Raw genomic sequence first — 57,671 nt, 5'->3', positions numbered from 1 at the left:
GGCACAAGGCCGCCGGCCGGACGGTCCTCGGGTACGGCGCTCCGTCGAAGGCGCCGGTGCTGCTGGACCTCAGCAAGGTCACCACGGACCTGCTGCCGTTCACCGTCGACATGGCCCCGGGTAAGCACGGACGCCGGATCCCCGGCGGTTGCGGCGTACCGATCCGTCCGATCGAGGAGCTGCGGGCCGCGCGGCCGGACGTCGTCCTGGTGCTGACCTGGGACATCGCCGACGAGGTGATCTCGCAACTCGAGGCCGGCGGCGGGTGGGGTGCGACATACCTCGTCCCGCTGCCCGAGCCGCACGAAGTCGTGGGCTGACCGATGAAAGGGGTTCTGCGCCGCCTCACCTGGGGACTCGCCGATCAGGCTGTGACCAGCCTGGTCAGCTTCGTGGTCGGAATCGTCGTCGCGCGGTCGCTGGGCGCTGTGGAGTTCGGCGCCTTCAGCCTCGCGTGGGTGACGTACGGGGTCGTGGTGAACATCTCCCGCGGCCTCGCCACCGACCCACTGGCGGTGCGGTTCAGCGGAGTCCGGCGGTCGCAGTGGAAGACCGCCGTGGCGAGCTCGACCGGGATGGCGATCGCGGTCGGCCTGGTCCTCGGCGCCATCTGTGTCGTCGTCGGTGTGCTGCTCCCCGGCCGGGCCGGAGCCGCGTTCGTCGCGTTGGGCATCGTGCTGCCGGGACTGATGTTGCAGGACAGCTGGCGGTTCGCGTTCTTCGCGTCCGGTCAAGGCGGCAAGGCGTTCATCGCCGACATCACCTGGGCGCTCGCCCTCGTGCCACTGCTGTACCTGGCGTCGCGAGATGCCAGTGTCACGCGGTTCGTGCTGGCCTGGGGTGCCGCGGCCGCGTTCGCCGCGCTGGTGAGTGGTCTGCAGGCCGGCGTCATACCCCGGTTGTTCCGGGCGCTCGACTGGCTGCGGCACCATCGGGACCTCAGCCTGCGGTACCTGGTCGAGAACCTGACCATCAGCGGGGCCTACCAGTTCAAGATGTATGGCCTGGGTGCCTTCGCCGGGGTCGCCGCGGTCGGTAGCGTCCGCGGTGGCGAGATGATGCTCGGCCCGTTCTTCATCGTGCTGTCCGGCATCGGCCTGGTCGCGGTGCCGGAAGCGGCGCGGGTGCTGCGCCGCCGGCCGCGGGCGCTGCCGCTGTTCTGCCTGCTGCTCGGCGGAGCGCAGGCGATCGCCGCGCTGGCGTGGGGGCTGGCCCTGCTGCTCTTCCTGCCGGACGGGTGGGGCCACGCGCTGCTCGGCGAGGTGTGGCTGACCGCGTCCACGTTGTTGCTACCGGCAACCTTGTCGGTGATGTTCGCCAGCTTCTACACCGGTGCGTCGGCGGGCCTGCGGGCGCTGGGCGTGGCCAGGAGGAGCCTGCGCGCCCAGCTGTACGCGTCGGCGGCGTACCTGATCGGAGGCGTCGGCGGCGGTGCGCTCGGTGGCGCGCTCGGGTCGTCCTGGGGAGCGGCCTGCGCGACGTTCGTCGGCACGATCGTGTGGTGGTGGACCTTTGGGGTGGGGATCCGGGAGCGGTGGGCCCAGCTGGATGCCGGCGAGGCTGTACCCGCCGCCCCCGAGGTATCCACGCCGCCCGTCGAGGCCGCGCAGTTGCAGGACGAGATGCCAGAAATGAGGAGCATATGAACGCCGTACCGCGGTTGAGCATCGGTCTCCCCGTCTACAACGGTGAGAAGTACCTGGCCGAGTCACTGGACGCCCTGCTCGGACAGAGCTACGGGGACTACAAGCTGATCATCTCGGACAACGCCTCGACCGACAGCACCGAGGAGATCTGCCGCCAGTACCTGGCCAAGGATTCGCGGCTCAGTTACTACCGCCAGCCGGTCAACATCGGCGCCACGCCGAACCACAACTGGTGCTTCGAGCAGTCCGACACCGAGCTGTTCAAGTGGGCGTCGTACGACGACCTGTACGGCCGGGACCTGCTGGCCCGCTGCATCGAGGCGCTGGACGACGACCCGTACCTGGTTCTCGCGCACGCGTACCAGGCGATCATCGACGGTGCGGGCGACATCGTGCTGGAAGTGGACTACCCGCTGGACACCACGAACCCGCACGCGCCGGACCGGTTCCGCAGCCTGCTGTTCGACGTCGGTGGTGACGACTTCTACGGCGTGATGCGATCGGACATCCTGCGCCGTACGCCGCTGAACGGCAGCTACCACCACTCCGACCGCACGATCATGGCCGAGCTGGCGCTGTACGGCCGGTTCCACCAGGTGCCGGAGCTGCTCTTCTTCCGCCGCGACCACCCGGACCGGGCCGAGCGGGCCAAGCCGACCATCCGGTCCCGCTCGGCGAACATGGAGCCGCGCCGGGCGAGCCGGTTGCGCAATCCCACCGTGCGGCTGATCGGCGAGTACGTCGGCGGCTTCGTCGGTGGGATCCGCCGGGCACCGCTGTCGTCGGCCGATCGCCGGGAGTGCTACGGCCACCTGGCGCGCTGGCTGGCCGACCGCGCGGTCCGCCGGTCGAAGGGCCGGATCGAGGACACCGCGCCGGCCACGCCACCGACCGCGATCCCGGACAGCTCCGGGGTCGTCCGGCAGCAGGAGGTTTCGTAGGAATGAGCGACGCGGGACGACCGCCACGGGTCGCGCTGTTCGGCCTGCTGGGATCGGGCAACCTGGGCAACCACGGGTCGCTGGACGCGATGCTGTGGTTCCTCCGGCGCGACCACCCGGAGGCGGAGATCAGTTGCGTGTGCTCCGGTCCCGAGACGCTGGAGCGCCAGTACGGCATCCCGGCGGTGGCGATGACCTGGTTCCAGGCACACGGTCCCGGCCGGACCCGCGTGACGACCATCCTGCGCAAGGTGTTCGGCAAGGTGGCCGACCTGGTCCGGATGCCGTTGCTGCTGCGTCGCTACGACCTGGTCATCGTGCCGGGCATGGGCGTGCTGGAGACGACGCTGGAGCTCAACCCCTGGGGATTCCCGTACGCGCTGTTCCTGATGTGCCTGTCGGCGCGGATCGCCGGTGCCCGGGTCGCGTTCGTCAGCATCGGTGCCAACGTTGCCCGGGAGAAGTCGATCCGGTACCTGTTCGTCAACACCATGCGGCTGGCGACGTACCGGTCCTACCGCGACGCCTACTCGCGCGACGCGCTGCGGCAGATGGGACTGGACACCAGCAAGGACGCGGTCTGTCCCGACCTCGCGTTCGCCCTGCCCGAACCCAAGGAGCCGGAGTCCCGCGACCCGCGGCGGACCATCGCGCTCGGCGTGATGGAGTATCACGGGACCTCCGCCGACCGGGACCGGTCGGACGAGATCTATTCCGCCTACGTCGGCAAGATCGTCGAGTTCGCCCGCCGGGTCGTCGACGAGGGCTACCGGGTCCGCCTGATCACCGGTGACCCGGCCGACGAGGCGGTGGTGTCCGCCGTCCTCGACGACCTGCGGCAGACCCGGCCGGACCTGGTCGACGAGCGGGTGGTCCGCGAGCCCGCGGACTCGCTCGGCGAGCTGATGGACCAGCTGGCCGGCGTCGACCTGGTGGTCGCGTCGCGCTACCACAACGTGCAGTCGGCGCTGAAGCTCTCGAAGCCGACCATCTCGATCAGCTACGGGGTCAAGAGCGACGTGCTGATGGAGGGGATGCGGCTGGCCGAGTTCCGCCAGCCGATCCGGGATCTCGACGTGGAGCGGCTGATGGACCAGTTGCACGCGCTCGAGGCACGCGCCGGCGGGATCGAGTCCGCGATGCGCGAGAAGAACGCCGAGTACGCCGAGCAGCTCGAGCAGCAGTTCGCCGTACTGTCCGACCGGCTGTTCGGCGCCGCGCGCCAGGTGGCCACGGGCAGCGACCAGTAGGAGGATCGATGGACGTCATTCAGGTACCGAGGATCGCCGGCGCGCTGCTCTTCCTGCCCACACCGCACGTGGACGAGCGCGGCTTCTTCTGCCGCACCTTCGACCGCGACGTGGTCGCCGCGGCGGGACTCGATCCCGACGGCTTCGTGCAGGACAGCGTGTCCCGCTCGGTGAAGGGCGTCGTCCGGGGCATGCACGTCCGCTCCGGCGCCGGTGAGGCCAAGCTGGTGCGCTGCTCGTCCGGCGCCGTCTTCGACGTCGTCGTCGACCTCCGGCCGGACTCGCCGACGTACCGCAACACGGAGTACTTCGACCTGACCGGTGAGAACCAGGTCACGGTCTACGTCCCGGCCGGCTGCGCGCACGGCTTCCAGGCGCTCACCGATCCGGCCGACGTGTCGTACCGGATCGACCGCGCCCACGACCCGTCCGAGGATGTCTCGATCCGGTTCGACGATCCGGATCTCGCCATCCCCTGGCCGCTGCCGGTCACTCTGATGTCCGACCGGGACAAGGCGGCACCATCTCTGGCACTGGCCACTGCGAGGCTGACATGACCAAATCCTTCGGCAATTCCGTCGCCGCCAACAAACGGCTGCAGGACCTGATCCCGGGCGGTGCGCACACCTACGCCAAGGGGGAGGACCAGTACCCGCTCGACATGGCGCCGGTGATCGACTACGGCGACGGCGCGCACGTCTGGGACGTCGACGGCAACGAGTACATCGAGTACGGCTCCGGCCTGCGCGCGGTCAGCCTCGGCCACCGGCACCCGAAGGTGCTGGAGGCGGTCCGGCGCGAGATCGAGCGCGGCAGCAACTTCGTCCGGCCGAGCATCATCGAGCTGGAGGCGGCCGAACGCTTCCTCACCTCGGTGCCGACGGCCGAGATGGTGAAGTTCGCGAAGAACGGCTCGGACGCCACCACCGCGGCGGTCAAGCTGGCCCGCGCGGTCACCGGCCGCCCGCTGGTCGCGCTCTGCGCCGACCACGCGTTCTTCTCGATCGACGACTGGTTCATCGCCCGGACGCCGATGTCCGCGGGCATCCCCGACGAGATCGGCGAGCTGACGGTCGGCTTCCCGTACGGCGACCTGGCCGCGACCGAGGAACTGCTGGTCCGGCACGAGGGCCAGATCGCCTGCCTGATCCTGGAGGCCGCGACCCAGCACGACCCGCCGGCCGGCTACCTCGAAGGCCTGCGCGACCTGGCCCACCGGTACGGCGCGCTGCTGATCTTCGACGAGATGATCACCGGCTTCCGGTTCTCCGCGTCCGGCGCCCAGGGCCTGTACGGCGTGACGCCGGACCTGTCCACCTTCGGCAAGGCACTGGGCAACGGGTTCGCCGTGTCCGCGCTGGCCGGCCGTCGCGAACTGATGGAACGCGGCGGACTGCGCGACAACCACGAGCGGGTCTTCCTGCTGTCGACCACGCACGGCGCCGAGACGCACGCCCTCGCGGCCGCGATCGCCACCATGAACGTCTACGAATCCGAAGGCATCGCGGACCGGCTGCACGAGCTGGGCACCAAGCTCGCGGCCGGTGTCGGCGAGGTCGCCGCCGCGGCCGGCGTCGGGGACCACGTCGTCGTTCGCGGCCGGCCGAGCAACCTGGTCTTCGCGACCCTCGACGAGAACCTGGAGCCGTCGCAGCCGTACCGCACGCTGTTCCTGCGCGAGCTCATCCTCGGCGGCGTCATCGGCCCGTCGTTCGTGGTGAGCAGCGCGCTCACCGACGCGGACATCGACCGCACGGTCGAGGTGGTCGCACAGGCCTGTGCCGTCTACCGCCAGGCGCTCGACGCAGGCGACCCGACGGACTGGGTCGGCGGCCGCCCGGTCAAGCCGGTGTTCCGCCGGTACGTCTGATCCGGTCGATCAGCTCCGCCGTCACGGGGATCACGACCAGCGCGCAGCCGAAGCCGCCAAGGGTGTCGGTCGGGTAGTGGGCGGTCAGATGGATCTGTGCCCAGGCCATCAGACCGCCACCGACGACGGCGAACGCCAGCAGGATCGACGTACCGGCGATCGGGCCCGCGCCGAGGACATCGGCCAGCAGGATGCCCAGGATCATCGCGGCGGCCGTGCCCGCGGCGGTGTGGCCGCTCGGGTAGGAGAGGAAGTCGCCGTGGATCCGCCGGTCCACGAGCGGCTTGAGTGCGGTGGTGGCGAGGCTGGTCGCGAAGATGCCCACAACCGCGGTGGCGGCCAGCCGGCGGCGTCCGGCGATCAGACAGACCGCGGTGACCGCGACCAGCAGCAGCGTCCGGCCGAGCGGTTCGCCGAGCCAGTCCAGGAAACGGATGAGGTTCCACGCCCCGGCCGGTGAGTCGTCGACCACCTGCTGCACCTGACGGTCGAGCCGGCCGGGGCCGGTGTCCCCGGCGTACAACAGGGCCGGCACGATGACCAGCGGTAGTCCCACAGCGGCCAGGACGAGGGCGGGCCGGCGGACGGCCGGCGGCAGGGCCGGGCGCGCGACGGCAGGCACTCGCGCAGCATTGTCCGACCGCATTCGACCCCCACCCCACCGATTGCCTGCCCCGACGCAAATTCTATCCAAGGGTTGTCGAGTCGCCGTCGTCGCCGGCCCTCGCGCGTAGTACTCTGCGATGTCGCTCCGCCGACAGGCGGGTGAACTCCTGGGGATGTGAGGCACGTAGGTTTGCCGTCACCTTTGGTGACGATCTCCGTTTGACAGTGATGACAGGGAGACTGCAGACTGCGCCGGGCACGCACCGTGTTCGGGCGTTGGCAGCGCGAGACGAGGGGCCGGGGTGAGCGGAGCAGAGGCGCCGGATGCGGTCGACGGCCGCCGGCCGCTCTGGGTGGTGCCGCATGAGGTGCCCGCGATCGTCCCGCGCCCGTCGCGGTCGACCGAGCCGCGCTGGGTGGGTGTGTACCGCTGGGCCGCCGTCGGCGGCGATCTGCTGGCCGCGATGCTCGGTGTCTCGATCGCTCTGCTGACCCGTTTCGGTTACCACGTCGGCAGTGGCTACCTGGTCGTGAGCAGCATCCTGCCGCTGGCCTGGGTCGGCGCGGTCGCGCTGTCGAAGGGCTACGACCCGCGGTACTTCGGCGCCGGTCCGGACGAGTTCCGGTCGCTGCTGCGCTCCGGTGTCGGTCTCACGGCCGCCGTCGCGATGGCGTCGTACGTGACCAAGACGGAGATCGCGCGCGGCTTCGTCGTGCTCGCGATCCCGGTGATGGTCGGGTCCGCCCTGGTGCTGAGGTACGCGCTGCGGAAGGACCTGCACCGGCACCGGGTCAGAGGCCGCTGCATGCACAGGGTTCTCGTGGTTGGGCGTAGCGGTCCGGCCGCGACGCTGTGTGAGCACCTGGAGAGCCGCCCGACCGACGGGTTCCGGGTGGTCGCGACGTGCCGGCCGCGCGGCGACGCGCACGCGAACGGGCCGCTGCAGCCGGAGGAGCTGGCCGAGCCGGACATTCTCGCCGCCGCCGACCGGCACGCGGTCGAGGTGGTCGCCGTCGCCACCGATCCGGAGCTGGCCGGGCAGTCGCTGCGCCGGTTGTCCTGGGCGCTGGAGCAGCGTGGCATCGAGCTGATCGTCTCGCCCGGCATCATCGAGGTGGCCGGCCCGCGGATCTCCGTCCGCCCGGTCGCCGGCCTGTCTCTGCTGCACCTGGAGCGTCCGTCGGTGAGCGGCGGCCCGCACCTGATGAAGGCCGTCTTCGACCGCATCCTCGCCCTCGGGATCATCGTCCTGCTGGCCCCGGTGCTGATCGGTCTGGCGCTGGCCGTCCGATTGACCAGCCCCGGTCCGGTGCTGTTCCGCCAGCAGCGCGTCGGCCGGGCCGGCGTCGAGTTCACCATGCTGAAGTTCCGCAGCATGTACGCCGACGCCGAGCAGCGGCTCGGTGACCTGTACGCGCTGAGCGACGGCAACGGCGTGATCTTCAAGATGCGCGACGACCCGCGGATGACGCCGTTCGGCCGGTGGATCCGGCGGTTCTCGCTCGACGAGCTCCCACAGCTGTTCAACGTGCTGCGCGGCGACATGTCGCTGGTCGGCCCGCGGCCGCCGCTGTCGGAGGAAGTGGCGCTGTACGCCGCGGACGACTCGCGGCGGATGCTGGTCAAGCCCGGGATCACCGGCCTGTGGCAGGTCAGCGGCCGCAGCGACCTGTCCTGGGACGAGTCGGTCCGGCTCGACCTGCGCTACGTCGACAACTGGTCGATGACGCTGGATCTGCTGATCCTCTGGAAGACCGTGCGCGCGGTGATCTACGGCGCGGGAGCGTACTGATGGACCTCCACGCACCGGTGTACATCGCCGGCCACCGCGGCCTGGTGGGCTCCGCGATCTGGCGCCGGATGGAGGCGGCCGGCTTCAGCTACCTGATCGGCGCGTCGTCGTCCGAGCTGGACCTGCGCGACCGCGCGGCGACGTTCGCGTTCCTGGCCGAGCACCGGCCGGCCGTGGTGATCGACGCGGCGGCCCGGGTCGGCGGCATCCTGGCGAACCGGGACCACCCGACCGAGTTCCTCAGCGACAACCTGCGCATCCAGGTCAACCTGATGGACGCGGCGCTCGAGGTGCGGACCCGGCGGCTGCTGTTCCTGGGTTCGTCGTGCATCTACCCGAAGTACGCCGAGCAGCCGATCCGTGAGTCGAGCCTGCTGACCGGTGAGCTGGAGCCGACCAACGACGCCTACGCGATCGCCAAGATCGCCGGGATCATGCAGGTCCAGGCCGTGCGCCGCCAGTACGGCCTGCCGTGGATCTCGGCGATGCCGACCAACCTGTACGGGCCGAACGACAACTTCGACCCGACCAGCTCGCACGTCCTGCCGGCGCTGATCCGCCGCTTCGACGAAGCCCGGCGGACCAACGCCCCCGAGGTCGTGCTGTGGGGGAGCGGTACGCCGCGGCGCGAGTTCCTGCACGTGGACGACCTGGCCGACGCGTGCCTGCACCTCCTCGAGTCCTACGACGCGCCGGAGCCGATCAATGTCGGCGTCGGTGCGGACGTGACGATCCGCGAGCTGGCCGAGCTGGTCGCCCGCGTGGTCGGCTACACCGGTGCCATCAGCAACGATCTGTCCAAGCCGGACGGCACCCCGCGCAAGCTGCTCGACGTGAGCCGGCTGCTGGCGCTGGGCTGGAAGCCGTCCATCGACCTCTACGACGGTGTGGCCGCCACTTACGCCTGGTATCAGGAGCATGCCTCGTGAAGAAGGCGTTCATCACCGGGATCACCGGCCAGGACGGGTCGTACCTGGCCGAGCTGCTGCTCGCCAAGGGTTACGAGGTGCACGGCCTGATCCGGCGCGCCTCGACGTTCAACACGCGCCGGATCGACCATCTCTACGAGGATCCGCACGCGAAGGACAAGCGGCTGTTCCTGCACTACGGCGACCTGACCGACGGGTCGCGGCTGGTGACGCTGCTGGCCTCGATCCAGCCGGCCGAGGTGTACCACCTGGCCGCGCAGAGCCATGTCCGGGTGAGTTTCGACGAGCCGGAGTACACCGGTGACACCACCGGGATGGGTACGACCCGGCTGCTCGAGGCGATCCGGATGATCGGGCTGGACTGCCGGTTCTACCAGGCGTCGTCGTCGGAGATGTTCGGCGCGACGCCACCGCCGCAGAACGAGGAGACCCCGTTCCACCCGCGCTCGCCGTACGGCGCCGCGAAGCTCTACGGCTACTGGATGACCCGGAACTACCGCGAGGCGTACGACATGTTCGCGGTCAACGGGATCCTGTTCAACCACGAGAGTCCGCGCCGGGGCGAGACGTTCGTGACCCGGAAGATCACCCGGGCGGTCGCCGCGATCAAGCTCGGCCGGCAGGACCGGCTGTACCTCGGCAACCTGTCGGCCTGCCGCGACTGGGGCTACGCCCCGGAGTACGTCGAGGGCATGTGGCGGATGCTGCAGCACGACACCCCGGCCGACTACGTGATCGCGACCGGTACGTCGTACTCGGTCAAGGACTTCGTCGCGCTGGCCTTCGGCCACGTCGGCCTGGACTGGGAGGAGTACGTCGACCACGACGCGCGGTACGAGCGCCCCACCGAAGTGGACTCACTGATCGGGGACGCGTCCAAAGCCACCACCGAGCTCGGCTGGAAAGCCCAGGTGCACGTGCCCGAGCTCGTCCGGATCATGGTCGACGCGGATCTGGCCGCGCTGACCCCAGAGGACTGACAGATGACCGACCTGCAGACGGCAGCCACCATCGCGGACCGCGTCGACGTGCTGGGGATCCATGTCAGCGTGACGAATCCGGACCACACGGTCGCGACGTTCGGGCGCTGGATCGACAACGACGACCGGCAGCTGGTGTGCGTGACCGACATGAACGCGCTGCTGCACGCGCGCGCCGACGAGCGGCTCACCGAGGTCTACAACACCGCCGGTCTGACGGTCCCGGACGGGATGCCGTTGGTGTGGGCGGGCAAGAAGGCCGGGTTCGAACGGATGGACCGGGTCGCCGGGCCGGACCTGCTCGAGCGGGTGATGGCGGAGGCTGCCGAGCGCGGCTGGACGCAGTACTTCTACGGCGGTGCCGAAGGCGTGGCCGAGGAGCTGCGTGACACCTTCCAGGAGCGTCATCCCGCGTTGAAGGTGGTCGGCACCGAATGCCCTCCGTACCGGCCGCTGACCGAGGCTGAGGACGCCGCGGTGGTCACGCGGATGAACGACGCCCGGCCGGACATCATCTGGGTCGGGCTCGGCGCCCCCAAGCAGGAGCGCTGGATGGCCGACCACCGGGACCGGCTGAACGCCGCGATCCTGATCGGCGTCGGCGCCGCGTTCGACTTCCACACCGGCCGGCTGGATCGCGCGCCGCTGTGGATGCAGAAGTCGGGGCTGGAGTGGAGCTACCGGCTCTACAAGGAGCCCAAGCGGCTCTGGCGGCGGTACTTGCTGGGCATTCCGCGTTTCGGCCTGGGTATCCTCCGCCATCCTCCGCGCCCCCTCTAGAGTGAGGCGGTGAAGTTCCGGCGGCCGAAGCTGCGTCGGCTGGCCGGACCGGCCGGCCGTGCGAGCTGGGGTTTGGCCGATCAGGCGTTGTCGAGCCTGAGCAACCTGGCCGTCGGAGTGGTGGTCGCGCGCTCGAGCACGGTCGCCGACTTCGGTGTGTACGCGCTGGCCTTCGGCGGCTACACGATCGCGCTCAACGTGTCCCGGGCGGTCGCGACCGAGCCGCTGGCCGTCCGCCACTCCGGTGAACGGACACCCGACTGGCAACGAGCGGTACGGGCGAGTACGGCGACCGCGCTGCTGGCCGGATTCCTCGCACTACTGGTCGGGCTGGCGATCGCGGCCTTCCCGGGGGTGCCGTCGCGGGGTGTGCTGATCGCGTTCGCCGTCACGATGCCGGGGTTGTTGCTGCAGGACGCCTGGCGGTGGGCGTTCTTCGTGGTCGGCGAGGGGCGCCGGGCGTTCGTGAACGACCTGATCTGGTTGGTCGCGATGCTGGCGATCTTCGGCGGGCTCTATCTCACCGATACCGCGTCGGCGTTCTCACTGACGTTCGCCTGGGGACTAGGGGCCGTGATCGCGGCAGTGGTCGGGCGGTTCCAGGCCGGTGTGGCGCCGCGCCGGCAGCTGATCCGCGAGTGGGTACGGCGGAACTGGGACATCACCCCGAAGTACGTGGGGGAGATGCTCGCGGTGTCCGGGACGATCCAGGTCTACATGGTCGGCATCACCGCCGCCGCGAGTCTCGCGGCCACGGCCGGCATCCGGGGTGCGCAGGTCCTGCTCGGCCCGGTGAACGTCCTCAACCAGGGCATCCGGATGATCTCCGTCCCCGAGGCCGCGCGGGCTTTGCGGCACTCGTACCGCCGCCTCTGGCTGGTCGGCCTGGCCATCTCTCTCGGCGTCGGTGCGGGCGCCCTGGCCTGGGGTGCGATCTTCCTGCTGCTCCCGCCCGTCGTGGGACGTGAGCTGCTCGGCCCCGGCGTCTGGACGCAGGCTCACGAGGTCCTGATCCCCGTCATCCTGCTGCAGGCCCTAGGTGCCTCGAACGCCGGCGCCTTCGCCATCATCCGCGCCCTCGCCGCCGCCACCCGTGGCCTCCGCGTCCGCCTGATCTCCTCGGTCATCCTGATCACCTGCGGCATCACCGGCGCCTTCCTCTGGGGCGCGAAGGGCGCCGCCTGGGGCCTCGCCGCCGCCTCCTCCACCACCCTCCTCCTCTGGTGGCACGAAGCCCACCGAGCCATAGCGGCCCACCGCCGCGCGGCTACTTCACCGTGATCGTGGAGTAGCCGCCGCGGACTGTGTTGTGCCCGTCGTACACCTCGATGCGGTACATCTGGGAGGTGCCGCTGGGGGCCGCGGGATCTGTGAGGGTGATGTTCGGGCGGCTCCAGAAAGTGGAGTTGGCCGTGGTGGTGGCGACGACCGTGTTGGTGGCGCCGCGGAGGAGGCGGTAGGTGAGCGTGATGTCGTCGTTGTCCAACGACGTCTGTACGGTCGCCTTCACCTGACCGGCCGTCGTACTGGACAGCGTCGGCAGCACCGGGCCGAGTGGCGCGGCACCGGCCCCGAGGTTGGTGAAGCGGGTCAGACCCTGCTGCCCGGCGCCGTTGACCTCGGTGAAGTCACCGCCGACCCACAGGTCGCTCCCACCGGTCGCCGAGACGAGCGGGCCGACCCTGGTCGGCGGCCCGCCGTTCGTGTTCGGGAACCACGGCCCGAGGGATCCGGTGGCCGGGTTCTGCAGCAGCAGGAAATGCGTGCCGGTCCCGTCCGGGAACGCCCCGGGGCAACTGTGCGCGTGCGACCCCTTGAACAGCCAGCCGTTCACCACGGTCAGCGCCTCGGTCGCGCCCAGGCAGGTGCTCTTCCACACCAGGTTGCCGGTGGCCACATCCGCCGCCCAGGTGCCGTCGAAGCACCCACCGCCGTCGCCGGCGTTCGCGAAGTACACCCGGTTCCCGGACGTCTCGATGTCCTTCACCCGCGACGTGCACGTGGAGTTCGGCAGCGGCACGGCCGAGGCTGCAGCGAACGGCAGTACGGCACCGGTCGAATTGTTCACGCTGGCCACGGCCCAGTGGCTCGTCCCACCGACCTTGGCGAACGTCCCGCCCAGGTAGACCTTGGAGTTGTCGTCGGCCGCATCGATCGCGTACACGTCGTTGTCGGCGTTCGGGTGCCACGGCAACAGGCTGCCGTTGACCGTGCTGATCGCGGCCGCCCGGTTCCGGGTCACACCGTTGACGAGCCCGAACGAGCCACCGAAGTACAGGCTGGTCCCGCCGATGGCGAGCGCCTTGACCCGGTAGGACACGCTCGGCTTGATGGTCGCGACGAGTGCGCCGGTCGCGGTGTCGAACGCCGCGATCCGGTTCCGGACCTGGCCGTCGACGCGGGTGAAGTCGCCACCGACGTACACGCGTGACCCGTCGGCCGACGCGACGACCGCCCAGACGATCCCGTTGAGCTCGTGGTCGAAGCTGGTGTCGAGCGCGCCGGTGCTCTGGTTGAAGGCGGCCAGGTAGGTCCGGCTCGTCTGGTGGGTCCCGGGCAGCGCACCCGGTGGACGGACGTTGAGGTACCGGCCCCCGACGTACGCCTTGCCCTTGGCGACGGCCAGGCCGAGCACGCTGGCGTCGGTCTGCCAGGTCGAACCGGCGACGGCGGTCAGGCCCGCCCCGGTGCTGACCGCGGGCTGCGCAGGCACCAGGCCGAGCACGAGGCCGGCGGCTCCGAGCGCGGCAAGCACTCTTCTCCCCATGATGCCCCCATCCCCAGACCCGCCGGACGACCGGCAGGTTTCCCATCCCTCAACTATCCAGACGACGAGCGGCCCCCATCGGTTGCCTACGGCAAAGGGGGTCTGCCCGAACGGGCAGACCCCCTTGGTCCGGCTGGCGGAGGACCGGGTTACGGGATCTTCACACTGACCGACTGGCTCTTCATGATGTTGCGCCCGTCGTGGACCTCGATGTGGTACGTGTACGTCGATCCACGCTGCAGCCCCCGGTCCGTGACGGTGTAGGACTTCCGCAGCTGCCAGAAGTACGTCGTGTACTTGGCCGACCCGACGTTCGTCGATCCGCGGAACACGTTGTACGTCAGCGTCAGGTTGTCCAGGTCGTACACGTCGGAGTACTTCACGTAGACCCGGCCGGACGACGTCGCCGTCACCATCGGAGCCTTCGGTACGGCGGGAGCCGCGCCACCCGGCGCGTTCGTGAACCGGGTCAGGCCGCGCTGCGGCCTGCCGTTCACGTTCAGGAAGTCGCCGCCGACCCAGAGGTCGGTGCTGGTGCCGGCCATCGCCAGCGGCCCGACCTGGGTGGTGCTGCTCGGATCGGCGTCGGTGTTCGGGAACCAGGGGCCGAGGTTGCCGTTGATGGCGCTCTCGACCAGCAGGTAGTGCGTTCCGGTGCCGTTGGTGAAACCGTTGGGCGACGACGAGCAGTCATGCGCGTGCGAGCCCTTGTAGACCCAGTTGCCGATCGCCTTGATCGCCTCGGTCGCGCCCAGGCACTTGTTCTGCCACAGCAGCTTGCCGGTCGAGACCTGCGCGGCCAGGACGCCGTCGTAGCAGCCGCCGCCGTCACCGCCGTTGGACACGTACACGTTGTCGCCGAGGGTGTCGATGTCCTTCACCCGCGTGGTGCAGGTCGCGGTCGGCTTCGGGATCGCCGCCGCGGCCGGGAACGCGAAAGCTGCGCCGGTGGTGTTGTTCAGCATCGCCAGCGAGTAGTGGTCCTTGCCGTTGATCGTGCTGAACGGCCCGCCGACGAAGACCCGGGTGCCGTTGTCGGACACGTCGATCGCGTACACGTCGTTGTTGGCGTTCGGGTTCCACGGCAGCAGGTCGCCCTGGATCAGCCGGACCGCTCCGAGCCGGTTGCGGACGACGCCGTCGATCGTGCCGAACGCGCCGCCGATGAAGACACTGTTGCCGTAGATGGCCAGTGCCTTCACCCGGGCCGCCACGACCGGGTCCCAGGCCGACACCATCTTCCCGGTCACGACGGAGAACATCGCGATCTTGCTGCGCTTGACCCCGTTGACGGTGGTGAAGTCACCGCCGATCACGACCCAGTTGCCGTCCGGGCTGGTGGCGATGCTGTAGACCGGCCCGTTCAGCTTCGGCGCGAACGCGGTCGGAGCTCCGGTGGTCCGGTTGAATGCGGCGACGTAGGTGCGGACCGCCTCCCCCTGGCCGGCCGGCTTGCCCGGTTGCCGGATCTTGGTGAACAAGCCGCCGGCGAAGACGGTGTTCCCACTGATCGCGAGCGCGTTGACGCTGTTGTTCGTCTGCCATGAGGTCTGCTTGATCGCCGAGACGGCGGACGCGAAGCCCGGAGTCGCCGCCTCCACCGGCGGTCCGGAGGGGATCAGCGCCGCGGCCAGAACGGCCGCACCGGTGACAAGGGCCAGCACTAACTTCTTCATTGATGTCCTTCGGACAGGCGGGGTCGAACAGCACGTGCCTCATCACGCACCAGCAGCGGACATTAGCGCTGTCGGAGGTCCACCGGAAGCGGACCTCCTCCGCGCGTTATGACTTTGTGCTGCAGTTCCCAGCTTCTGGTCAGCGAGCCGCGTAGTGGTCCTGTACCTGAACGGGACTGAGTGCGTACGGGTAGACCGCCGCCTCGTCGATGCCCATGCCGGTCTGGGTCGCACCGCCACCGGGCCAGGTGTTGGTGTTGTCGTACCCGACCCGCCACCAGCCGTAGTACAGCGACGCCGATCCGACCTGGGCGCTGCCGGTCAGCATGCCGTCGACGTACAGCTTCATGGCGCCGTTGTCGTAGCTGCCGACGACGTGGTGCCACAGTCCGTCGTTCTTGCCGGACGGGCTGGTCAGCGTGCGCTGGGTGCCGTCGTTCACGCCGAAGACGATCGAGCCGTTCGTGCGCATGTAGAGCATCCGGTCGCCGCCACCGCCGCTGTTGCCGGTCTTGGAGTTGCCGAAGCCGATGATCCGGCCGCCGCGGTTGACCCCGCTCTGCTTGACCCAGGCCTCGACCGTGAACTGCTGCGGCATGCTGTAGGCCTTCTCGCCGACCATCCGGCCGGTGGTCGTGCTCGTCGTCATGGCCGTGTTGCCGGCGATCGCGCCCGCACTGCCCAGCGTCACCCCGGTGAACGTGCCGTTGTTGCTCTGACCCGAGGCGTCGACGGAGGTCGTCGTACCGGCCGCTTCACCGAGTCGCCAGTAGGCCTGCGGACCGTCGGAGTCGATGATCTGGTCGTACGCCGTCGAGGCCGTGGTGGCGACCGTGATCGGGTCGGAGTAGTTGCCCCGGACCGTCGTCGTACCGTCGGTCACCTCGACCCGGTAGTTGGTCACCTCGCCGGGCACCGCGGTGGAGTCGGTGAAGTGCAGCCACGGCCGGTCCCACGGCTTGGAGCTCGCGGTCCAGGTCGCGATCGTGGTGTTGCTGAAGCCCTTCAGCAGCCGGTAGGTCAGCGTGCTGTCGTCGTTGTCGAGCACGGTCGGGAAGTGGATCTGGACCACGCCGGGCTCGACGCTGTAGGGGAGGAGCTTCGCCGGCTTGGCCGGTGCCGCACCCGGGGACGCGTTGGTGAAGTGGGTGAGGCCCTGCTGGGCCGCGCCGTTCACGTGCAGGAAGTCGCCGCCGACCCACAGGTCGTTGCCGCCGGTCGCGAAGGCCAGCGGGCCGACGTTGGTCACGCTGTTCGGGTCGGCGTCGGTGTTCGGGTACCACGGGCCGAGCGACCCGTCGGTCAGCTTCTCGCTCAGCAGGAAGCGGTAGTCGAAGCCCTGCGGGAACCCGCCCGCGCCCTGGTTGGCGCAGTCGTGCGCGTGCGAACCCTTGTAGAGCCAGCCGTTGACGACCTTGACCGCCTCGGTCGCGCCCAGGCACTGGTTCTTCCACTTCAGCGTGTTCGTCGCGATGTCGACCGCCCAGGTGCCGTCGAAGCACCCGCCGCCGTCACCGCCGTTGCCGAAGTACACGGTGTCGCCGCTGGCGTCGATCGACTTGACCCGGGTCGTGCACGAGCCGTTCGGCGGGGGTACGGCGGACGCGCCGGGGAACGGGAGGACGGCGCCGGACACCGGGTCGAGGCTGGTCACGGTGTTCTGGTTGGTGCCGTTGACGGTACTGAACTGGCCACCGGCGTACACCTTGGACGCGTCGTCGGCGACGTCCACGGCGTACACGTCGCCGTTCGTCGCCGGTGCCCAGGGCAACAGCGTGCCCAGGTCGGTGCCGACGGCCGCGAGCCGGAGCCGGTCCTGGCCGTTGACCAGGCCGAACGAGCCGCCGAAGTAGACCGTCGTCCCGGACACCGCGATCGACTTGACCCGATACGAGACCGAGGGTTTCCAGTTCGCGACCAGGGCACCGGTGGCGGTGTCGAAGGCGGCGATCCGGTTGCGGGTCTGGCCGTTCACGGTGGTGAAGTCGCCGCCGACGAAGATCCGGGATCCGTCCGCGGTGGCGGCCACCGCGTAGACCTGTCCGTTCAGGACCGGGTTGAACGAGCTGACCAGCGCGCCGGTGGTGGCGTCGAACGCGGCCAGGTACGCCTGGCCGACCTCGCCGGTCCCGGCCGCGGCGCCCGGCGGGCGGACGCTGGTGAACCGGCCCCCGGCGTACGCCTTGCCGGCCGCCACCGCGATCGCCTGCACACTGCTGTTGGTCTGCCAGCTCGAGCTGTTGACCGCCGAGAGCGAGCTCTCGGTGCTCTGCGCGGGTGGCGCGAGCACGACCACCAGCGAGCCGGCGATGAGAGCGCCCACGACCCCCAGACGCGCGAACGTCCATCTCTTCTGCATCCTGCGATGTCCCCCTCGGACACGGGCGCCACGCACGGCGCCATCCCTGGTTCTCCAGATCCCCCGAGAGAACCCCCGAGGAGAGAGTAAGGCACGGGACCAGATGCCCTGACCACACCGCGCCCCGGTGCCTATATCCTGGGGCGCTGGCGCGAAGGAGTGAGGTCTGAGATGGAACCGGGCACCGTGGTCTGGCGGGAGACCGCCCAGTCACTGCTACGGCAGAAGTGGCTGATCATGGGCTGCATCCTGCTCGGACTGGTCGGCGCCTCCGTGTTCGCGCTGTCCCAGACGACCCGGTGGACGGCCTCGAGCCAGCTGGTGATCGGCCCCGCGGTTCCGCCGGCCCTGGTCGGCAAGCTGTCCACGAGCGCGGACAAGACCGGTCCGCTGGGCATGGACCTGCCGGCCGAGACGCAGGCCCGGGTGATGGCCAGCCCGACCTTGCTGCGGGCCGTGGTGAAGTCGCTGGGGATGCCGGACAACGACGAGACCCTGCAGAAGCTGGCGGCGGTGACCCGGGTCAAGGCGGTCACCGACAACGCCTACCTGGTCACCACCGACGGCCCGACCGCGGAGACGGCGGTCGAGCGGGCGAACGCGATCTCGACCATCTACCTGAAGCAGCGCAACGACGAGGCCAAGGTGCTGCTGACCAACCTGGCCGGACAGGCCCAGGACCGGTCGAAGACCGCGACCCAGCAGTCGCGCAGCCTGGTCAGCCAGATCGACGAGGCGGTCCAGCGCGGCGACAACCAGACCGCCGCCGCATTGCGGGACCAGCGGGTCGGCCTGGCCACCGAGGCCCGGCAGGCGGCCGACGACGCGTCCGCGATGCTCAAGGCGCTGACGGCCGTGGGTGCCGGCAGCGAGCTGGTCACCCCGGCCACCACCGACACCGCGAGCTCGTCGCCGATGGTTGCCCGCGACATCCTGGTCGGCGGCATCCTCGGCCTGGTGCTGGGCTTCGGGCTCGCGCTGCTCCGGTCCCACCTGACGCCGTACATCCTGACCCGTGACCAGGCGGCGCGGGCGGCCGGTTCGCCGGTCATCGCGGCCTCGGAGGGCCACCGCCGCCGGTTCTGGCGCCGGGCCGCTCCCGAGCTACCGCAGTACGAGATCACCGCGCTGGGCGCCGAGGCGAGCGGTGCGCTGGCTCGCCGGGAGCTGAACCCGCGGGCCTTCGCCGGCGGCGGCCCGGGAGCGCTGCTGGTGGTCTCGGCCTCGCCCACGCCGAACTCGGCGGGCATCGCGCTGGCCATGGCCGAGGCGAACGCCCGCGACGGACGCGAGACTCTGCTGGTCCTGGCCGACATCGAGGGGCAGCCGGTCCTGCCGCACCTGACCGGGCACGAGGGTCTGACGGACCTGGTGATGGAGCCGGCGGCGACGCGGGCGATCCGGGCCCGGAAGCTGTTCCGCCCCGGGACGGTCGCCGACCTCTACGTGCTGCCGCCCGGTTTGAACCACGAGGAGACCGCGGAGGCTGTCGGGCCGTCGCTGGTTCCGGGCATCGTGGCCGACCTCCCGCCCGGGTACTCCGTGGTCATCCACGGTCCGGCGTCGGTGGGGCGGCACGGGATCACGCCGCTCGCGGCCGCTGTCGACGCGTCGGTGCTGGTGGTGCAGACCGGCCTCGACAAGGAGATGGACGTCGCGCGGCTCACCGGCGCGCTGCAGTTCGCGGGCGCTCCGGTGCTGGGCGTCGTACTGATCGGCGCCTCGCCGCAGGACGAGACGCTCGGGATCCCGCTGAACTACAAGCCGCTCGACTCGGCTGTGCCGCCGATCCGCTGACGATGCGGTCCACGATCGCGTCCCCTCGCGGCGGCACCCGGTTGGCGCCGCCGGTGCCGGGGACCGTCGCGGGGGAGATCGAGAAGCCGGCCTGGTTCTGGCTGATGCTGTGGTGCCTGTTCGTGCTCGGCGTCCAGCCGTGGTCGTCGCGGGTGGCCGCGCCGCAGGGGACGACCGGGTCGACGAACAGCGTGATGAAGGGGTTGTTGCTGGGGGCGATCTTCCTGATCGCGCTGGCGGCGACCAAGCCGGGTTTCCGGACCCGGGTGAATCCGGCCAGCTCCATGTACGTGATGTACGTGCTGTTCGCGTGTGCCACGGCGTTCCTGCTGGCGGAGCCGCTCGGGCCGTTGACCCGATTGGCCCGGTTCCTGATCGGCCTGGTGCTGGTGTTCCTGCTCTGGCGGCCGCTGGTGCAGGTGCCGGAGCGATTGATCCGGGCGCACCTGTGGGCCCATCTGTTGCTGGCGGCAACGGTTGTGCTGAGTCTCGCGTACTCACCATCGCAGGCGTGGCGGCCGCTGCGGTCGCTCGGGGCCGGGTACCGCCTGCAGGGCGTGATCATCCCGATGCTGCCGCCGCGCGTCGGTGAGGTCGGGGCGATCCTGCTCGGGCTGGCGCTGATCGGGATGGTCTGCCGGAAACTGTCGGTCCTCCCGGCGGTGGCGTTGATCGGGCTGGGCGGCGTACTCGTCGCGGCGAGCCGGACCCGGACCTCGGCGGCGGCGGTCGCCCTCGGACTGGTGATCGCCTTGATCATCACCCGCAAGACGTGGATGGGGAGGATCGCCAGCCTGGCGGTGCCGGGGCTGATCGGGCTCGCGTTCCTGACCATCGGGTCCCTGCACACCTGGTTGTTGCGCGGGCAGGGGACGCAGCAGATCAGTTCGCTCAGCGGCCGGACCACGAGCTGGCAGGCGGTGCTGGACGAGAAGGTGTCCATCCAGACCGCGATCATCGGTCACGGCCTCGGCAACAAGCGCGTCCTGCTGCGCCGCGGTGAGGGCGACATCGACGTGATGGCGATCGACAACAGCTGGCTCGGCCTCTACTGGGAGACGGGCCTGCTGGCCGTCACCATCGTCGCGATCGCCCTGATCCTCGCGTGGATCTCGGTGCTCCGCGCGCCCACGCCGTACATCCGGGCGTGCGGAGCCCTTCTGCTCGGTTACGTCACCGCCGCCTCGCTCAACGAGAGCGGCCTGTCCGACCTCAGCTCGATGACGTTGCACCTGCTGGTCGCCGCCGCGGTGTGCGACGCCGACCGAATACGCCGGCGAAGTCGCGCGCTAGCCGGTCACTGAGTCCTGGTCGAAGCCCGCCTGCTGCCACTGCGACCACGTCATCGTCCTTCCGTGGAAGGCGAAACGGTTCGCCGACCGGCCGTCGATCTGGTAGCTGTTGCGGCGGAACGTGACGGCGCCGGGCTTGGTGGGGGAGCCCTTGTTCTCGACCACGCCGGTGGTGGCGGTGCCGTCGGCCATGACTACGGTGTTGCCCTCGATCACCACGCCGGTCAGGACGTACGTGCCGCGCGGGCCGTCGCCGCGGGTGCGGGACTGGATGGAGATGCCGTTGCGGTTGTCCTTGACCAGGTTGCCGCGGACCCGGACGTCGGCGGACGTGTTCACGTTGATGCCGCCGCCGTCCCAGAGACTTCCGCCGGAGCCGCGCCCGGTGCCGAAGCCGTTGTTCTCGACCACGTTCAGGTCGATCAGGGCCTGGTAGCTGATCTCGTACCGGATCCCGTCGGCGGCGTTGTCGCGGATCCGGTTCCCGGTGATCCGGCGGTCGTACTCGGCGATGTCGCTCCACATCCCGATGCCGCGGTTCGCCACGATGTCGTTCCCGCTCACCTCACCCGACGACCGGGTCGACTTGATCCCGCCGGACTCCCAGTCCGCGATCCAGAATCCGTCGGTGTTGTTCCGGGTGACCAGGTTCGCGGTGATCCGGACGCCGGCCGACTTGTACTGGCCGATCCCGAGCTGCCCGTTGTCCGCGACCGTGTTCCGGCTCAGCTCGGCGCCGTCGCCCTCGATCACCATGATCCCGACCGCGTGGTTCCAGCGGACCTCGTTCCCGGTCACCTGCCATCCGCGGCCGACCTCCAGGGCACCGCCCTGCGCCCGGCTGGCGAAGTGCTCGATCGTCAGACCGGTCACCGTGACGTTGTCGGCCGACTTCTCGATCGCGGTCTGCGTCCGGGACATCTCGACGTCATGGCCGTCCGGGTCGTCCCCGACGTACACGGCGTCGCTTGCGTAGTCGCCGTAGAACGTTCCCGGCTCCACGTCGCTGCGGCGCATCACCCGGGTCAGGTGCTTGCCGTCGACGAACACCTGCTCGCCCCGCTGGCACGGCTCGGCACGGTCGTCCTCACACTGCCCCTTGAGCGGGTACGCCGGCGGCAGCACGCCCCGCACCACCCACGCACTCCCGGACCGCCTCCAGCCGGTCAGCTCCACGGACCCCGTGAGTACGACGCCCGCACCGCCACCCAGCGTGTCACCGGTCCGCGGCTCGATCGGCCGGGTGATCCGGTGCACGCCCTTCGCGAAGCAGAACACGCTGCCCTCGGGCGCCGCGTCGATCACCGACTGCGGGTCCTTGCCCACCGGGATCGCGACCCCCTGGCAGGGCTTCGCCGTACCGGGTCCGGTCGGTCCCAGTACGGCGGTGGCCGCGGGCGGCGGACCGGTCGGAACGGCCACCGTCGTCGTCGCCGGCCCGGCGGTCTCGGTTGGCTCAGCAGAGCCCGGAGCCGCGCTCGGGCTCCCGGAGTCCGAGCACCCGGCCAGCAGCAACACCACGACGGCACCACCCGTCGCGACAAACCGACGCCTCATCCACGCCCCTTCTCACCCCCGGCGAACAGATCTGCGTGAGACTACCTGTCGCCGGGGCGCGGGGCATCAGCCGAGGTAGGTGTCCCGGGCCAGGTTGTAGGCCAGGTCCTTCGCGACTTCGAAGGCGTCGTCCTCGTCGAGGCGGTGCTGGACGACCAGGCCGGCCAGGTAGCCGGCGTCGATCCGTCGGGCCAGGTCGTGCCGGGCCGGGATGGACAGGAAGGCCCGGGTGTCGTCGACGAAACCGGAGGTGTTGTAGAAGCCGGCGGTCTCGGTGACGAGCTCGCGGAACCGGCGCATCCCGTCCGGGCTGTCCAGGAACCACCACGGCGCGCCGAGCCGCACCGCCGGGTACACACCGGCGAGCGGCGCCAGCTCCCGTGAGTAGACCGTCTCGTCGACGGTGAACAACACGAGCCGGAAGCCGGAGGTGTGCCCGAACCGCTCGAGCAACGGTCGCAGTGACCGGGTGAACTCGGTCGGCACCGGGATGTCGTGCCCCTGGTCCGGCCCGTACGTCGCATGGATGGCCGGATCGTGGTCCCGCAGCACGCCCGGGTGCAACTGCATGACCAGCCCGTCCTCGGCCGACATCACCGCCGACTGGTAGAGCATGTGGCCGGCGAACGCCGCCGCGTCCTCCGCCGGCACTTCACCCTTCAGCGCACCCGCGTAGATCCGGGCCGCCTCGGCATCCGACAGCGGTACGGCGGCCGCGCTCAGGTGCCCGTGGTCGGTCGCCCGCGCACCCGCCGCGACGAACGCCAGCCGCCGCTGCCGGATCGCCTCCAGATAACCGTCGTACGTCGAGGTGTCGACGTCGGTCATCGCCCCCAGTTGCTGGGCCAGCTCGGGCCAGCCGGGACGGTCGAGATGGACGACGGCGTCCGGCCGGAAGGTCGGGACCACCCGGCCGGGCAGGTCCGCCGCCACCTTCGCGTGCCGGCCGAGGTCGTCGGTGGCCGCGTCCGTGGTCGAGATCAGCTCGATCCCGAACCGGTCGAGCAGCGCCCGCGGCCGGAACTCCGGCTCGGCGAGCCGCGCGGAGATCTGGTCGTACAGCTCGTCGGCGGTCTCGGCCGACGGGTGCGTGGTCAGGCCGAGGACCTCGGCGAACTCGTGCTCCAGCCAGTACCGGCTCGGCGTCCCTCGGAAGAGGTGCCAGTTCGTGCAGAACTCGCGCCAGATCTCCCGCGGTTCCGCGGTCGTCCGGCCGTCGCGGCGCGGCAGACCGAGGCGGTCGGGGGAGATGCCCTGGGAGATCAGCATCCGGGTGACGTAGTGGTCCGGGACGACCAGCAACTGGGCCGGGTCACCGAACGGCGCGTCGCTCGCGAACAGCTCGATGTCGACGTGGCCGTGCAAGCACAGCAGCGGCAGGTCCTTCGTCGAGGCGTGGATCCGGCGGGCGACGTCACGGGCCTCGCCGGCGGGCAGGGCGCGGTCCGGATGAGGCTGCAGGGCCTTCGGCATGGGTCCTCCGGGAATCTCGGCTGCAACGAACTCTGCAAAGGATTGCAGTGGCGCTCTGGCCGCACAAGTGCTTGTCCAGAAGGAGGATGTGGCACTCTATTCCCTAAGCTTGACACTGGACTGCAACCGATTGCAGACCGAGGAGGTGACCATGCCCGCGACGATTCGCGACGTGGCGCGGCTTGCGGGCGTGTCGCCGTCCACCGTGTCCCGGGCCCTCTCGCTGCCGGCGATGGTCAACGCCGCCACCCGCGCCCGGGTGGCCACCGCGGTCGACCAGCTCGGCTACGAGCCGAACCGGGCCGCCCGCGGCCTGATCACCGGCCGCACCGGCACCATCGGCCTGGTCGTCCCCGACCTGGCCAACCCGTTCTTCGCCAGCGTCACCAAAGGCGTGCAGGCCCGCGCCCGCCGATCCGACGTGGCCGTCTTCGTCGCCGACACCGACGAGGACGCGGCGGCCGAGGTCGGCCTGGTCCGCGCGCTGGCCAAGCAGGTCGACGGACTCATCCTCTGCTCGCCCCGGGCGAGTGACTCCGACCTGTCCGCGATCGTCCAGGACACCAACGTCGTCCTGGTCAACCGCGCGGCCGACGGCATCCCCGGCATCACCTACGACAACGAGGAAGGCATGCGCCGGGCCGTCGCCCACCTGGTCGCGCTCGGCCACCGCCGGATCGCCTGGGTCGGTGGACCGGTCGACTCGTGGTCGACCCAGCACCGCGGCCTCGGCCTGCGCAACGCCGCCGAGGAACACGGCGCCACGTTGTGCCCGGTCGGCAACTTCGCGCCGACGTACGAAGGCGGCATGGCCGCGGCGGACCAGGTCGTCGCCACGGGCGCGACCGCCGTCGTCACCTACAACGACCTGGTCGCGATCGGGCTGCTCGCCCGGTTGCACGCCCGCGGCATCGCGGTGCCCGGCGACCTCAGCGTGGTCGGGGTCGACGACATCGCGATGTCCCAGATGACCCGGCCGGCGCTGACCACGGTCCGGCTGCCGAAGCAGGAGGCCGGCCGGATCGCGGTCGAGCTCCTGCTGGCCCTGCTCGACGACCCCGACGGCTCGGTCGGCACCCGCGGCACCCTGCAGGGCGAGCTGATCGTCCGCGACTCCACCGGTCCGCACGCACCCTCCGCATAGGACGAACCAGAGTGAAAGGTGTCTCCGCTTGACCAGGCTCAGTCTGTCCAACCTTCCCGTCGCCCCCGAGGTCGACCCGCGCGCGTTGTCGGTCGGCATCGTCCACCTCGGTCTCGGTGCGTTCCACCGTGCCCACCAGGCTGTTGTCACCGAGCGGGCGGCGGTCGTCAGCGGCGAGACGCGGTGGGGGATCAGCGGCGTCAGCCAGCGTTCCGCAACGGTCCGGGACCAGCTCGCACCCCAGGACGGTCTGTACGCCGTCCTCGAGCGCGGACCGGGTGATCCGTCGGTCCAGGTGATCGGCAGCATCCGCGAAGTCCTGACCGCACCGGAGGACCCGGAGGCAGTGGTCGCCCGGATCGCGGATCCCGCGGTGTCCGTGGTCACGCTGACCGTGACCGAGAAGGGCTACCGCGCCGCGGGGACCGGGCTCGACCTGAACGATCCCGAGATCCAGGCGGACCTGACCGGCCGCCCACCGCGGACCGTCGTCGGTCAGCTCGCGGCCGGGCTGGCCCGGCGGGACGAGCCGCTGACGATCGTGTCCTGCGACAACCTGGTTGCCAACGGCCTGTTCCTGCGCAAGCTCGTGACCGAGTACTTCGATGCCCTGGGCAAGATCCCCGAGGTGTTCGAGGCGACCCGGTTCCCGGCCAGCATGGTGGACCGGATCGTGCCCGCGACGACGGAGGCCGACCGGGAGGAGGCCGCCCGGCTGCTCGGCGTACGGGACGAGGCCGTGGTGGTCGCGGAGCCGTTCCTGCAGTGGGTGATCGAGGACGACTTCGCCGGGGATCGTCCGGCCTGGGAGCGGGCGGGTGCGGTGCTCACCGCGGACGTGGCGCCGTGGGAGCAGGCCAAGCTGCGGATGCTCAACGCGACCCACTCGATGCTCGCGTACCTCGGTGCACTGCGTGGCTACGAGACCATCGCCGAGGCGGTCCGCGACGAGGAGTTGTCGGCCCTGGCGGGGGCGCTGATGACCGAGGACGTCGTACCGACGCTGACGCCGCCGGACGGCCTCGACCTGGCCGAGTACGGCGCGACCGTGCTGGCGCGGTTCGCCAACCCGGCGTTGAAGCATCGGACCACGCAGGTCGCGATGGACGGCTCGGTGAAGCTGCCGGTCCGGATGCTCGGCACGGTCCGCGACCGCCTGGCCGCGGGCGCCGAACCGCGGGTCATCTCCATCGCCGTCGCCGCGTGGATGGTCTATGTGCTCAAGACGCCGAGCGTGGACGACCCGCAGGCGGACCGGCTCAAAGCTGCCCTGGCGGGAGCCACGGAGCCGGCCGCCGTGGTCGACGCCCTGCTGTCCGTGGACTCCGTCTTCACGCCCGACCTGCGCGACTCAGCGGTCTTCCGCGACCTCCTGATCGAGCACGTCAACGCACTATCGTGAGCAGCCCCGTCTCGTCGACGAGCGCATTCCCGATGGTGAACGCGCTCGAGGTGTCCTGACCGGTCTGGCGCCACTGCTGCGCGGTGTACCACTGGCCGGTCTTCTGGAACCGTTCGGCGGTCAGGCTGTCGAGGACGTAGACGTTGTCGTTCAGCCGGACCTCGCCGGCCGGGATGGCGGCGCCGGCGTTCTGCACCATGCCGGTCGCGGTGGTGCCGCCGCGCATCGTCACCTTGTTGCTGGAGACAACGATGTCGCGGAGCACGTTCTGCCCCCACGGGCCGGAGCCGCGGGTGCGGGACTGGATCGAGATGCCGTTCACGTTGTTCGCGACCACGTTGTCCCGGACCTGCACGTTCGACGACGTGTTGATGTTGATCCCGCCGCCGTCCCACAGCGAGGTGCCCGAGCCGCGGCCGGTGCCGAAGCCGTTGGAGCTGATCACGTTGTCCTCGATCACACCGTTGCGGCCGATCTCGTAGCGGATCCCGTCCGCCTTGTTGCCGAGGATCTGGTTGCCGCTGAACGTCCGGCCGTCGTCGTACGCGTCGCTCCACAGGCCGACGCCGCGGTTGAACTGGATCAGGTTGCCGGTCACCCAGCCGCCGCTGGACCACGTGGTCTTGATCCCGCCCGACTCCCAGTCCGCGATCCAGAAACCGTCGGTGTTGTTGTAGCTGACCTCGTTCGCGGAGATGGTCCCCTTGAGCGTGCTGTACTGGCCGACGCCGAGCTGGCCGTTGGAGTGGATGTGGTTCCGCTCGAGGACGGCGCCGTCCGCGTTCACCAGCATCGCACCGACCGCGTGGTTCCAGCGGATGTCGTTGGCGATCACCTTCCAGCCCAGACCGAGCACCACCGCGCCGCCCTGCGGCGGGGTCGCGAAGTGCTCGATCGTCAGCCCACGCACGGTCACGCCCGTCGCGCTGGACTCGATCGCCGTCGGCGTCTTCGATATCTCCACCGCGTGCCCGGCCGGGTTGCTGCCCAGGTAGATCGCGTTCGCCGCGTAGTCGGCGTAGAAGGTGCCAGGGGCAACCTTGTCGCGCGTGGCCACCCGGGTCAGGTGCTTGCTGTCCAGGAAGAGCTGCTCGGCCAGGTAGCAGATGTTCGTCGTGTTGTCCTCGCACTGCCCGGTCTGCGCGTACGCCGGGGGCAGGGCTCCTGTGGTCACCCAGTCACCGTCGTTCGCCGACCACTTGGTCAGCCGGACCGATCCCGTGAGTACGGCGCCCTCGTCACTGGCGAGCACCTGGTTCGCCTTCGGGTGGATGGTCTCCGTGATCCGGTGCAGGCCCGCGGTGAAGCAGAGCGTGGCCCCGGCCGGGGAGTCGTCGACGACCCGGGCGGCGTTCTGGGCCGGCGTGACGGTGATGCCGGAGCAGGCCGGCGCCTCCGAAGGGCCGGTCCGGAAGCTGCCGTCAGCCGGGGGAGGAGCGGTCGGCGCGGGTGGTTGCGGCGTCGCCGGTTGGTCGTCGGACAGGATGCCCGGGATCAGGTCGTCGGCCGAATACGGCGATCCGTTCGCAGGGAGGGAGGTCACGGCAACGACAAAGGTGCCGGCTGCAACGGTCGCCAGAACTGCGGTAGCTGTCTTCATAGAGCGGAGCCTCCGGTGGCACAGGTGAGCCCTGAGCGCACCCCCCATGGCGCGGCTTCGCTTCGCAGACTACTACTACCTCAGGTAGTCGTGGCAATACGTAGCGCACAAATATGTTGCGTTCGGCAAGAGATCGGTGCGCGGGGAAGGCACGGGATCAGTTCGCGAGGAAGCTGCCGATCGTGTCCAGCCCGGCCTCCCGCCAGCCCGCCGCGGTCAGCTTGGTGCCGGCCTTGGCGAACCGTTGCGCGCCGAGCGCGTCCAGCACGTACTTGTTGCCGCTGAAAACGACCTCGCCGGCCGGGATCGGGGAGCCCGAGTTCTGCACCATGCCGGTCGCCTGGGTGCCGCCGGTCATCTCGATCGTGTTCCCGGTGACGCTGATGTCGCGCAGCAGGTACGTGCCCCACGGGCCGGTGCCGCGGGTGCGGGACTGGATCGTGATGCCGTTGACGTTGGCGGACACCTTGTTGCCGCGGACGGTGACGCCGGACGAGGTGTTGATGTTGATCCCGCCGCCGTCCCACAGCGACGTACCCGAGCCGCGGCCGGTGCCGAAGCCGTTGCCGCTGATCGTGTTGTTCTCGATCGTGCCGTTGCGGCTGATCTCGTAGCGGATCCCGTCGGCGGCGTTGCCGACGATCTGGTTGGAGCTGATCACCCGGCCGTCGTCGGCGACGTCGGCCCACATCCCGATGCCCTTGTTGGCCTTGATCACGTTGCCGCTGACCGTGCCGGACGACCGGGTCGACTTGATCCCGCCGGACTCCCAGTCGGCGATCCAGAAGCCGTCGGTGTTGTTGGAGCTGATCACGTTGCGGGTCACGGCCGCCGCGGCCGAGCTGTACTGGCCGAGGCCGAGCTGGCCGTTGTGGTGGATCAGGTTCTTGTCGACCTTGGCGTTGTTCGCCTGGACCAGCATCACGCCGACGGCGTGGTTCCAGCGGACCTCGTTCGCGGTCACCTTCCAGCCGGGGCCGGACACCAGCGCGCCGGCCTGCGGTGCGCTGGCGAAGTGCTCGATGGTCAGGCCGCGCACCACGACGCCGGTGGCGCCGGACTCGATCGCGGTCGCCGTCTTCGACATCTCCACCGCGTGCCCGGCCGGGTCGCTGCCCAGGTAGATCGCGTTCGCCGCGTAGTCGGCGTAGAAGGTGCCGGCCTTGACCGCGGAGGCGCTCGCCACGCGGGTGAGGTGCGCGCCGTCCACGAAGACCTGCTCGCGCAGGTAGCAGATGTTCGCCTTGTTGTCCTCGCACTGCCCGCTCATCCCGTACGCCGCCGGCAGTGCGCCACGCACCACCCAGGTCGCCCCGGACCTGGTCCAGCCGGTCAGCGGAACCGAGCCGGTCAGGACGGCACGGTCGGCGCTGGCCAGAACCTGGTTCGCCTTCGGGCGGATGGTCTGCGAGATCCGGTGCACCCCGGCGGCGAAGCAGAACGTCGTTCCCGCGGGCTTCGCGTTGACGATCGCCTGGGCGTTGTCACCGGGCTTGATCACCACGCCGCTGCACGGACCGGCAACGGCCGGACCGGCCTCGTCGGAGTCGACGGTGGGGACGGCCGGTCCGGTCGGCGTGGGGGTCGTCGTCGGTGCCGGCTTCGTGGTGCTCGGCCGCGTCGTGGTGGGGGTGTTCGACGGGCCGGTCCGGGTGGCTTTCGGGGCTTTGGGGCCCGTGGGAGTTGCGGAGGTCTTGGGGACGCGGTGTGAGGGGAGCACACCGGACGCGTCCCGGTCGGCGACCGCGCGTGACTTGGCCGCTGTTGTCGCGTTGTTCTCGTTGGCGATGACCGGGAGCGCAACCGTAACGACGGCGAGCGCAGCGGCGATAAGCGCTGCGAACCACAACTTCCTCAATGCACTGCTCTCCCCTGAAACCAGGTGTAGCCACCGCGAGACTTAAGGTAGTGCCATGCGGGTCGCCATGTTGCACAACCGTTACCGGACGGGTCAACCCAGTGGCGAGAACACCGTCGTCGCGCAAACGGTTGATTTATTGCGTAACTCAGGACATGAGATCGACCTCTACGCCCGAAACAGCGACGATATCGCCGCGATGAGCCGAAAAGATCGCGCGCTGTTACCGTTCCGCTCCGTCTGGTCATTTTCGGCGAAACGCGATTTAACGCATCTATTGCAGGAACAGCGGCCCGATGTGGTGCACATCCACAACACGTTCCCGCTGTTGAGCGCCTCGGTGCTGCGGGCGGCGCACCGGCTGGACCTGCCGGTGGTGGCGACCCTGCACAACTTCCGGCTGCTGTGCGCGAACGCGGTCCTGCAGCGCGACGGCGGGCCGTGCGAGTCCTGTGTCGGCAAGCTTCCCTGGGCCGCGGTCCGGCACAGCTGCTACCGGGAGTCGCGCGTACAGACGTTGCCGTTGGCCACCAGCATCGGCGTGCACAACACCCTGCACACCTGGCAGAAGTACGTCACCACGCTGGTCGTGCCGTCGGAGTTCGTCAAAGAGCGGTACGTCGCGGCCGGCTACGACCCGGAGTTGTTCGTGGTGAAGCCGCACGCCGTGCCGCACTCCGGCGCGGTGCGCAGCGGTGCGGGGGAGGCCGTGGTGTTCCTCGGCCGGCTGGAGGCGGACAAGGGGTTCGCGGATCTCTTGCAGGCCTGGGATTCCTCGCTCGGGAAGCTGGTCGTCGTCGGCGACGGCCCGCTGCGTGCGGAGGCGGAGGAGCGGGCCCGCAAAGACCCGTCTGTACAGGTGCTTGGTCAACTACCGTGGGCGGCCGGCATGGAAGTGCTGCGGTCCGCGCGCGCCGCCGTCGTGCCGGCGCGTTCGTATGAGACTTTCGGTCTCGTGGTGGTCGAGGCGTTCGCGCACGGAGTCCCGGTGGTGGCGTCCCGGCTCGGTGCGCTCGCGGAGCTGGTCGACGACGGGGAGACCGGCGCGCTGACCGAGCCCGGCGATCCGGAGGGATTGCGGAAGGCGATGGGGTTGGTGGCTGATCCCGAGACTTCGGTAACCTTCGGCGAGCGAGCCCGACAGGTCTATCTCGAGCGCTTCACCCCGGAGCGTGACCTCGCGGCCACGGAGAGGATCTACACCGATGCGATCGCCCGGCACGCGGACAGCGGCCGGATTCGGCGAGGACGCTGAGCGGGTCGTGAACGGACGGTATAAAGTCGCGCCTGGCGTGGGGGGCCGCGTCACCTCGGGCACACCGACACAGGGCTCCCCAGGAGAGTCGCAGGGGGCACAGTTGTTTCTGGGGGATGGAAGCTTGCCGCGGATCGCATGTCTGGCCGGGGTCTTCGACCTGTTCCACGTCGGCCACGTCGACGTGCTGGAGCGGGCCCGCCGCGTCTGTGACCGGCTGGTCGTCGGCGTGCTGACCGACGAGTGGGCGGTCGACGCCTGGGGTCAGCGGCCGTTCGTCCCGCTGGTCGAGCGGGTCCAGATCGTCGAGCACCTGCGGTGTGTCGACGAGGTGGTCGTGATCGACGGCGTGCGGCCCGAGTGGCTGACCGGCGTACTGGGGGCTCAGACGGTGTTCGCCGCCAGCCGGCTGGACGGCGTACTGGGGGTCGAGGAACTCGACGGGATTCCGGCCGGGCTGATCACCGTCCTGCCGCTCGGCCGCGATTCGCGGAGCCCGATCCTGCGCGCCGCGATCGACCAGCGGCAGTCACGTAGTTCGGTCGCATGAGCGCGTTGCGGGAGACGGTCGCGCAGCTGTCCCGGGCCCAGAAGCCGTCGGCGGGCACGCCGGCGTACTCGCGCTTCGTCAACCGGCGGATCGGGCGGGTGTTCGCCGCCGCGGCGTTCCTCGGGCACCGCACGCCGAACCAGGTCAGCCTGGCCAGCGGATTCTGCTCCCTGGTCGGCATCGTGCTGGTGGCAACCGTCCGCCCGTCGCTCACACTCGCGCTGGCGGTGACCGTGCTGCTGGTGCTCGGGTACGGTCTCGACTCCGCGGACGGGCAGCTGGCCCGGCTGCGCGGGGGCGGGTCGCCGCTGGGTGAGTGGCTCGACCACATGATCGACTCGATCAAGATCGTCCTGCTGCACAGCGCCGTACTGATCTCGTTCTACCGCTTCGATGCCTTCAACAACGAGTTGGTGCTGCTGGTGCCGCTCGCCTACGTCTGCATGTCCTCGGTGCTGTTCTTCGGGCTGATCCTGATCGACCAGCTCCGCCGGCGGCACGGCAGGACGCAGAAACCCAACGAGCGCGGGGATTCCGTCGCCAAGTCGTTGCTCATCGCACCGACCGACTACGGGGTGCTGTGCCTGGTCTTCCTGACCTTCGGTACGCCGTCGCTGTTCGTCGTCCTGTACGGCGCTCTGCTCCTGGCCAACCTGCTCTTCCTGGCCGCGGCGATCGCGAAATGGTACCGGGAGATGTCCGCGCTGGGGGTGCCCGCCTGATGGGCATCGTCGGCTACGCGCCCGGGGTCTACGACATGTTCCACATCGGTCACCTGAACATCCTGCGCCGGGCCCGGGAGCACTGCGACCACCTGATCGCCGGCGTCGTCGAGGACGACGTGGTGGCCCGGATCAAGGGCCGGCCGCCGGTGGTCCCGCACGACGAGCGGATGGACGTCGTCCGCGCGCTCGGCCTGGTCGACGAGGTGGTCAGCGACTGGTCCAGCGACAAGTTCGAGATGTGGAAACAGCTCCGCTACGACGTTCTCTTCAAAGGTGATGACTGGAAGGGCACCGAGAAGGGGATGAGACTGGAGAGGGTACTCGGCGAGGTCGGTGCGCAGGTGCACTACTTCCCGTACACCGCCTCGACGTCCAGCACCGATCTGCGCAGGCTCCTGGAGGGAATGAGCTGATGTCGGCCCGGCCCAAGGTCTTGCTCAGCGCGTACGCCTGCCGGCCGCAGGGTGGCTCCGAGCCGGGAGCCGGCTGGGCCTGGGCCAAGGCGGCCGCGCGGGACCACGACGTGTGGTTGCTGACCCGGGGCAAGTTCGCGCACGAGATCGCCGAGGAGCTGGCGGTCCGGCCGGTCCCGGCGCTGACCGTCGTACCGCTCGAGCTGCCGAAGTGGATCCTGCGGCTGCGGCGCCGGCCCTCGGACGTGTACTGGTACTACCCGCTCTGGCAGGGGCTGGCCGGCCGGACCGCCCGGCGGCTGCAGGCGGAGCACTCGTTCGACGTGATCCACCACCTGACCTTCGCGGTGGACTGGATGCCGGCCGGCGTGGTCGAGGAGTCGGCGGCGAAGGTGATCTGGGGACCGGTCGGCGGGTCCACGACGGCGCCGCTGTCGATGGCGCACTGGCTCGGGCCGCGCGGGGTGGCGGCCGAGCTGGTACGGCGTGCGTACACCGGTCTCCGGCGGCGCGTCACGGGCCGGAAGCTGGCCCGGAGCGCCGACCTGATGGTTGCTCAGAACAACGATGTGGCCGAGGCGTTCCGCCCGTACGCGCGTGAGATCGTGGTCCAGCCGAACGTGGCGATCCGCCGGTTCACCGCGTCCGGGCCGTACGAGCCGTTCGGTGCCCCGGGCATCAAGACGGCGCTGTTCGTCGGCCGCCTGATCCCGTGGAAGGGCGTGCTGCTCGGCATCAGCGCGCTCGCCCGTCCGGAGGCGTCGAACTGGGAGCTCCGGATCATCGGCGACGGTCCCGACTGGCGCCGCGCGGAACGACTGGCCGAGGAACTCGGCGTCCGCGACCGCGTCGAGTTCATGGGTCAGCTACCCCGCGAGGACGTCCTCGCGGCCATGTTCCGCGCCGACGCCCTTCTCGCCCCGGCTCTCCGCGAAGCCGCCGGCTGGGCCGTCACCGAGGCCCTGGCCTCCGGCTGCCCGGTCGTCTGCGTCGACCGCGGCGGCCCCGCCGTCATCGTCGGCCCGGGCGAGGGCGTCGCCGTCCCCTGGCGCGGCGACGTCGTCGGCGAACTCGCCAAAGGCCTCGCCTCCCTGCAGGGCCGCATCACCCCCGTGGACCGCTGGGGCCCCGACCGCCTCCCAGACATCTTGTCCGCCTGGTACGCCCCGGCTCGCGTCTCCCACTAGCCCCTAGTCGCGGGCGGTCTTGCCGGGGAGGGCGAGCATGCGGTCGAGGGCGAGCTTGGCGTACTTCTCGGTGTCGGGGTCGACCGTGATCGGGTTGACGACGTGGCCGGCGACGAGGTTCTCGAGGGCCCAGACGAAGTGGGGCAGGTCGATACGGTTCATCGTGGCGCAGTAGCAGACGGCCTTGTCCAGGAACACGATGTTCTTGTCGGTGTGCTGCTTGGCCAGCCGCTGGACCAGGTTGAGCTCGGTGCCGACGGCCCACGACGCACCGGGCTCGGCCTTCTCGAGGGTCTGGATGATGTACTCCGTCGAGCCGACCAGGTCGGCCTTCGTGACGACGTCGTGCCGGCACTCCGGGTGGACGATCACGTTGACGCCGGGGATCCGCGCCCGGACGTCGTCGACCGAGGCGGCCGTGAAGCGGCCGTGCACCGAGCAGTGCCCGCGCCACAGGATCATCTTCGCCGCGGCCAACTGCTCACGGGTCAGTCCGCCGCCCGGCTTGTGCGGGTCGTACACCACGCACTCGTCGAGCGAGATGCCCATCTTCAGTACGGCGGTGTTCCGGCCGAGGTGCTGGTCCGGCAGGAAGAGCACCTTCTCGCCCTGCTCGAAGGCCCACTCGAGCGCGGTGTCCGCGTTGCTCGAGGTACACACCGCGCCGCCGTTGCGGCCGCAGAACGCCTTGATGTCGGCGCTGGAGTTCATGTAGGTGACGGGCACGGTCACGTCCGCGACCCCGGCGTCGGCGAGGGCGTCCCAGGCCGCCTCGACCTGCTGGATCCGGGCCATGTCGGCCATCGAGCAGCCGGCCGCGAGGTCAGGCAGGATGACTGTCTGCTGGTCGTTGGTCAGGATGTCGGCGGACTCGGCCATGAAGTGCACACCGCAGAACACGATGTACGGCGCGTCCGGCCGGTTCGCCGCGTCCCGGGCGAGCTTGAACGAGTCACCGGTGACGTCCGCGAACTGGATCACCTCGTCGCGCTGGTAGTGGTGCCCGAGCACGAACACCTGGTCACCCAGTGCTGCCTTCGCCTTCAGCGCCCGCTCGACCAGATCCGGGTCGGAGGCCGGCGGGAGCGCTCCGGGGCACTCGACGCCGCGCTCGGAGTGCGGGTCGGTGTTCTGCCCCAGGAACAGCAGCGGGAGGGACTTCGCGCCATCTGCGATCGTCGTCACGTCAGATATCGTCGCACGCCACCCGGCCGCGATCGCGTGGTACACGTCACTGCCCAGACTGTGAAATCGGTACTCTCCGGGAGTGAAGATCGCAGGATTGGTGCTCGCCGCGGGGGCCGGCCGCCGGATGGGCGGACCGAAGGCGCTCGTCCGCGATCCGTCCGGCGTCGCCTGGGTCGTCCGCGCCACCCGCCTGCTCGCCGCCGCCGACTGCGCGCCGGTCCTGGTCGTCGTCGGAGCCGCGGCGGACCAAGTCCGCGCCGAGCTCGCCGACGAGCCGGTCGAGGTGGTCGAGGCAACGAACTGGGCGGAGGGCATGGGAGCCTCGCTGCGAGCCGGGCTGACGGTTCTTCCCGGGGATGTCGATGGTGTCGTGGTGGTGCCCGTGGATGTTCCCGGGCTGACAGTAGACGTCGTACGGCGCGTCGCGGGCGGCGCGAGCCGGTCCGCGCTCGTACGGGCGCTCTACCGTGGGTCCCCCGGACACCCCGTTCTTCTGGGGCGTGACCACTGGGACGGGATCATCGCGTCGGCTCGCGGGGACGAAGGCGCTCGCGGGTATCTCAGGCAGCACAAGCCGGTGGAGATCGAGTGCGGGGACCTCGCCGACGGAGCTGATGTGGACACTGCCGACCAGTTGCCGGACGGGCACCGCGCGGGCTGAGCCTTGGCAACGTGGGTCCGGCGGGCGATTCTGGACAGATGAACGCAGTCGGCTCCGCTGGTGAGCTCGCCGAGCGGCTGCGTGCGACCGGCTATCTGGCCGGTGAGGGGTTGGCCACGGTCGGCTATCTCGCGCTCGCGCTGCACCGTCCGCTGCTGCTGGAGGGCGAACCCGGCACCGGGAAGACCTCGCTCGCGGCGGCGCTCGCCGAAGCGCTCGACGTCCAGCTGATCCGGCTGCAGTGCTACGAGGGCATCGACGCGTCCCAAGCTCTCTACGACTGGGACTTCCCGCGCCAGATCCTGCACCTGCGCACGGTCGAGGCGACCAGCTCGGACGCGGTCGTCGAAGAGGTGGAGAAGAGCCTGTTCGACGAGCGGTTCCTGCTCGCCCGCCCGGTGCTGCGGGCGCTCCGCGAGAGTCCGGCCGTCCTGCTGGTGGACGAGATCGACCGCGCCGACGACGAGTTCGAGGCGTTCCTGCTCGAGGTGCTCTCGACCCACGAGGTGACGATCCCCGAGCTCGGCACGATCAAGGCCGAGGAGCCACCGATCGTCGTCCTCACCTCCAACCGCACCCGGGAGATCCACGACGCGCTGAAACGCCGGTGCCTCTACCACTGGATCGACCATCCGGGTCTGGCCCGCGAGGTCGAGATCGTCCGGACCCGGCTGCCTGAGGTGTCGCACCGGCTGGCCGAACAGGTGGCCCGGTCGGTGCAGCGGATGCGTGAGCTCGATCTGCTCAAGCCGCCCGGTGTCGCCGAGACGCTCGACTGGGCTCGCGCCCTGGACGCCCTCGGGACCGAGACCCTCGACGTGGAGACCGCGGCCGCCACCCTCGGCGCCGTGCTGAAGTATCGCGAGGACACCGACCGGATCCGCGCTTCCCTCGACCGGCTGCTGGCGAGCTGAGGCAGCGATGACGGCACCGGACCTCGCGTTGGCCGGCTTCGCGTCGGCCCTCCGGCACGCAGGTCTGCCGGTGACCGCCGACCGTGTCCACCTCTTCCTCCGGGCCGTCGCCGCGCTCGACGCGGCAGTCACCGCGGACGTGTACTGGGCCGGCCGGGCCGCGCTGTGTGGTGGACCCGACGACATCGCCAAGTACGACGAGGTGTTCACCGCATGGTTCTCCGGAGAGCGGGCGGGCGGGACAGTCCGTCGTACGCCGCAAGCCTCGGTGCAGGCCGCGCTCGACGCCGACGACGGGGCCGCGGGCGAGGACGGCGACCGGTCGGTCAATGTCTCCGCGAGTACGACGGAAGTCCTCCGGCACCGTGATGTCGCCGAGCTGTCGGCCGGCGATCGGGCCGAGCTGGCGCGCTTGTTCGGCACCCTCCGCCCGCGGGTCCCGGTACGGCGGGCGGTCCGCCGCCGACCGTCCCATCGCGGCGACATCGATCCCCGCCGTACGCTCCGGGCCCAGTTGCGGCAGGTCGGCGAGCCCGCCCGGGTGCAGTACCGCCGGCGCGGCACCCGCCCGCGCCGGGTCGTCGTACTGATCGACGTGTCCGGCTCGATGCGTCCGTACGCCGACAGCCTGCTGCGGCTCGCGCACACGATGGTGCAGCAAGCCCCGCGATCGGTGGAGGCCTTCACCATCGGCACCCGGCTGACCCGAGTGACCCCGGCCTTGCGGCGCCGCGATGCGGAGTTCGCGCTGCGGTCCGCGGGCGACGTCGTACCCGACTGGTCGGGCGGCACGCGGCTCGGTGAGGTGCTGAAGGTGTTCCTGGACCGGTGGGGTCAGCGGGGGATGGCGCGGCGTGCTGTCGTGGTCGTGTGCAGTGACGGGTGGGAGCGCGGTGACGCCGCGTTGCTCGGTGCGCAGTTGGAGCGGCTGGCCGGCCTGGCGCACCGGGTGGTCTGGCTGAATCCGCACCGGGGCAAACCGGGCTACCTGCCGGTGCAGGCCGGGATCGTTGCCGTCCTCCCGCATGTCGACGATCTCGTCGCCGGGCACAGCCTGGCCAGCTTCGCGGACGTTCTGGAGGTGGTCGCGGATGCGTGATGTCCTCGAGCGATTGATGACCTGGTGGGACGCGGGCGAGTCGGTTGCCGTCGGCACCGTCGTGGCGACGTTCGACTCGGCACCGCGGCCGCCGGGCGCGGTGATGCTTGTCGGTCCCGGTCTGGAGGCGGTCGGCAGCGTGTCGGGCGGCTGCGTCGAGGGCGCGGTCTACCAGTTGGGTGAGGAGATCCTGGAGTCCGGTGAGCCGATCCTGCAGCGGTACGGCGTGAGCGACGAGTCGGCGTTCGCGGTCGGGCTCACGTGTGGCGGCATCATCGACGTGTTCGTGGAGCGCGTCGACCGGACGTCGTACCCGGAGCTCGCCGAGGTGGCGGCCGACATCGCGGCCGGCCGCCCGGTCGCGGTCGCCACGGTCGTCGCCCACCCCGATCCCAGCCGGGTGGGCCGCCATCTGATCGTCCGGCCCGCCCCGAGCACGGACGCGCCGGAGGCCATACAGCCGGGGCCGACGGTCGGGAGTCTCGGGTCCGAGCGGGCCGACGACGCGGTGGTGGACGACGCGCGGGGACTGCTGGCGAACGGGCGGACGGAGACGCTGGAGTACGGGCCGGACGGGCAGCGCCGCGGTGAGGGGATGCGGGTCTTCGTGTCGTCGTACGCGCCGGTGCCGCGGCTGCTGGTGTTCGGCGCGATCGACTTCGCGGCCGCGGTGGCCCGGATCGGGTCGTTCCTCGGATATCGCGTGACGGTCTGCGACGCGCGGGCCGTCTTCGCGACCGCGTCCCGCTTCCCGTCGGCCGACGAGGTGATCGTGGACTGGCCGCACCGCTTCCTGGCCGGCGAGGTCGCGGCCGGCCGGATCGACGGCCGGACGGTGATCTGTGTGCTCACCCACGACCCGAAGTTCGACGTACCGTTGCTGGAGGTCGCTCTCCGTCTTCCGGAAGTGGCGTACGTCGGAGCGATGGGATCCCGCCGGACCCACGACGAGAGACTCAAGCGCCTCCGCGAGGCCGGGCTCACCGACGCGGAACTGGCCCGCCTGTCCAGTCCGATCGGCCTCGACCTGGGCGCGCGGACCCCCGAGGAGACGGCGGTCAGCATCGCCGCCGAGTTCATCGCCCAGCACTGGGGTGGCGCCGGCGACCGCCTGTCGCGGCGGGCCGGCCCGATTCACCACTGATCCGACCCTTGTGGTCGACATCACACGAGAGCACGATCGGCATACGCGGTAGCTGACATCTGGAGGCGGGGCGATGACCCGGATCACGGTGATGGTCGACGGAAGCAGCTTCACGGACGACGTGGAGCCGCGCACGCTGCTCGTGCACTATCTGCGCGAGCAACTGGGAAAGACGGGAACCGTGGTCGGCTGCGATACCGGCAACTGCGGTGCCTGCACGGTCCACCTGGACGGGCGGAGCGTGAAGTCCTGTTCGCTCTTCGCGGTCCAGGCCGACGGTCACGAGGTGACCACGATCGAGGGTCTCTCGACCAACGGTCAGCTGCACCCGATGCAGCAGGCCTTCCACGAGAACCACGCCCTGCAATGCGGATTCTGCACACCAGGCATGATCATGCAATCCATCGATCTGATTGCCGACAATCCGGACCCGAGTGAGGACGACGTCCGGCTGGGGCTCGAAGGCAACCTCTGCCGCTGCACGGGCTACCAGAACATCGTCAAGGCCGTCCGCGCCGCGGCCGCCGCGGGAGGTGCCCGATGACCACCACCGAGGATCGGCCGGCCACCGAGGTCGGCGCTCCGCGGCTCCGCAAGGAGGACGCCCGGCTGATCACCGGCCGGACCCGCTGGACCGACAACATCGTCCTGCCCGGCATGCTGCACATCGCGATGGTCCGCAGCCCGTTCGCGCACGCGCGCATCACCGCCATCGACACCGAGGCGGCCCGTGCCGCCACCGGTGTGCTCGCTGTCATCACCGGCGCGGACATCGCCGACGAGCAGGGCGCCCTGCCGAACGCGTGGGCGGTGGTCCCGGACCAGAAGGCTCCGGTGCACCCGTCGATGGCGGTCGACCACGTCGCGTTCGCCGGCGAGATCGTTGCCATGGTGGTCGCCCGGAACGCGGCCGAGGCGAACGACGCCGCCGACCTGGTCGACGTCGACTACGAGGAACTGACCCCGGCACTCGACCTGAGGTCGGCGGCCAGGGACGAGGTGATCGCCCACCCGGACCTCGGCACGAACGTGTCCGCGGTCTGGTCCTACGACTCGGCCGAGGCCGGCACCGGTGGCGACGTCGACGCGGCGATCGCGGCGGCCCGGGACGGCGGGATCGTGATCGAGAAGGAGATCCGCCAGCAGCGGCTGATCCCGGCGTTCATGGAACCGCGCTCGATCGTCGTCGATCCGACCACCGAACAGATGACCGTCTGGTCGTCGACGCAGGTGCCGCACTTCGTGAAGATCTTCATCGCGCTGGTGCTCGGCATCCCGGAGAACAAGATCCGGGTGATCGCGCCGGACGTCGGCGGCGGTTTCGGCGGCAAGCTCCAGTTCACGCCGGAGGAGGTCCTCACGGTCATCGCGGCCCGGAAGACCGGGAAGCCCTGTAAATACAGCGAAACCCGGTCCGAGTCGCTGATGGCCGCGCACCACGGCCGGGACCAGTGGCAGAAGGTCACGCTGGCCGCGAACGCCGACGGCACGGTGACCGGGCTCAAGGTCGACCTGATGGCAGACATGGGTGCGTACCTCGGCCTGGTCACCTCGGCGATCCCGCTGCTCGGGGCGTTCATGTACAACGGCATCTACAAGTTCCCGTCGTACCGTCTCGGCATCACCAACGTCTTCACCAACAAGACCTGGACCGACGCCTACCGGGGCGCCGGCCGGCCGGAGGCGACGTTCGCGATCGAGCGGCTGATGGACGAACTCGCTGTCCGGGTCGGGGCCGATCCGCTGGAGATCCGCGAGCGGAACTGGATCAAGCACGAGGAGTTCCCGTTCGCGACGGTGTCCGGGCTGCGCTACGACTCCGGCAACTACGAGGCCGCGACCGCGAAGGCCAAGGAACTGTTCGGGTACGACGACCTGCGGGCCGAGCAGCTCAAGCGGCGCGAGTCCGGCGACCCGGTCCAGCTCGGCATCGGGATCTCGACGTACACCGAGATGTGCGGACTGGCGCCGTCGCGCTGGCTCGGCTCCATGGGGTACGTCGGCGGCGGCTGGGAGCACGCGGCGGTCCGGATGCTGCCGACCGGGAAGGTCGAGGTGATCACCGGGACGAGCCCGCACGGCCAGGGGCACGAGACGGCGTGGAGCCAGTTGGTCGCCGACCGGCTGGGTGTCGCCTTCGAGGACGTCGAGGTTCTGCACGGTGACACGCAGATCGCCGCGCGTGGTCTCGACACGTACGGTTCCCGCTCGCTGTCGGTCGGTGGGATGGCCGTGCTCGCTGCGGCCGACAAAGTGGTCGAGAAGGCCAAGCCGATCGCCGCGCAACTGCTCGAGGCGAACGTCGACGACCTGGAGTTCACCGGTGGGCGGTACGGCGTTCGCGGCACGGAGTCGGGGATGACGATGGCCGAGCTCGCGTTCGCGGTATTCCAGGGCCACAAGCTGGACGGTTCGGCCGAAGGCTGCCTGGACGCCGACGCGACGCTCGAGCCGGACGACTTCTCGTTCCCGCACGGCACGCATCTGTGCGCGACCGAGGTCGACACCGAGACCGGGGCGGTCACGATCCGGTCGTACGTGAGCGTCGACGACGTCGGCGTGGTGGTCAACCCGCTGATCGTCGAGGGTCAGGTGCACGGCGGCCTGGCACAGGGCATCGCGCAGGCGCTGTTCGAGGAGGCGGTGCACGACGACTCCGGGACGCTGGTCACCGGATCGTTCGACCAGTACCTGCTTCCGGGTGCGCCCGATCTGCCGAAGTTCGAGACGGCGCGGACCGAGACGCCGGCGACGACGAACCAGCTGGGGGTGAAGGGGGTCGGAGAGGCCGGGACCATCGCGTCCACGCCGGCGGTCGTCAACGCGATCGTCGACGCGGTCCGGCACCTCGGCGTGACGGACGTGCCGATGCCGTGTACGCCGTACCGCGTGTGGAAGGCGATCCAGGAAGGGGCGCAGTCATGATCCCGGCGGCGTTCGAGTACTTCAGCCCGACGTCCGTGGACGAGGCGCTCGGGTTGCTGCGTGAGCACTCCGACGCGAAGGTGCTGGCAGGCGGCCAGAGCCTGATGCCGGCGCTTCGGCTGCGGCTGGCCGCGCCGGAGACGATCGTCGACCTCGGGAAGATCGCCGAACTGCAGGGCGTCCGCGACGACGGGGACGCGATCGTGATCGGTGCGATGACGTCGCACAGCGCGGTGCAGGCCGATCCGCTGGTCGGCGAGCACGCCCGGCTGATCTCGTTGGCGACGGCAACGGTCGGGGATCCGCAGATCCGGCACCGGGGGACGTTCGGCGGTTCGCTGGCGCACGCCGATCCGGCCGGTGACCTGCCGGCGGTGGCGGTCGCGCTGGACGCGTCGTTCGTGATCGCCGGGCCGGGCGGTCGTCGTACCGTCGGCGCCTCGGACTTCTTCCAAGGGGTGTTCAGTACCGCGCTCGCCGACGACGAGCTGCTGGTCGAGATCCGGGTGCCGAAGTACACCGGTTGGGGAGCGCACTACGAGAAGTTCAACCGGGTGGCGCAAGCGTGGTCGATCGTGTCCGTCGCGGCGGCCGTCCGGCTGGACGGGGACACGATCGCGGAGGCACGGGTCGGGCTCGGCAACATGGGCTCGACGCCGATCCGGGCGACCGCGGTCGAGGACGCGCTGATCGGCCGGCCGGCCACCGCCGAGGCCGTCCGGGAGGCTGCGGCCAGAGCGGCGGACGGGACGTCGCCGGTGACCGACCTCAACGGTGACGCGGACTATCGCCGGCACCTCGCGACGGTGCTCACCCGGCGGGCGGTCCTGGCCGCGGCAGGTACTTCGTGAAGCTGGAGCACAAGTTCGTCGTACCGGCTCCGGTCGAGCAGACCTGGGCGGCGTTCAACGATCTCGAACGGGTGGTGCCGTGTTTCCCCGGCGCCACCCTGACGGAGTACGACGGTGACGAGTTCACCGGCTCGTGCAAGGTGAAGCTGGGGCCGGTGTCGTTGCAGTACACCGGCACCGGCAGTTTCGCCGAACGCGATCCGGCCGCTCATCGGGCGGTGATCGAGGCCAAGGGCAAGGACCGCCGGGGCAACGGTACGGCGACCGCCCGGGTCACCGCCCACCTCACCGCATCCGGCCCGGACTCCACCGAGGTCACCGTCGACACCGACCTCGTCATCACCGGTCGGCCCGCGCAGTTCGGTCGCGGCCTGATCCAGGACGTCTCCAACCGGCTCCTGGACCAGTTCACCACCTGCCTCGCCACCAAACTGGAAACCCCAGCCGCAGCCACTGAGCCGACCACGCGGGAGCCGTCGACCGAACCGTCGTCGTCCAGCCCTGCTGCCGAATCGTCCACTGCCGCTGTCGAGCTGGACCTCGGCAGCACCCTCCTCCCCATGCTCGCCCGCCGCGCCGCTCCCTACCTCATCGGCGCCATCGCAGCCCTGATCCTCCGCCGCCTCTTCCGCCGCCGCTAGCCGCCGGCGGTGGGCCGAAATCCGGTGGCTAGTTCGTCGGCGCGGGTCGAGAATCGGCGGGATGAGCCAGAGTCCACTGCTGCCCCGCTCCACACCGGCCGACGAAGACGTCGATTCGGCCGGGTTGATGGCGTTGCTGGACCGCTGGGAGGAGCAGGCGCTCGAGTGTCATTCGGTGGTCGTGCTCCGGCACGGGCAGGTGATCGCCGAAGGCTGGTGGACGCCGTACTCGGCCGACCGGCCACACCTGCTCTACTCGCTGACCAAGTCGTTCACCGCGATCGCGGTGGGACTCGTCGTCGACGACGGCCTGCTGGCGCTCGACGATCGGGTGGTCGACGTCCTGCCCGAGCACGTACCCGAGCCGGTGCCGCCGCGGTCCGCGGAGCTCACCGTTCACCACCTCCTGAGCATGTCGACCGGCCACACGCACGACCTCCTCGAGGATGCCTGGGACCTCGAACCGAACGACCTGGTCCGTGGCTTTCTCCGGATCGAACCGAACGACCCGGTCGGCTCGCGGCACCAGTACAACAACGCGACCACCTTCCTCTTGGCCCGGATGGCCGAGCGGGTCTCCGGCCGTACCCTGCCCGAGCTGGTGCACGAGCGGCTGTTCGCGCCGATGGGAGTGACCGTCGCGGAGTGGGAGCGCGTCGCGAGCGGTGCCAGCTTCGGCTTTCACGGGCTGCATCTCACCACCGAGTCGGTGGCGGCGTTCGGCGAACTTCTGCTGCGCGGCGGACGATGGCACGATCGGCAACTGGTGTCGCGGCAGTGGGTCGACCTGGCCACCCGGAGCCATGTCGAGACTGTGCTGTCCGACGACGATGCCCGGACGGCGGACTGGCTGCAGGGCTACGGGTACCAGTTCTGGATGTCGCGCCACGGCTTCCGCGGCGACGGCGCGATGGGTCAGCTCTGCCTCGTCGTACCGGGCGCGGACCTGGTCGTGGCGATCACGGCTGCCGTGTCGGACGCGCAGGCCGTCCTCGACGGCGTCTGGGACTGCCTGCTCCCGGCCATCGACCAGCCGGTGGACCACGGGCTGGATTCGAAGCTCTCGGACCGACTGCGAGGACTGGCACTGCCGCTGGTCAGCGGCGAACACCGGCCGCAGGGCAGCGCCACCGCGATCGTCGACGGACCGGCGGAGGATGCTGCGCTGCCGCTTGGATCGGCGCTGTCGATCGAGGCCGGGCCGGACGGCTGGTCGCTGCGGCTGGAAGCGGACGGCACCGCGTTCGCGGTGGACGTCGGGCACGGTGCTTGGCGAGAGAGCCGCCCCTTCGGCCGACCGGTCGTCGCGTCCGGTGGCTGGCAGGGTGGAGTCTTCGTTGCCGACCTCTACGTCATCACCACTCCCAGCCGGGTGCGGATCACCGTCGCCGACGGCCGCGCGACCGCCGCGTGGAACCTCGTGCCGCTGGTCGGGGCCAGCTTGCTCTGGCAGTTGTCGCCCGACCTGATCACCCGCCCGAACAGGTTGTGACGTCTAGGTCGCCGGCGGCCCCCGGCCGGCTTGTGGACCAGTTCGAGCGAGACGGACGGTTCGTCGTCGAGCTTCAGCCACACCAGGCTGGAGCCGTCGTCGAACGGCACGATGCTGAGCTCGGTGTAACCGACCGCGCGGTAGAACGCGAGCGAACGGTCGAGGTCGCTGACCCGGAGCGCGAACAGGATCGTCTTCATGCCGACGATCCAACTGTCGACCACGGGACCCGTCAACGATCGCGGGTAGGAGAGGATGGCGGCATGCGAGTGCTGATTGCGCCGGACAAGTTCGCGGGCACGCTGACCGCCGTCGAGGCGGCCGCGGCGATCGAGGAGGGGTGGCGGCGGCGGGATCCGCAGGCCGAGGTGCTGGTGGCGCCGATGGCCGACGGCGGTCCCGGCTTCATCGACGTGCTCTCCGCGGTCGTCGACGGGACACTGCTCTCGGTCACCGTACGTGGCCCGCTCGGCGTCGACACCCCGGCGACCGTGCTGCTCGCGGGCGAGACGGCGTACGTCGAGACCGCGCAGGCGTGCGGGTTGCATCTGGTCGAGCCGAAGGACCGGCGGCCCGAGGAGGCGACGACGTACGGCGTGGGTCAGCTGATCGCGGCCGCGGTCGATGCCGGGGCGAAGCGGATCATCCTGGGACTCGGCGGCTCCGGTACGAACGATGCCGGCGCCGGACTGCTCGCCGCGCTCGGCGCGACAGCGGTCGACGGGCAACTGGACGGCGGCGCTGCCGGTCTGGCCGGGCTGACGTCGGTGGATCTCGAGCCGGCCCGGACGCGGATGGCCGGGATCGAGTTCGTCGCGGCGAGTGACGTGGAGAACCCGATGCTCGGGTTGCGCGGCGCGACCAACGTGTTCGGCACCCAGAAAGGGATCACCGACGACCGCAAGCCCGCGGTCGACGGCTGGCTGACGCACTTCGCCGAGCTGGCGGACCGGAAGACCGCGGACCAGAAGGGGGCCGGTGCCGCGGGCGGTCTTGGTTACGCGCTGTTGCTGCTCGGCGCCGAGCGGGTGTCCGGCATCGACCTGGTCGCGGGGCTGACCGGGCTGAAGGAGAAGGCCGCCCGCGTCGACCTGGTCCTCAGCGGCGAGGGCGCGTTCGACTTCCAGTCCCGTGACGGCAAGGTGATCGCGGGCGTGGCGAAGGTGGCGAACGACGCGATGCGGCCGTGCGTCGTACTGGCGGGCAAGGTGCAGATCGGCGCGCGCGAGATGCGGACGATGGGCGTCGAGTCGGCGTACTCGCTGGTCGACGCGGTGGGGGAGGAGCGGGCGTTCGCGGACCCGCACGGCTCGCTGGCGGCGGTTGCGGAGCGTGTTGCCCGGACCTGGGCGCGGTGACGACGGGCCGGCCGCGTGCTGACCAGCCCGCGACCGGGGTAGTTGATCCTGGAAATTGGTGTGCGACCATGGGAATGATCGCGAGCCGACGGATGTTGGCGCGTGATGACAGCGGATTTTCCGTGCCGACTGGCGTCCGAGTAGGCACTTGAGAGATGACTGGAGTCAGGAATGACTGAAGCGCAGACCGAGCAGACCGTCGCCACGGGTGTGATCCTCACCGACGGGGCCGCCGCCAAGGTGAAGGCGCTGCTCGAGCAGGAAGGCCGCGACGACCTCGCGCTGCGGGTCGCCGTGCAGCCGGGTGGTTGCTCCGGGCTGCGGTACCAGCTGTTCTTCGACGAGCGTCAGCTCGACGGCGACGTGGTGGCCGACTTCGACGGCGTGAACGTCGTGACGGACCGGATGAGCGCGCCGTACCTCAAGGGCGCCTCGATCGACTTCGTCGACACGATCGAGAAGCAGGGCTTCACGATCGACAACCCGAACGCCACCGGCTCCTGCGCCTGCGGCGACTCGTTCAACTGAGCTGACCGAAGCCCCCGGCACCAGGTGGTGCCGGGGGCTTCGTCCTGCCCGGATCAGTGCGCCTGGGCGCCTTCGCGGGCCCGCTGCGGCAGCAGCCAGGTGACGGCGAGGCTGACCAGGAACAGCCCGATCGCGACCAGCACGGTCGTCTTGGTGGCGCCGAGGAAGGCGTGCGCCGGGAGCAGCTGGAAGAAGATCGTGCCGATCACCGCGACCCCGATCGCACCGCCGAACTGCTGCATCGCGGTCAGGACGCCGGACGCCGAGCCAGCCGCCTGGTCGTCGATCGAGGCCAGGATGATGTCGAACAGCGGCGCGAACACCAGGCCGGCACCGATCCCGGTGGCCAGCGTCGCCGGGACGAGGTTCCAGATCGTCGTCGCGTCGCCGTACGTGTGCAGGGTGAACCAGACTCCGCCCATCGCCAGCGTCATCACCGCGACGCCCAGCTGCAGCGCCTTCCGCCCGAGCTTCGGGGCGAGCAGGCCGCCGGACAGCGGCGCGCCGATCGCGATCCCGAGCGAGAACGGCACCATCGCGAGGCCGGCCTTGAGCGGGCTGTAGTGCAGACCCAGCTGGGTGAACAGGTTGAAGACGAGCGTGAAGCCGGACATCGCCAGGAAGAACGTGGTGATCACGGCCAGGCCGGCGACGTACCCGCGGCTGCGGAACAGGGACGGCTCGATCACCGGGTTCCCGGAGCGGCGCTCCCGCCAGCCGAACAGCGCGAACGTCGGGACCGACGCGATCATCATCAGGATCGTCCAGACCGGCCAGCCGAGCTCGCGGCCCTGAACCAGCGGGTAGATCAGCAGACCGGACGCGAGGCTGACCAGGACGACGCCGGCGGTGTCCAGCCGGGAAGCGCCCGGAGTCTTCAGCTCGGGCATGAACCGGAGCGCGCCGACGAGCGCCGCGAGGCCGATCGGCACGTTGATGAAGAAGATCATCCGCCAGCCGGCACCGAACCAGTTCGCGTCGATCAGTACGCCGGCCAGGATCGGGCCGGCCACCGCCGACAGGCCCATCACCGGGCCGAACAGCGCGAACGCCTTGCCGATCTCGTCCGCCGGGAAGACCGCCTTCAGGATCGCGAACCCCTGCGGGATCATCACCGCGCCGAGCAGACCCTGCGCCACCCGGCTGCCGATCAGCAGCTCCGGGCTGGTCGACAATCCGCAGATCGCCGAGGCGACGGTGAACCCGACCGCGCCGATCAGGAACATCCGCCGGCGGCCGACCAGGTCGCCGAGGCGGCCGAAGCTGATCAGCCCGATCGCGAACGCGAGCGTGTAGCCGGCCAGCATCCACTGCATCGCCGACTCCGATCCGCCCAGCTCGGCCCGGATCGAGGGTGCCGCGATGTTGACGATCGTCGCGTCGACGAGATCCATGATCTCGGCGATCAGCACGGTCGCCAGCACGAGCCAGCGCCAGCGGTACGGCGTACCGCTGGACGCCGGTGTGGCGGTGTCGGTGGATTCCGGCGGGATGGTGGTCGAGGTGCTCATCGGTGGCTCCCTGAGTCGAACGGTGTTCGCTAACGAACACTGTTCTATACACGAACACTGTTCCTGTCAAGTACGGTGTTCGCTACAGTGGTGCCATGACCCAGTCGCCGTGGCAGCCGATCAGTCCCGCGAAACCCGCGCGTACGCCGAAGGAGCCGCTCACCCGCGAGCGGATCGTCGACGCGGCGATGCGGCTGATCGTCAAGGACGGGTACGACGCGGTCTCGATGCGCAAGGTCGCCCAGGAGCTCGGCACCGGGCCGGCCTCCCTCTACGCGCACGTCGCGAACAAGCGGGAGCTCGACCAGTTGCTGGTCGAGCGCGCCGCCGAGCAGATGCAGCTCCCGGAGCAGGCGGATCCTGACCGCTGGCAGGAGCAGCTCAAGGACGCGATGCGCGAGATGCTCCGGGTGATGCGGGCGAATCCCGGCGTCGCGCGGGCCGCGATCGGTCAGGTTCCGCTGGGGGAGCGGGCTCTGCTCAGCACCGAACGAATCCTCGCTCTGCTCAAAGCCGGCAATCTTCCCGACCAAGCTGCCGCGTGGGCGGTCGACCTGATCCCGCTCTACGTGACCGCGATCGCCTTCGAGGAAAGCGTCCAAGGTGCGTGGGCCTGGACCGCGGAAGACGTCGAGGGCTTCGTCTCCGAACTCCGGGGGTTCTTGGGGTCCCTCCCCGCCGATCGTTTCCCGCTGACGGTCGCTCTGGCGCCTGCTCTGACGTCAGGTGCCAGCGGTGACGAGCGGTTCGAGTTCGGCATCCAGGTTCTCACTGCCGGTCTGGCCTCGCTCGCAGTCAAGAACTGACGCGCTCCACACCGGCTACGGCCTGACCACTGGCTCCTGCAGTTCGGTGACCCAGTCGGCTGGGTCGTCCGGGCAGTCGAGGTAGAGCTCGCGCGCCGGTTCGCTGGATCGGTAGCCGTTGTCGTCGATCCAGCGGGCGAGTGCCTGCCAGGCGGGCAGGACCTGGTCGATCGGGCCGCGGTGCACCAACGTGGCCGCGCGTACTGCGGGCAGGTCGATCACCTCGAGGCCGTTGAGGGTGCCGTCGGCAGCATCCGGGTTGCCTGGGGCATCGACTGCGGCCGGCACGGTCGCTCGGACGACGACTTCGTCCTCGTCGGCGCCGGCCTCTGGGGCGCGCTCGTACAGGCAGGTCAGGCGGCCGGATGGGTGGACGGCGGCGTCGGGGAGGCGGCGGCCGAGTTCGGCGCAGAGCGGACGGACGACTGGAGTGATGTCCTCGGGCGTGAAGCTCGCGGCCGTGGTGGTGAGTCCGACCAGCCGGATCGCGGGCAGTTCCTTGATCACCACGTCGGCGGCGGGGAGGTCGCCTTCGATGCCGCGCAGACGTGACTCGACCTGGGCGAGCCGGGCGTAGCTCTCGGCGACGGTCGATTCCAGTTCCGCACGTCGGATTGTCAACAATGCGCGCAGTTCGGCCGGGCTGATCTCGTCCACGATCATCGTCCGTACCTGCTCGAGCGAGAACCCGAGATCCTTCAGCGCGACGATCCGGTTGAGGTCGGCGAGTTGCCCGGCGGTGTAGCTGCGATAGCCCGTCGCCGGATCGACGTGCGCCGGTCGCAGCAGGCCGATCGCGTCGTAGTGCCGCAGCATCCGGACCGACACCCGGCCGTGCCGCGCAAACTCTCCGATGGCGAACAATCCGTACTCCCTTCCGAAGCTCAGTCAAGCAGCCAGGAGCTCGGCGAAGGTGATGGCGGTGTCGTCCTCGTGCCACGGGCCGATCACCTGGGCGCCGACTGGCAGTCCGGTCGGTGTCCGTCCGATCGGCATGTTGAGTGCGGGATGACCGGTCAGCGATGCGTGGGCGATCCAGAACACCTGGGCGTCGTACCGCTGCTCGCCGTACGACGTCGTGATCGCCCGCTCGTCGAACGGCCGGTCGTCGTGGGGGAACGCGGTGGTGAAGCTGGTCGGGCAGAGGAACACGTCGACGTCCTCGAAGTACTGCTGCCACTTCATCCGCGCGATCATCCGCCGGCGCTCCTGCTCGATCACCTCGGCGAGACTCGCGGACGCCGGCGCGCCGCCGTGCAGCGTGAAGAACAGGTCGACCTGGAATCCGAAGGCCTCGGCCTGTTCCGCCGGGTCGACTCCCTCCGGCCAGCCTTCGACGATCTTCGCACCGCTCCGGGCGAGGCGGTCGATCGTGTCGGACAGTACGTCGCCGACCTCACTCGAGACCGGTGCGGCCGCGTGGTCCGTGACGACGCCGACGCGGAAGTCCGCGAGACGTTCGTGCCGCGGCGGCTGGAGTTCCCAGGAGTACGGCTTGGTCGGGCCGCCGGTCACCCTGAGCGCCGTACGCAGGTCGGCGGCCGATCGCGCGAGTGGTCCGATTGTCGACACGTTCGGGAACTCGTTACGCACCTCGGGTGGTCCGGGCACCTGGAACCCGTCCAGCGGGACCAGTCCCGTGGTCGGTTTCAGCCCGTAGACACCGCAGTACGCCGCTGGCAGCCGGATCGATCCGGCCAGGTCCGACCCGTACTCCAGGTAGGTCAGTCCCGCCGCCAGCGCGGCCGCGCCGCCTCCGCCCGAGCCACCCGGTGTGCGGGCCGGATCCGCGGGGTTGTTCGTCCGCCCGTAGATCTCGTTGGTCGTCTGCCCGAAATCCGCCAGCATCGTGTGGACATTGCTCTTGCCGACAATGATCGCGCCGGCCTTGGTGAGCCGCTCGACCGCAGCGGCATCCCGCTCCGCGACGTAGCCCGCGAACGCCGGCTCACCCCAGGTCGTCCGCATCCCCGCAACGTTGAAACACTCCTTCACCGTCACCGGCACCCCGTGCAGCGGTCCCACCACGCGCCCCTCCACAACCTCCCGATCAGCCTCATCCGCAGCCCGCAACGCGTCGTCCGCCCGCGTCACCACCACCGCATTCACGCGGTCGTCGGTGCTGATCCGGTCGAGCAGTTCCTCGGTCACCGCGCGCGACGTCAACCCGCCGCCCCGAATCTGTTCCGCAACTTCCGCAGCCGTTGTCATCATGCCGCCGGTCTACGGCCTGACACAGTGTGAGAGTCAACGCCCGACTGTGCGGCCGTTGTGGAAGACGTGGCGGATGCGCGTCTGCAGGGAGGTGCAGTCCAGATCGGTGCCGTCGAGGAGGACCAGGTCGGCGCGCTTTCCGACGCTGATCTCCCCACGATCATCTGCGAGACCGAGCAACCGGGCAGCGTCGATTGTTGCCGCGCGCAACGCTCCGGCGTCGCCCAGCCCAGCGGCGGCCAGGTGCCTGAGCTCCCACAGCACCTCGGTATGCGGCCGGACCGGGTTGTCCGTCCCCATCGCGATCTGTACGCCGGCCTCGGCCGCCAGCCGCACCGACTCCCGATGCGCCTCGGCCGCCCCGTCCGGCACGCTCGCCGGATCCGACTGCGTCACGGACAGCGTCGGCACGAGCCAGGTCCCGGCCTCGGCCATCGCCCCGACCGCGGCCTCATCCAGGTACGTCCCGTGCTCCACACTCCCCGCCCCGGCCCGCGCCGCCATCTCCACCGCCCGCGCTCCGTGCGCATGCACCATCAGCCGACGACCACCCTGCCGCCGAGCCTCGTCGACCAGCGCCGTCATCTCCTCGACCGTCAACTGCAGATCGTGGACACCGGTCCCGATCGCCATCGACCCGGTGGCGGTCACCTTGATCCAATCCGCGCCGGCCCGCACCATCCGCCGTACGACGGCTCTCGCCTCGTCCGCACCGTTGAACACCGGATCCGGCAGCGACGGATCCTCGAAGAAGTCGACCGGCCCGGTCCGCGGTGCCCACAGGTCGCCGATGCCACCCGTCGTACACACCTGTCGCAGGCTGATCAGCACCTCCGGCCCGTCGATCCACCCCTTCTCCACGGCCATCCGCACACCGGCATCCGCGCCCCACGCATCGCGCACAGTCGTAACGCCGAGACTCAACAACGTCCGCAACACCGGTACGGCGGACAACGGCCGCACCGACCGCGGCAACCCGAACGGATCGCGCCGAGTCTCCGCGACACACACATGCGTATGACAGTCGATCAACCCCGGCACGAGCAACCCACCAGAACAGTCGATCGGCTCGTCCCCGTCGAGCCCGTTCCCGATGTCGACAATCCGATCGTCGACGAATACGACGTCCGCCGTACTCACCTCCCCGGACACAACATCAAGAACCGAACCACCCTGCAGCAAGAGTCGACGAGTCACCCCGGCATCCTCGCAACCCCCGGGGTCCTCACCCGCCGAACCAGGCGGACTGGCTCGAACGGCCGGACGGCGAGCTCCAACCAGGCCCCGCCGGGCTCCCCAACCAGCCCCGCCGGGCTCTCCAACCAGGCCCGCCAGGCCTACCTCAGCCAGTTCGTCGCCGAAGTTCTCGCCTTACCCAACCAGCACGGGTGACCGGGCTAGCGGGTGGTGAGGCGGGTTATGGCGTCTTCCATGTGGGCTACCAGGAGGTCGTCGGCGAGGAGGTGGTCGCCGGCGGCGATGGCTTCGGCGATCTGCTGGTGTTCGCCGACGCGGGATTCGGTGGTGGTGTAGGTGGATGCGAGCGCCTGGATGCACATGCGGGTTTCGGTGATGAGGGTTTTGTGGATCCGGCTGAGGCGAGGGCTGGCCGCGAGGTGGACGAGGAGTTCGTGGAAGGCGATGTCGATCTCGCCGACGGCGGCGGGGTCGCCCTCGGCGTCGCTCATCTTGCGGACCAGGGTGAGGAGCTCCTCGCCGGCCGCCTCGTGGTTGCCGTCGGCGACGATCTTGCCGGCTGCGGCGCGTTCGATCGCCGCGCGCGCCAGGTACATGTCGCGGATCTCGCCCAAGGTCATGTCGATGACGAAGAGCCCGCGGTTGCGGATCGAGACCAGCAGCCCTTCCTGCGTGAGCCGCTGCATGCCCTCGCGGAGCGGCCCGCGACTGACACCGAGCTGGCGGGCGAGCTCCGCCTCGCCGAGTTGCGCGCCGGGTTTGAGCTCGCCGTGGGCGATCGCCTTGCGCAGCTTGCCGGCGATGATGCTCGGCGTCGACTCCTGCGCCAACGGCTCGATGTAACTGGTCACGCGCGCGTCCCCCTTACTGAAAACAGACCGCCCAAGCTTGGCAGAGAAGGTACCGACGTGATCACCACCGGCAGCCGGATGGACCCGTCGAGCCGCGCCTCGAGTGCGGGGTAGCCGTCCTCCGCGCTGTGTCCGGGGTGGAGCAGCCCGACGGTGACCATGCGTCCTCCTGGCTGAGCAGCGCGCAGATCGGTAGATTGTCGACAATGCTAACCCCAGACAATCCTGCTGCTGGAAGAGTCGTTCCGCCGTCTGGGCCCGGTTTCGGGTACGACGTCGCGCGGCTGGCGACCGTCCTGCGCCGGGAACTGCGGGGCGTGGTGGCGGACGATCGACGGACCCGGGCGCTCTACGCGGCCGACGGTTCGAACTACCGCGCCGTACCGGAGCTGGTCGTCGTACCCACCGACGCTGAGGAGTTGGCGACCGCGGTCACGCTGATCGCGGCGGCCGGGGCGCCGGTGGTGCTGCGCGGCGGGGGTACGTCGATGGCCGGCAACGCGATCGGTGGCGTGGTGATCGACGCGTCGCGGCACGTGAACCGGATCCTGTCGATCGACCCGGCGACGCGGACGGCAGTCGTCGAGCCTGGGGTGGTGTTGACGGATCTTCTCGCGGCGGCGAGGCCGTACGGGTTGGCGTTCGGGGCGGATCCGTCGTCGGGGAGCCGCGCGACGCTGGGCGGGATGATTGCCAACAATGCGTGCGGGGCGCACTCGGTAGCGTGGGGAACGACTGCCGACAACCTGCTCTCACTGGACCTGGTGCTTGCCGACAGCACCCGAATGACAGCCGACGCGGGCAGCGGGCGGGCTGGAGCTGGGAGCGAGCGCGGCCACGCGGGAGGCGAGCGCGACGGCGCGGGGAACGACCTGCGCGGCGCGCGAAGCGGGTGGGGCGGCGCGGGGAACGACCTGCGTGGCGCGGGAAGCGGGCGGGCTGATGGGGACTTCGAGGGATACCGGGCTGGGCTTGCTGCGCGGGCGGGTCGGGAGGGGGATGTGCATCGGGCGCTGCAGGCGTTCGTGGATCGCCATGAACTGCTGATCCGGCGAAGGTTCGGGCAGTTCAGTCGGCAGATCTCCGGGTATGCGCTGCATCGGTTGCTGCCCGAATACGGATACAACGTGGCCGCGCTGCTGTCCGGCAGCGAAGGCGGCCTGGCCGCGACCCTGCGGGCGACGGTGCGGTTGAGTGAGTTGCCCAAGGCAAAAGTCTTGTGCGTGCTCGGGTTCGGCGACTCGATCACCTCCGCGGACTGTGTGCCGATCGTGCTGCGGCATCATCCGCTGACGATGGAGTCCATCAACAGCGACCTCGTCGAACACCTCCCGGCCGAGGTCCGCGACGCCGCCGTACGCGCCGGTCTGCCGGACGGCCGAGCATGGCTGCTGGTGGAGATGGGCAGCGAGGACGAGGCTTCTGCGACTGCGGCCGCACGCACCATGCTCGAAGAACTGCGTGACTCGGGCTCGCCGGCGACGGCCACGTTGGTGACAGACGCGAAGGCGCAAAACGTTTTGTGGCGGTGCCGTACGGACGCCGCCGGGCTAGCGACTCGGCGGGCGGACGGGGCCGAGGCGTGGGGCGGTTGGGAGGACGCCGCCGTACCGCCGGAGCGTCTGGGCGCCTACCTCCGCGGCCTCGACGAACTGCTCGGCCGGCACGGTCTGTCCGGTGCCTCGTACGGGCATTTCGGTGAGGGCTGTATGCACATGCGTATCGATTTCGACTTGCTCAGTACGCGCGGGATCGCGACGTACCGGGAGTTCGTCGAGCAGTCGACGGATCTCGTCGTCGAGCTCGGCGGCTCGGTGTCGGGTGAGCACGGTGACGGGCGGGCGCGGTCGGAACTGCTCAGCCGGATGTACGGCACTGACGGGGTGCGGCTGTTCGCGGAGCTGAAGGAGATCTGGGACCCGGCCCGCGTGATGAACCCTGGGATGATCGTCGACCCGCCACCGCTTGATCTGGCGATCCGGCACGATGGGCCGGCGAAGGATCGTCGATTGCCGACAATCTTCACGTATCCGGACGACGGTGACGACTTCGCGCAGGCGCAGCGCCGGTGTGTGGGGATCGGGAAGTGCCGGCAGAGTTCGGGCGGGGTGATGTGCCCCAGCTATCAGGTCACGCGCGAGGAATTGCATTCGACCCGGGGACGCGCGCATCTCCTGTGGGAGATGCTGCAGGGCGACCTGATCACGGACGGCTGGCGGTCGACCGAAGTACGCGACGGGTTGGACCTTTGCCTGTCCTGCAAGGGATGTCTGTCCGATTGCCCGGTCAACGTGGACATGGCGACGTACAAGGCCGAGTTCACTCATCACCACTACGCACGCCGCCCGTGGGCGCGACCGATGTCCCACTGGTCGATGGGTTGGCTGCCGCTGTGGTCCCGGTTGGCGTCGCGGGCACCGGGTCTGGCGAATCGATTTGCACGCCTGCCGTTGACCAAGCGGCTGGGCGGGATCGCCGCCGAGCGCGAGGCGCCGACGTTCGCCACCGAGTCCTTCACCCAGTGGTTCTCCCAGCGGAGTCGATCGTCGCCAGGCAAACAGCAAGCCGGCAATGGAGTGTCGCCAAGTGAACCGCGGACCGGCGGTGGACCGTCGTCTGGCGGACGGCCGGCCGGCGGTGGATCGTCATCAGGTGGGCGGCAGGTCGGGGGTGGGGTGTCGGCGGGCGGATCGAAGGTTGTGTTGTGGCCGGATACGTTCACCAATCATCTGGCGCCTGAGGTTGGGCGGGCGGCGGTCGAGGTGCTCGAGGCGGCTGGGTTCGAGGTGGTGTTGCCGGACAAGCCTGTGTGTTGCGGTCTCACCTGGATCTCGACCGGCCAGCTGACGACGGCTCGGCGCGTTCTCAACCGATCGCTCCGGGTCCTCGCGCCGCATCTTGCCGCCGGTACGCCGATCATCGGGCTCGAACCGAGCTGTACGGCGGCCCTCCGGCATGACGCACCTGATCTGATTGCCGACAATCCACTCGTCGACAAGGCCGCGCGGGCGACGCGGACCTTCGCCGAGTTCCTGGTCGAATCGGGCTGGGAACCACCGCACGTCGGGGGAGCGGCGCTGGTCCAGACCCATTGCCACCAGCACGCCGTACTGGGTTTCGACGCCGACCGCCGGTTGATGTCCGCGGCCGGCATCGACGCGACCGTGCCCGACTCGGGGTGCTGCGGTCTGGCCGGCAACTTCGGCTTCGAACGCGACCACTACGAGGTCTCGAAGGCGATCGGTGAGCGCGTCCTCCTCCCCGCCGTACGATCGTTGCCCGAAGCAACCGCTGTCCTGGCTGACGGTTTCAGCTGCCGCACGCAGATCACTCAGGGCACTTCACGCCGGCCCCAGCACCTCGCCGAACTCCTCGCCGCGGCGCTGCCGCCACACCGCGAGTAGAGGCCCGGCCGGATCGCACGCTCAGACTTGGGGGCCTGCGCGGCGATCACCAACACCACCGCACAGAACGCCGCCGAGAGTCGCGTGGGTGAGGTTGGGTGGCGTTGGGCGTGCCCGGGACGAGCCACTCGGGGATGCCGCTCGGCTGGGGAGGTCCGACTCGGGGATGCCGCTCGGCTGGGGAGATCCGACTCGGGGATGCCGGTCAGCTGTGGAGGCCCACTCGGGGAGCCGGTCAGCTGGGGAGGTCGCGGTCGAGGTGGTCGGCGTGGAAGAGCGCTTGGTCGAGGAGTTTGCGGACGTGGTGGTCGGCGGCCGAGTAGTAGACGAACGTGCCCTCGCGGCGGCCGCGGACGAGGCCGGCCAGGCGGAGTTTGGCCAGGTGCTGGCTGACGGCCGCGGGCGCGGCGCCGGTGAGTTCGGCCAGGCAGGCGACCGACGACTCGCCCTGGAGGAGCGCCCAGAGCACGCGGATCCGGGTCGGGTCGGCGAGGAGGCGGAAGGATTCGGCGGCGAGATGCACCTGCTCCTCGTTCGGCATCTCGAAGTCCTCGATCGACGCATGCATGCTCGGAACTCTACCGTCCATCTGCTTACTTGCGTATATGCATGGATACGCAAGTAGCATGCTTCCATGAACCAACGGCACGAACCGACAGCCGGCCACGAGCACGATCACGGGCCCGGGCACGGACACGAGCACGAGCACCGCGACGAGCACGGGTACGGATACGTGCACGAGGATCGGCGCGGGGACGAGCGTGGGCACGGGGACGAGCGCGGAGACGGTCACGGGCACGGGGATGGGCACGGGCACGGGGACGAGCGCGGGCACGGGGATGGGCGCGGAGACGGACACGGGCACCGGGACGAGTACGGGCACGGGGATGGGCGCGGAGACGGACACGGGCACCGGGACGAGCACGGGCTCCGGGACGAGCACGGGCACGGGGATGGGCGCGGAGACGGACACGGGCACCGGGACGAGTACGGGCACGGGGATGGGCGCGGAGACGGACACGGGCACCGGGACGAGC

General features: G+C 70.0%; 49 protein-coding genes (1 of these 49 running past the window's edge). 34 read left to right on the top strand and 15 right to left on the bottom strand.

Translation table 11 applies throughout. The annotated features are described in order from the left end of the window. The 6 genes in view from ACZ6O0_RS32875 to ACZ6O0_RS32850 are tightly spaced (at most 8 nt apart) and all read left to right on the top strand, a layout consistent with a single transcriptional unit that may run on beyond the window. A protein-coding gene (locus ACZ6O0_RS32875) for a class I SAM-dependent methyltransferase (RefSeq protein ID WP_465768913.1) crosses the window boundary here: on the top strand, positions 1-320 show its end. The gene continues 802 nt to the left of window position 1, outside the view; only the last 320 of its 1,122 coding nucleotides appear in the window; its start codon lies beyond the left edge, outside the window; its stop codon occupies positions 318-320. A 3-nt stretch (positions 321-323) separates the two neighbouring features. Beyond that, positions 324-1,646 (top strand): hypothetical protein, encoded by a 1,323-nt coding sequence (locus ACZ6O0_RS32870; protein ID WP_465768912.1) that lies wholly within the window; start codon positions 324-326, stop codon positions 1,644-1,646. Next, positions 1,643-2,587: a glycosyltransferase family 2 protein gene (locus tag ACZ6O0_RS32865; RefSeq protein ID WP_465768911.1), complete on the top strand. Its 945-nt coding sequence runs from the start codon at positions 1,643-1,645 to the stop codon at positions 2,585-2,587. Before ACZ6O0_RS32870 ends, ACZ6O0_RS32865 begins: the two co-directional genes overlap by 4 nt. Before the next feature lie 2 nt (positions 2,588-2,589). Next, on the top strand, positions 2,590-3,837 hold the full coding sequence (locus tag ACZ6O0_RS32860; RefSeq protein ID WP_465768910.1) for a polysaccharide pyruvyl transferase family protein: 1,248 nt from the start codon (positions 2,590-2,592) through the stop codon (positions 3,835-3,837). Positions 3,838-3,845: 8 nt separating this feature from the next. Continuing rightward, a complete protein-coding gene (locus ACZ6O0_RS32855; RefSeq protein WP_465768909.1) occupies positions 3,846-4,394 on the top strand; it encodes a dTDP-4-dehydrorhamnose 3,5-epimerase family protein in 549 nt (182 codons plus the stop codon). Continuing rightward, positions 4,391-5,707: a glutamate-1-semialdehyde 2,1-aminomutase gene (locus ACZ6O0_RS32850; RefSeq protein ID WP_465768908.1), complete on the top strand. Its 1,317-nt coding sequence runs from the start codon at positions 4,391-4,393 to the stop codon at positions 5,705-5,707. The genes ACZ6O0_RS32855 and ACZ6O0_RS32850 overlap by 4 nt, the downstream gene beginning before the upstream one ends. Here the strand turns inward: ACZ6O0_RS32850 and ACZ6O0_RS32845 are convergent. Next, positions 5,679-6,329: a phosphatase PAP2 family protein gene (locus ACZ6O0_RS32845; protein WP_465768907.1), complete on the bottom strand. Its 651-nt coding sequence runs from the start codon at positions 6,327-6,329 to the stop codon at positions 5,679-5,681. The genes ACZ6O0_RS32850 and ACZ6O0_RS32845 overlap by 29 nt on opposite strands. Positions 6,330-6,615: 286 nt before the next feature. On the opposite strand from ACZ6O0_RS32845, the gene ACZ6O0_RS32840 reads away from it, so the two are divergent. The 5 genes from ACZ6O0_RS32840 to ACZ6O0_RS32820 are packed head-to-tail and all read left to right on the top strand — an operon-like array spanning position 6,616 to position 12,076. Beyond that, on the top strand, positions 6,616-8,106 hold the full coding sequence (locus tag ACZ6O0_RS32840) for a sugar transferase (protein ID WP_465768906.1): 1,491 nt from the start codon (positions 6,616-6,618) through the stop codon (positions 8,104-8,106). Continuing rightward, positions 8,106-9,035 (top strand): GDP-L-fucose synthase family protein, encoded by a 930-nt coding sequence (locus ACZ6O0_RS32835; protein ID WP_465768905.1) that lies wholly within the window; start codon positions 8,106-8,108, stop codon positions 9,033-9,035. The genes ACZ6O0_RS32840 and ACZ6O0_RS32835 overlap by 1 nt, the downstream gene beginning before the upstream one ends. Continuing rightward, positions 9,032-10,015, top strand: coding sequence for a GDP-mannose 4,6-dehydratase (gene gmd, locus ACZ6O0_RS32830; RefSeq protein ID WP_465768904.1), 984 nt, complete (start codon positions 9,032-9,034; stop codon positions 10,013-10,015). Before ACZ6O0_RS32835 ends, gmd begins: the two co-directional genes overlap by 4 nt. A gap of 3 nt (positions 10,016-10,018) precedes the next feature. Next, positions 10,019-10,795, top strand: coding sequence for a WecB/TagA/CpsF family glycosyltransferase (locus ACZ6O0_RS32825; RefSeq protein WP_465768903.1), 777 nt, complete (start codon positions 10,019-10,021; stop codon positions 10,793-10,795). A gap of 9 nt (positions 10,796-10,804) precedes the next feature. Further along, positions 10,805-12,076, top strand: coding sequence for a hypothetical protein (locus ACZ6O0_RS32820; RefSeq protein WP_465768902.1), 1,272 nt, complete (start codon positions 10,805-10,807; stop codon positions 12,074-12,076). Here the strand turns inward: ACZ6O0_RS32820 and ACZ6O0_RS32815 are convergent. The 3 genes from ACZ6O0_RS32815 to ACZ6O0_RS32805 form a co-directional block, all read right to left on the bottom strand. Further along, positions 12,063-13,562 (bottom strand): fibronectin type III domain-containing protein, encoded by a 1,500-nt coding sequence (locus tag ACZ6O0_RS32815; RefSeq protein WP_465768901.1) that lies wholly within the window; start codon positions 13,560-13,562, stop codon positions 12,063-12,065. The two genes, ACZ6O0_RS32820 and ACZ6O0_RS32815, sit on opposite strands and share 14 nt — an antisense overlap. A 149-nt stretch (positions 13,563-13,711) precedes the next feature. Continuing rightward, on the bottom strand, positions 13,712-15,238 hold the full coding sequence (locus ACZ6O0_RS32810; RefSeq protein ID WP_465768900.1) for a WD40 repeat domain-containing protein: 1,527 nt from the start codon (positions 15,236-15,238) through the stop codon (positions 13,712-13,714). Between the two features lie 139 nt (positions 15,239-15,377). After that, the gene (locus ACZ6O0_RS32805) at positions 15,378-17,597 is read right to left on the bottom strand and encodes a LamG domain-containing protein (RefSeq protein WP_465768899.1); all 2,220 of its coding nucleotides are present in this window, start codon (positions 17,595-17,597) and stop codon (positions 15,378-15,380) included. Positions 17,598-17,768: 171 nt separating this feature from the next. Here ACZ6O0_RS32805 and ACZ6O0_RS32800 point away from each other — a divergent pair, with 171 nt between their 5' ends. Further along, on the top strand, positions 17,769-19,394 hold the full coding sequence (locus tag ACZ6O0_RS32800) for a Wzz/FepE/Etk N-terminal domain-containing protein (protein WP_465768898.1): 1,626 nt from the start codon (positions 17,769-17,771) through the stop codon (positions 19,392-19,394). A 2-nt stretch (positions 19,395-19,396) separates the two neighbouring features. Beyond that, positions 19,397-20,698: an O-antigen ligase family protein gene (locus ACZ6O0_RS32795; RefSeq protein WP_465768897.1), complete on the top strand. Its 1,302-nt coding sequence runs from the start codon at positions 19,397-19,399 to the stop codon at positions 20,696-20,698. On the opposite strand, the gene ACZ6O0_RS32790 is transcribed toward ACZ6O0_RS32795, so the two are convergent. Together ACZ6O0_RS32790 and uxaC are read right to left on the bottom strand one after the other, a co-directional pair. Then, positions 20,684-22,243 carry a right-handed parallel beta-helix repeat-containing protein gene (locus ACZ6O0_RS32790; protein WP_465768896.1) on the bottom strand — a complete coding sequence of 520 codons (1,560 nt, stop codon included), beginning with the start codon at positions 22,241-22,243 and terminating at the stop codon, positions 20,684-20,686. The two genes, ACZ6O0_RS32795 and ACZ6O0_RS32790, sit on opposite strands and share 15 nt — an antisense overlap. Before the next feature lie 66 nt (positions 22,244-22,309). Continuing rightward, positions 22,310-23,716, bottom strand: a complete 1,407-nt coding sequence (gene uxaC / locus ACZ6O0_RS32785) for a glucuronate isomerase (protein WP_465768895.1) — start codon at positions 23,714-23,716, stop codon at positions 22,310-22,312. A gap of 151 nt (positions 23,717-23,867) precedes the next feature. Between uxaC and ACZ6O0_RS32780 the strand changes: the two genes are divergently transcribed. Together ACZ6O0_RS32780 and ACZ6O0_RS32775 are read left to right on the top strand one after the other, a co-directional pair. Beyond that, positions 23,868-24,860, top strand: a complete 993-nt coding sequence (locus ACZ6O0_RS32780; protein ID WP_465768894.1) for a LacI family DNA-binding transcriptional regulator — start codon at positions 23,868-23,870, stop codon at positions 24,858-24,860. Between the two features lie 28 nt (positions 24,861-24,888). Then, positions 24,889-26,262: a mannitol dehydrogenase family protein gene (locus ACZ6O0_RS32775; RefSeq protein WP_465768893.1), complete on the top strand. Its 1,374-nt coding sequence runs from the start codon at positions 24,889-24,891 to the stop codon at positions 26,260-26,262. On the opposite strand, the gene ACZ6O0_RS32770 is transcribed toward ACZ6O0_RS32775, so the two are convergent. Further along, positions 26,246-27,862 (bottom strand): right-handed parallel beta-helix repeat-containing protein, encoded by a 1,617-nt coding sequence (locus ACZ6O0_RS32770; protein WP_465768892.1) that lies wholly within the window; start codon positions 27,860-27,862, stop codon positions 26,246-26,248. The genes ACZ6O0_RS32775 and ACZ6O0_RS32770 overlap by 17 nt on opposite strands. 157 nt (positions 27,863-28,019) lie before the next feature. After that, positions 28,020-29,720, bottom strand: coding sequence for a right-handed parallel beta-helix repeat-containing protein (locus ACZ6O0_RS32765; RefSeq protein ID WP_465768891.1), 1,701 nt, complete (start codon positions 29,718-29,720; stop codon positions 28,020-28,022). Positions 29,721-29,775: 55 nt separating this feature from the next. Between ACZ6O0_RS32765 and ACZ6O0_RS32760 the strand changes: the two genes are divergently transcribed. The 5 genes from ACZ6O0_RS32760 to ACZ6O0_RS32740 all read left to right on the top strand — a co-directional run bounded on the left by ACZ6O0_RS32760 (position 29,776) and on the right by ACZ6O0_RS32740 (position 33,850). Next, positions 29,776-30,975 carry a glycosyltransferase family 4 protein gene (locus tag ACZ6O0_RS32760; protein WP_465768890.1) on the top strand — a complete coding sequence of 400 codons (1,200 nt, stop codon included), beginning with the start codon at positions 29,776-29,778 and terminating at the stop codon, positions 30,973-30,975. Between the two features lie 124 nt (positions 30,976-31,099). After that, the gene (locus ACZ6O0_RS32755) at positions 31,100-31,525 is read left to right on the top strand and encodes an adenylyltransferase/cytidyltransferase family protein (RefSeq protein ID WP_465768889.1); all 426 of its coding nucleotides are present in this window, start codon (positions 31,100-31,102) and stop codon (positions 31,523-31,525) included. Next, positions 31,522-32,247, top strand: coding sequence for a CDP-alcohol phosphatidyltransferase family protein (locus tag ACZ6O0_RS32750; protein ID WP_465768888.1), 726 nt, complete (start codon positions 31,522-31,524; stop codon positions 32,245-32,247). The genes ACZ6O0_RS32755 and ACZ6O0_RS32750 overlap by 4 nt, the downstream gene beginning before the upstream one ends. Further along, positions 32,247-32,663 (top strand): FAD synthase family protein, encoded by a 417-nt coding sequence (locus tag ACZ6O0_RS32745; protein WP_465768887.1) that lies wholly within the window; start codon positions 32,247-32,249, stop codon positions 32,661-32,663. The genes ACZ6O0_RS32750 and ACZ6O0_RS32745 overlap by 1 nt, the downstream gene beginning before the upstream one ends. After that, positions 32,663-33,850 carry a glycosyltransferase gene (locus ACZ6O0_RS32740; protein ID WP_465768886.1) on the top strand — a complete coding sequence of 396 codons (1,188 nt, stop codon included), beginning with the start codon at positions 32,663-32,665 and terminating at the stop codon, positions 33,848-33,850. Before ACZ6O0_RS32745 ends, ACZ6O0_RS32740 begins: the two co-directional genes overlap by 1 nt. A 3-nt stretch (positions 33,851-33,853) precedes the next feature. On the opposite strand, the gene nadA is transcribed toward ACZ6O0_RS32740, so the two are convergent. Next, positions 33,854-35,035: a quinolinate synthase NadA gene (gene nadA / locus ACZ6O0_RS32735; RefSeq protein ID WP_465768885.1), complete on the bottom strand. Its 1,182-nt coding sequence runs from the start codon at positions 35,033-35,035 to the stop codon at positions 33,854-33,856. Between the two features lie 82 nt (positions 35,036-35,117). Between nadA and ACZ6O0_RS32730 the strand changes: the two genes are divergently transcribed. From ACZ6O0_RS32730 to erpA, 11 genes are all read left to right on the top strand, one after another. After that, complete coding sequence (locus tag ACZ6O0_RS32730; protein ID WP_465768884.1) at positions 35,118-35,699, top strand: nucleotidyltransferase family protein; 582 nt, start codon at positions 35,118-35,120, stop codon at positions 35,697-35,699. Between the two features lie 38 nt (positions 35,700-35,737). Beyond that, the gene (locus tag ACZ6O0_RS32725) at positions 35,738-36,613 is read left to right on the top strand and encodes an AAA family ATPase (protein ID WP_465768883.1); all 876 of its coding nucleotides are present in this window, start codon (positions 35,738-35,740) and stop codon (positions 36,611-36,613) included. 7 nt (positions 36,614-36,620) lie between these two features. Next, positions 36,621-37,712: a vWA domain-containing protein gene (locus ACZ6O0_RS32720; protein WP_465768882.1), complete on the top strand. Its 1,092-nt coding sequence runs from the start codon at positions 36,621-36,623 to the stop codon at positions 37,710-37,712. Beyond that, positions 37,705-38,856 carry an XdhC family protein gene (locus ACZ6O0_RS32715; protein WP_465768881.1) on the top strand — a complete coding sequence of 384 codons (1,152 nt, stop codon included), beginning with the start codon at positions 37,705-37,707 and terminating at the stop codon, positions 38,854-38,856. The genes ACZ6O0_RS32720 and ACZ6O0_RS32715 overlap by 8 nt, the downstream gene beginning before the upstream one ends. Positions 38,857-38,929: 73 nt before the next feature. After that, positions 38,930-39,400, top strand: a complete 471-nt coding sequence (locus tag ACZ6O0_RS32710) for a (2Fe-2S)-binding protein (protein WP_465768880.1) — start codon at positions 38,930-38,932, stop codon at positions 39,398-39,400. Then, on the top strand, positions 39,397-41,781 hold the full coding sequence (locus tag ACZ6O0_RS32705; RefSeq protein ID WP_465768879.1) for a xanthine dehydrogenase family protein molybdopterin-binding subunit: 2,385 nt from the start codon (positions 39,397-39,399) through the stop codon (positions 41,779-41,781). Before ACZ6O0_RS32710 ends, ACZ6O0_RS32705 begins: the two co-directional genes overlap by 4 nt. Further along, on the top strand, positions 41,778-42,632 hold the full coding sequence (locus tag ACZ6O0_RS32700) for an FAD binding domain-containing protein (protein ID WP_465768878.1): 855 nt from the start codon (positions 41,778-41,780) through the stop codon (positions 42,630-42,632). The genes ACZ6O0_RS32705 and ACZ6O0_RS32700 overlap by 4 nt, the downstream gene beginning before the upstream one ends. Beyond that, complete coding sequence (locus ACZ6O0_RS32695; RefSeq protein WP_465768877.1) at positions 42,629-43,273, top strand: SRPBCC family protein; 645 nt, start codon at positions 42,629-42,631, stop codon at positions 43,271-43,273. The genes ACZ6O0_RS32700 and ACZ6O0_RS32695 overlap by 4 nt, the downstream gene beginning before the upstream one ends. Before the next feature lie 61 nt (positions 43,274-43,334). Further along, entirely contained in the window at positions 43,335-44,765 is a 1,431-nt protein-coding gene (locus ACZ6O0_RS32690; protein ID WP_465768876.1) for a serine hydrolase domain-containing protein, read from the top strand. Between the two features lie 263 nt (positions 44,766-45,028). Beyond that, entirely contained in the window at positions 45,029-46,123 is a 1,095-nt protein-coding gene (locus tag ACZ6O0_RS32685; protein WP_465768875.1) for a glycerate kinase family protein, read from the top strand. 171 nt (positions 46,124-46,294) lie between these two features. Next, the gene (erpA, locus tag ACZ6O0_RS32680; protein WP_465768874.1) at positions 46,295-46,651 is read left to right on the top strand and encodes an iron-sulfur cluster insertion protein ErpA; all 357 of its coding nucleotides are present in this window, start codon (positions 46,295-46,297) and stop codon (positions 46,649-46,651) included. Positions 46,652-46,704: 53 nt separating this feature from the next. Here the strand turns inward: erpA and ACZ6O0_RS32675 are convergent, their stop codons facing one another. After that, positions 46,705-48,162 (bottom strand): DHA2 family efflux MFS transporter permease subunit, encoded by a 1,458-nt coding sequence (locus ACZ6O0_RS32675; RefSeq protein WP_465768873.1) that lies wholly within the window; start codon positions 48,160-48,162, stop codon positions 46,705-46,707. 95 nt (positions 48,163-48,257) lie between these two features. On the opposite strand from ACZ6O0_RS32675, the gene ACZ6O0_RS32670 reads away from it, so the two are divergent. After that, positions 48,258-48,968 carry a TetR/AcrR family transcriptional regulator gene (locus ACZ6O0_RS32670; RefSeq protein WP_465768872.1) on the top strand — a complete coding sequence of 237 codons (711 nt, stop codon included), beginning with the start codon at positions 48,258-48,260 and terminating at the stop codon, positions 48,966-48,968. A 15-nt stretch (positions 48,969-48,983) separates the two neighbouring features. Here ACZ6O0_RS32670 and ACZ6O0_RS32665 read toward each other — a convergent pair whose 3' ends face one another. The 4 genes from ACZ6O0_RS32665 to ACZ6O0_RS32650 form a co-directional block, all read right to left on the bottom strand. Further along, positions 48,984-49,832: a MerR family transcriptional regulator gene (locus tag ACZ6O0_RS32665; RefSeq protein WP_465768871.1), complete on the bottom strand. Its 849-nt coding sequence runs from the start codon at positions 49,830-49,832 to the stop codon at positions 48,984-48,986. Positions 49,833-49,856: 24 nt separating this feature from the next. Further along, complete coding sequence (locus ACZ6O0_RS32660; protein WP_465768870.1) at positions 49,857-51,182, bottom strand: amidase family protein; 1,326 nt, start codon at positions 51,180-51,182, stop codon at positions 49,857-49,859. 33 nt (positions 51,183-51,215) lie between these two features. Continuing rightward, positions 51,216-52,379: an amidohydrolase family protein gene (locus tag ACZ6O0_RS32655; protein WP_465768869.1), complete on the bottom strand. Its 1,164-nt coding sequence runs from the start codon at positions 52,377-52,379 to the stop codon at positions 51,216-51,218. A gap of 200 nt (positions 52,380-52,579) precedes the next feature. Further along, positions 52,580-53,230, bottom strand: a complete 651-nt coding sequence (locus ACZ6O0_RS32650; RefSeq protein WP_465768868.1) for a GntR family transcriptional regulator — start codon at positions 53,228-53,230, stop codon at positions 52,580-52,582. Between the two features lie 206 nt (positions 53,231-53,436). Between ACZ6O0_RS32650 and ACZ6O0_RS32645 the strand changes: the two genes are divergently transcribed. After that, positions 53,437-56,634: an FAD-binding and (Fe-S)-binding domain-containing protein gene (locus tag ACZ6O0_RS32645; RefSeq protein WP_465768867.1), complete on the top strand. Its 3,198-nt coding sequence runs from the start codon at positions 53,437-53,439 to the stop codon at positions 56,632-56,634. Between the two features lie 235 nt (positions 56,635-56,869). Here ACZ6O0_RS32645 and ACZ6O0_RS32640 read toward each other — a convergent pair whose 3' ends face one another. After that, on the bottom strand, positions 56,870-57,202 hold the full coding sequence (locus ACZ6O0_RS32640) for an ArsR/SmtB family transcription factor (protein ID WP_465768866.1): 333 nt from the start codon (positions 57,200-57,202) through the stop codon (positions 56,870-56,872). Between the two features lie 193 nt (positions 57,203-57,395). On the opposite strand from ACZ6O0_RS32640, the gene ACZ6O0_RS32635 reads away from it, so the two are divergent. Beyond that, positions 57,396-57,671 (top strand): hypothetical protein (locus tag ACZ6O0_RS32635; protein WP_465768865.1); only part of this gene is annotated, 276 nt, incomplete at its 3' end.

Source organism: Kribbella sp. NPDC048837, assembly GCF_055586945.1.
This window is presented reverse-complemented; position numbering and strand designations above follow the sequence as displayed.

Coding starts and splice junctions, on each gene's coding strand:
- ACZ6O0_RS32870 (WP_465768912.1), top strand. CDS start 324: ATGAAAGGGGTTCTGCGCCGCCTCACCTGGGGACTCGCCGATCAGGCT.
- ACZ6O0_RS32865 (WP_465768911.1), top strand. CDS start 1,643: ATGAACGCCGTACCGCGGTTGAGCATCGGTCTCCCCGTCTACAACGGT.
- ACZ6O0_RS32860 (WP_465768910.1), top strand. CDS start 2,590: ATGAGCGACGCGGGACGACCGCCACGGGTCGCGCTGTTCGGCCTGCTG.
- ACZ6O0_RS32855 (WP_465768909.1), top strand. CDS start 3,846: ATGGACGTCATTCAGGTACCGAGGATCGCCGGCGCGCTGCTCTTCCTG.
- ACZ6O0_RS32850 (WP_465768908.1), top strand. CDS start 4,391: ATGACCAAATCCTTCGGCAATTCCGTCGCCGCCAACAAACGGCTGCAG.
- ACZ6O0_RS32835 (WP_465768905.1), top strand. CDS start 8,106: ATGGACCTCCACGCACCGGTGTACATCGCCGGCCACCGCGGCCTGGTG.
- ACZ6O0_RS32825 (WP_465768903.1), top strand. CDS start 10,019: ATGACCGACCTGCAGACGGCAGCCACCATCGCGGACCGCGTCGACGTG.
- ACZ6O0_RS32815 (WP_465768901.1), bottom strand. CDS start 13,562: ATGGGGAGAAGAGTGCTTGCCGCGCTCGGAGCCGCCGGCCTCGTGCTC.
- ACZ6O0_RS32810 (WP_465768900.1), bottom strand. CDS start 15,238: ATGAAGAAGTTAGTGCTGGCCCTTGTCACCGGTGCGGCCGTTCTGGCC.
- ACZ6O0_RS32805 (WP_465768899.1), bottom strand. CDS start 17,597: ATGCAGAAGAGATGGACGTTCGCGCGTCTGGGGGTCGTGGGCGCTCTC.
- ACZ6O0_RS32800 (WP_465768898.1), top strand. CDS start 17,769: ATGGAACCGGGCACCGTGGTCTGGCGGGAGACCGCCCAGTCACTGCTA.
- ACZ6O0_RS32795 (WP_465768897.1), top strand. CDS start 19,397: ATGCGGTCCACGATCGCGTCCCCTCGCGGCGGCACCCGGTTGGCGCCG.
- ACZ6O0_RS32790 (WP_465768896.1), bottom strand. CDS start 22,243: ATGAGGCGTCGGTTTGTCGCGACGGGTGGTGCCGTCGTGGTGTTGCTG.
- uxaC (WP_465768895.1), bottom strand. CDS start 23,716: ATGCCGAAGGCCCTGCAGCCTCATCCGGACCGCGCCCTGCCCGCCGGC.
- ACZ6O0_RS32780 (WP_465768894.1), top strand. CDS start 23,868: ATGCCCGCGACGATTCGCGACGTGGCGCGGCTTGCGGGCGTGTCGCCG.
- ACZ6O0_RS32770 (WP_465768892.1), bottom strand. CDS start 27,862: ATGAAGACAGCTACCGCAGTTCTGGCGACCGTTGCAGCCGGCACCTTT.
- ACZ6O0_RS32760 (WP_465768890.1), top strand. CDS start 29,776: ATGCGGGTCGCCATGTTGCACAACCGTTACCGGACGGGTCAACCCAGT.
- ACZ6O0_RS32750 (WP_465768888.1), top strand. CDS start 31,522: ATGAGCGCGTTGCGGGAGACGGTCGCGCAGCTGTCCCGGGCCCAGAAG.
- ACZ6O0_RS32745 (WP_465768887.1), top strand. CDS start 32,247: ATGGGCATCGTCGGCTACGCGCCCGGGGTCTACGACATGTTCCACATC.
- ACZ6O0_RS32740 (WP_465768886.1), top strand. CDS start 32,663: ATGTCGGCCCGGCCCAAGGTCTTGCTCAGCGCGTACGCCTGCCGGCCG.
- ACZ6O0_RS32725 (WP_465768883.1), top strand. CDS start 35,738: ATGAACGCAGTCGGCTCCGCTGGTGAGCTCGCCGAGCGGCTGCGTGCG.
- ACZ6O0_RS32720 (WP_465768882.1), top strand. CDS start 36,621: ATGACGGCACCGGACCTCGCGTTGGCCGGCTTCGCGTCGGCCCTCCGG.
- ACZ6O0_RS32715 (WP_465768881.1), top strand. CDS start 37,705: ATGCGTGATGTCCTCGAGCGATTGATGACCTGGTGGGACGCGGGCGAG.
- ACZ6O0_RS32710 (WP_465768880.1), top strand. CDS start 38,930: ATGACCCGGATCACGGTGATGGTCGACGGAAGCAGCTTCACGGACGAC.
- ACZ6O0_RS32705 (WP_465768879.1), top strand. CDS start 39,397: ATGACCACCACCGAGGATCGGCCGGCCACCGAGGTCGGCGCTCCGCGG.
- ACZ6O0_RS32700 (WP_465768878.1), top strand. CDS start 41,778: ATGATCCCGGCGGCGTTCGAGTACTTCAGCCCGACGTCCGTGGACGAG.
- ACZ6O0_RS32690 (WP_465768876.1), top strand. CDS start 43,335: ATGAGCCAGAGTCCACTGCTGCCCCGCTCCACACCGGCCGACGAAGAC.
- ACZ6O0_RS32685 (WP_465768875.1), top strand. CDS start 45,029: ATGCGAGTGCTGATTGCGCCGGACAAGTTCGCGGGCACGCTGACCGCC.
- erpA (WP_465768874.1), top strand. CDS start 46,295: ATGACTGAAGCGCAGACCGAGCAGACCGTCGCCACGGGTGTGATCCTC.
- ACZ6O0_RS32675 (WP_465768873.1), bottom strand. CDS start 48,162: ATGAGCACCTCGACCACCATCCCGCCGGAATCCACCGACACCGCCACA.
- ACZ6O0_RS32670 (WP_465768872.1), top strand. CDS start 48,258: ATGACCCAGTCGCCGTGGCAGCCGATCAGTCCCGCGAAACCCGCGCGT.
- ACZ6O0_RS32660 (WP_465768870.1), bottom strand. CDS start 51,182: ATGATGACAACGGCTGCGGAAGTTGCGGAACAGATTCGGGGCGGCGGG.
- ACZ6O0_RS32645 (WP_465768867.1), top strand. CDS start 53,437: ATGCTAACCCCAGACAATCCTGCTGCTGGAAGAGTCGTTCCGCCGTCT.
- ACZ6O0_RS32640 (WP_465768866.1), bottom strand. CDS start 57,202: ATGCATGCGTCGATCGAGGACTTCGAGATGCCGAACGAGGAGCAGGTG.